Source organism: Mesorhizobium sp. M1312, from assembly GCF_040318115.1.
Classification (GTDB): Bacteria; Pseudomonadota; Alphaproteobacteria; order Rhizobiales; family Rhizobiaceae; genus Mesorhizobium.
This window is the reverse complement of record NZ_JAMYLQ010000001.1, coordinates 55,485-110,787: the sequence shown is the minus strand read 5'-3', so window position 1 is coordinate 110,787 and position 55,303 is coordinate 55,485. Positions and strand designations below refer to the sequence as shown.

Annotated in this window: 57 protein-coding genes and 1 pseudogene (2 of these 58 only partly in view); 27 read left to right on the top strand and 31 right to left on the bottom strand. The window is 63.0% G+C overall.

Annotated features, from left to right (window positions below):
* Nucleotides 1–455: the 3' portion of an acetylglutamate kinase gene (argB, locus tag NKH36_RS00575; protein WP_352959615.1), read on the top strand. It extends 439 nt beyond the left edge of the window; only the last 455 of its 894 coding nucleotides appear in the window; its start codon lies beyond the left edge, outside the window; the stop codon is at nucleotides 453–455.
* Nucleotides 456–498: 43 nt separating this feature from the next.
* On the opposite strand, the gene bchE is transcribed toward argB, so the two are convergent.
* Both bchE and NKH36_RS00565 read right to left on the bottom strand, forming a co-directional pair.
* Complete coding sequence (gene bchE / locus NKH36_RS00570) at nucleotides 499–2,046, bottom strand: magnesium-protoporphyrin IX monomethyl ester anaerobic oxidative cyclase (protein WP_352959613.1); 1,548 nt, start codon at nucleotides 2,044–2,046, stop codon at nucleotides 499–501.
* 119 nt (nucleotides 2,047–2,165) lie between these two features.
* Entirely contained in the window at nucleotides 2,166–2,642 is a 477-nt protein-coding gene (locus tag NKH36_RS00565; RefSeq protein WP_029347288.1) for an Lrp/AsnC family transcriptional regulator, read from the bottom strand.
* A 135-nt stretch (nucleotides 2,643–2,777) separates the two neighbouring features.
* On the opposite strand from NKH36_RS00565, the gene phhA reads away from it, so the two are divergent.
* Nucleotides 2,778–3,614: a phenylalanine 4-monooxygenase gene (gene phhA, locus NKH36_RS00560; RefSeq protein ID WP_352959611.1), complete on the top strand. Its 837-nt coding sequence runs from the start codon at nucleotides 2,778–2,780 to the stop codon at nucleotides 3,612–3,614.
* A 98-nt stretch (nucleotides 3,615–3,712) separates the two neighbouring features.
* Here phhA and NKH36_RS00555 read toward each other — a convergent pair whose 3' ends face one another.
* The 3 genes from NKH36_RS00555 to NKH36_RS00545 form a co-directional block, all read right to left on the bottom strand.
* Nucleotides 3,713–5,152: a GMC oxidoreductase gene (locus NKH36_RS00555; protein ID WP_352959609.1), complete on the bottom strand. Its 1,440-nt coding sequence runs from the start codon at nucleotides 5,150–5,152 to the stop codon at nucleotides 3,713–3,715.
* Nucleotides 5,149–5,304 carry a hypothetical protein gene (locus NKH36_RS00550; RefSeq protein WP_352959607.1) on the bottom strand — a complete coding sequence of 52 codons (156 nt, stop codon included), beginning with the start codon at nucleotides 5,302–5,304 and terminating at the stop codon, nucleotides 5,149–5,151. Before NKH36_RS00550 ends, NKH36_RS00555 begins: the two co-directional genes overlap by 4 nt.
* 172 nt (nucleotides 5,305–5,476) lie before the next feature.
* On the bottom strand, nucleotides 5,477–6,238 hold the full coding sequence (locus tag NKH36_RS00545; RefSeq protein ID WP_352959605.1) for a diguanylate cyclase: 762 nt from the start codon (nucleotides 6,236–6,238) through the stop codon (nucleotides 5,477–5,479).
* Between the two features lie 161 nt (nucleotides 6,239–6,399).
* Here NKH36_RS00545 and NKH36_RS00540 point away from each other — a divergent pair, with 161 nt between their 5' ends.
* On the top strand, nucleotides 6,400–7,107 hold the full coding sequence (locus NKH36_RS00540) for a pyrimidine 5'-nucleotidase (RefSeq protein WP_352959603.1): 708 nt from the start codon (nucleotides 6,400–6,402) through the stop codon (nucleotides 7,105–7,107).
* Between the two features lie 34 nt (nucleotides 7,108–7,141).
* Here NKH36_RS00540 and NKH36_RS00535 read toward each other — a convergent pair whose 3' ends face one another.
* Nucleotides 7,142–7,981 carry an LOG family protein gene (locus NKH36_RS00535; protein WP_082982714.1) on the bottom strand — a complete coding sequence of 280 codons (840 nt, stop codon included), beginning with the start codon at nucleotides 7,979–7,981 and terminating at the stop codon, nucleotides 7,142–7,144.
* Between the two features lie 143 nt (nucleotides 7,982–8,124).
* Between NKH36_RS00535 and dapD the strand changes: the two genes are divergently transcribed.
* From dapD to NKH36_RS00505, 6 genes are all read left to right on the top strand, one after another.
* Entirely contained in the window at nucleotides 8,125–8,979 is an 855-nt protein-coding gene (gene dapD, locus NKH36_RS00530) for a 2,3,4,5-tetrahydropyridine-2,6-dicarboxylate N-succinyltransferase (RefSeq protein WP_352959601.1), read from the top strand.
* Nucleotides 8,980–9,006: 27 nt separating this feature from the next.
* Nucleotides 9,007–9,378, top strand: a complete 372-nt coding sequence (locus tag NKH36_RS00525) for a DUF805 domain-containing protein (protein ID WP_029347278.1) — start codon at nucleotides 9,007–9,009, stop codon at nucleotides 9,376–9,378.
* Between the two features lie 21 nt (nucleotides 9,379–9,399).
* Entirely contained in the window at nucleotides 9,400–10,122 is a 723-nt protein-coding gene (locus tag NKH36_RS00520) for a hypothetical protein (protein ID WP_352959600.1), read from the top strand.
* 153 nt (nucleotides 10,123–10,275) lie between these two features.
* Complete coding sequence (locus NKH36_RS00515) at nucleotides 10,276–11,376, top strand: GGDEF domain-containing protein (protein WP_352959598.1); 1,101 nt, start codon at nucleotides 10,276–10,278, stop codon at nucleotides 11,374–11,376.
* 278 nt (nucleotides 11,377–11,654) lie between these two features.
* Nucleotides 11,655–12,854, top strand: coding sequence for a succinyl-diaminopimelate desuccinylase (dapE, locus tag NKH36_RS00510; protein ID WP_352959597.1), 1,200 nt, complete (start codon nucleotides 11,655–11,657; stop codon nucleotides 12,852–12,854).
* Between the two features lie 2 nt (nucleotides 12,855–12,856).
* Nucleotides 12,857–13,450, top strand: coding sequence for a transporter (locus NKH36_RS00505; RefSeq protein ID WP_352959595.1), 594 nt, complete (start codon nucleotides 12,857–12,859; stop codon nucleotides 13,448–13,450).
* Here NKH36_RS00505 and truA read toward each other — a convergent pair.
* The 6 genes from truA to def form a co-directional block, all read right to left on the bottom strand.
* A complete protein-coding gene (truA, locus tag NKH36_RS00500) occupies nucleotides 13,447–14,202 on the bottom strand; it encodes a tRNA pseudouridine(38-40) synthase TruA (protein ID WP_352959594.1) in 756 nt (251 codons plus the stop codon). The genes NKH36_RS00505 and truA overlap by 4 nt on opposite strands.
* Nucleotides 14,203–14,220: 18 nt before the next feature.
* Nucleotides 14,221–14,730, bottom strand: a complete 510-nt coding sequence (locus tag NKH36_RS00495) for a GNAT family N-acetyltransferase (RefSeq protein ID WP_352959593.1) — start codon at nucleotides 14,728–14,730, stop codon at nucleotides 14,221–14,223.
* Nucleotides 14,727–15,656 (bottom strand): methionyl-tRNA formyltransferase, encoded by a 930-nt coding sequence (fmt, locus tag NKH36_RS00490; RefSeq protein WP_352959834.1) that lies wholly within the window; start codon nucleotides 15,654–15,656, stop codon nucleotides 14,727–14,729. The genes NKH36_RS00495 and fmt overlap by 4 nt, the downstream gene beginning before the upstream one ends.
* A gap of 47 nt (nucleotides 15,657–15,703) precedes the next feature.
* Nucleotides 15,704–16,129 carry a type II toxin-antitoxin system VapC family toxin gene (locus NKH36_RS00485; RefSeq protein ID WP_352959591.1) on the bottom strand — a complete coding sequence of 142 codons (426 nt, stop codon included), beginning with the start codon at nucleotides 16,127–16,129 and terminating at the stop codon, nucleotides 15,704–15,706.
* Nucleotides 16,126–16,413 (bottom strand): plasmid stabilization protein, encoded by a 288-nt coding sequence (locus NKH36_RS00480; protein ID WP_352959589.1) that lies wholly within the window; start codon nucleotides 16,411–16,413, stop codon nucleotides 16,126–16,128. The genes NKH36_RS00485 and NKH36_RS00480 overlap by 4 nt, the downstream gene beginning before the upstream one ends.
* A gap of 79 nt (nucleotides 16,414–16,492) precedes the next feature.
* Nucleotides 16,493–17,035, bottom strand: a complete 543-nt coding sequence (gene def, locus NKH36_RS00475) for a peptide deformylase (RefSeq protein ID WP_352959586.1) — start codon at nucleotides 17,033–17,035, stop codon at nucleotides 16,493–16,495.
* Nucleotides 17,036–17,140: 105 nt separating this feature from the next.
* Between def and NKH36_RS00470 the strand changes: the two genes are divergently transcribed.
* On the top strand, nucleotides 17,141–18,415 hold the full coding sequence (locus NKH36_RS00470) for a DNA recombination protein RmuC (RefSeq protein WP_352959584.1): 1,275 nt from the start codon (nucleotides 17,141–17,143) through the stop codon (nucleotides 18,413–18,415).
* Between the two features lie 4 nt (nucleotides 18,416–18,419).
* Here NKH36_RS00470 and NKH36_RS00465 read toward each other — a convergent pair whose 3' ends face one another.
* Nucleotides 18,420–18,824 (bottom strand): GFA family protein, encoded by a 405-nt coding sequence (locus NKH36_RS00465; RefSeq protein ID WP_352959582.1) that lies wholly within the window; start codon nucleotides 18,822–18,824, stop codon nucleotides 18,420–18,422.
* A 523-nt stretch (nucleotides 18,825–19,347) separates the two neighbouring features.
* On the opposite strand from NKH36_RS00465, the gene NKH36_RS00460 reads away from it, so the two are divergent.
* Both NKH36_RS00460 and NKH36_RS00455 read left to right on the top strand, forming a co-directional pair.
* The gene (locus NKH36_RS00460) at nucleotides 19,348–20,934 is read left to right on the top strand and encodes an adenylate/guanylate cyclase domain-containing protein (protein ID WP_352959580.1); all 1,587 of its coding nucleotides are present in this window, start codon (nucleotides 19,348–19,350) and stop codon (nucleotides 20,932–20,934) included.
* A gap of 86 nt (nucleotides 20,935–21,020) precedes the next feature.
* A pseudogene (locus NKH36_RS00455) lies at nucleotides 21,021–21,176 on the top strand (transposase); the annotation flags it as partial.
* A 13-nt stretch (nucleotides 21,177–21,189) separates the two neighbouring features.
* Here NKH36_RS00455 and NKH36_RS00450 read toward each other — a convergent pair.
* A complete protein-coding gene (locus NKH36_RS00450) occupies nucleotides 21,190–21,999 on the bottom strand; it encodes a transglutaminase-like domain-containing protein (RefSeq protein ID WP_352959578.1) in 810 nt (269 codons plus the stop codon).
* Between the two features lie 207 nt (nucleotides 22,000–22,206).
* Here NKH36_RS00450 and NKH36_RS00445 point away from each other — a divergent pair, with 207 nt between their 5' ends.
* Together NKH36_RS00445 and sugE are read left to right on the top strand one after the other, a co-directional pair.
* Nucleotides 22,207–22,332, top strand: a complete 126-nt coding sequence (locus NKH36_RS00445) for a hypothetical protein (RefSeq protein ID WP_292517199.1) — start codon at nucleotides 22,207–22,209, stop codon at nucleotides 22,330–22,332.
* Between the two features lie 189 nt (nucleotides 22,333–22,521).
* Nucleotides 22,522–22,836, top strand: a complete 315-nt coding sequence (sugE, locus tag NKH36_RS00440; RefSeq protein ID WP_352959576.1) for a quaternary ammonium compound efflux SMR transporter SugE — start codon at nucleotides 22,522–22,524, stop codon at nucleotides 22,834–22,836.
* A gap of 190 nt (nucleotides 22,837–23,026) precedes the next feature.
* Here sugE and NKH36_RS00435 read toward each other — a convergent pair whose 3' ends face one another.
* Nucleotides 23,027–23,455: a DUF6481 family protein gene (locus NKH36_RS00435; RefSeq protein ID WP_352959574.1), complete on the bottom strand. Its 429-nt coding sequence runs from the start codon at nucleotides 23,453–23,455 to the stop codon at nucleotides 23,027–23,029.
* 230 nt (nucleotides 23,456–23,685) lie between these two features.
* Here NKH36_RS00435 and NKH36_RS00430 point away from each other — a divergent pair, with 230 nt between their 5' ends.
* The 3 genes from NKH36_RS00430 (at nucleotide 23,686) to NKH36_RS00420 (ending at nucleotide 27,219) form a co-directional block, all read left to right on the top strand.
* The gene (locus NKH36_RS00430) at nucleotides 23,686–24,747 is read left to right on the top strand and encodes an LLM class flavin-dependent oxidoreductase (protein WP_352959833.1); all 1,062 of its coding nucleotides are present in this window, start codon (nucleotides 23,686–23,688) and stop codon (nucleotides 24,745–24,747) included.
* Between the two features lie 145 nt (nucleotides 24,748–24,892).
* A complete protein-coding gene (locus NKH36_RS00425) occupies nucleotides 24,893–26,062 on the top strand; it encodes an AI-2E family transporter (RefSeq protein ID WP_352959572.1) in 1,170 nt (389 codons plus the stop codon).
* Nucleotides 26,063–26,217: 155 nt separating this feature from the next.
* Complete coding sequence (locus NKH36_RS00420; RefSeq protein ID WP_352959570.1) at nucleotides 26,218–27,219, top strand: LLM class flavin-dependent oxidoreductase; 1,002 nt, start codon at nucleotides 26,218–26,220, stop codon at nucleotides 27,217–27,219.
* An 89-nt stretch (nucleotides 27,220–27,308) separates the two neighbouring features.
* Here the strand turns inward: NKH36_RS00420 and NKH36_RS00415 are convergent, their stop codons facing one another.
* Nucleotides 27,309–28,340, bottom strand: a complete 1,032-nt coding sequence (locus NKH36_RS00415) for a LacI family DNA-binding transcriptional regulator (RefSeq protein WP_352959568.1) — start codon at nucleotides 28,338–28,340, stop codon at nucleotides 27,309–27,311.
* 219 nt (nucleotides 28,341–28,559) lie between these two features.
* On the opposite strand from NKH36_RS00415, the gene NKH36_RS00410 reads away from it, so the two are divergent.
* The 3 genes from NKH36_RS00410 to NKH36_RS00400 are packed head-to-tail and all read left to right on the top strand — an operon-like array spanning nucleotide 28,560 to nucleotide 32,436.
* Complete coding sequence (locus NKH36_RS00410; RefSeq protein ID WP_352959832.1) at nucleotides 28,560–30,146, top strand: sugar ABC transporter ATP-binding protein; 1,587 nt, start codon at nucleotides 28,560–28,562, stop codon at nucleotides 30,144–30,146.
* A complete protein-coding gene (locus NKH36_RS00405) occupies nucleotides 30,143–31,471 on the top strand; it encodes an ABC transporter permease (RefSeq protein ID WP_352959566.1) in 1,329 nt (442 codons plus the stop codon). The genes NKH36_RS00410 and NKH36_RS00405 overlap by 4 nt, the downstream gene beginning before the upstream one ends.
* On the top strand, nucleotides 31,468–32,436 hold the full coding sequence (locus NKH36_RS00400; RefSeq protein ID WP_352959564.1) for a substrate-binding domain-containing protein: 969 nt from the start codon (nucleotides 31,468–31,470) through the stop codon (nucleotides 32,434–32,436). The genes NKH36_RS00405 and NKH36_RS00400 overlap by 4 nt, the downstream gene beginning before the upstream one ends.
* Before the next feature lie 92 nt (nucleotides 32,437–32,528).
* Here NKH36_RS00400 and NKH36_RS00395 read toward each other — a convergent pair whose 3' ends face one another.
* The 6 genes from NKH36_RS00395 to NKH36_RS00370 are packed head-to-tail and all read right to left on the bottom strand — an operon-like array spanning nucleotide 32,529 to nucleotide 39,821.
* Nucleotides 32,529–32,990 carry a MarR family winged helix-turn-helix transcriptional regulator gene (locus tag NKH36_RS00395; RefSeq protein WP_352959831.1) on the bottom strand — a complete coding sequence of 154 codons (462 nt, stop codon included), beginning with the start codon at nucleotides 32,988–32,990 and terminating at the stop codon, nucleotides 32,529–32,531.
* A complete protein-coding gene (locus tag NKH36_RS00390) occupies nucleotides 32,987–33,571 on the bottom strand; it encodes an amino acid synthesis family protein (protein WP_352959561.1) in 585 nt (194 codons plus the stop codon). The genes NKH36_RS00395 and NKH36_RS00390 overlap by 4 nt, the downstream gene beginning before the upstream one ends.
* The gene (locus NKH36_RS00385; protein WP_352959558.1) at nucleotides 33,564–34,442 is read right to left on the bottom strand and encodes a UPF0280 family protein; all 879 of its coding nucleotides are present in this window, start codon (nucleotides 34,440–34,442) and stop codon (nucleotides 33,564–33,566) included. The genes NKH36_RS00390 and NKH36_RS00385 overlap by 8 nt, the downstream gene beginning before the upstream one ends.
* Nucleotides 34,442–35,983 (bottom strand): 6-hydroxynicotinate reductase, encoded by a 1,542-nt coding sequence (locus tag NKH36_RS00380; RefSeq protein WP_352959555.1) that lies wholly within the window; start codon nucleotides 35,981–35,983, stop codon nucleotides 34,442–34,444. Before NKH36_RS00380 ends, NKH36_RS00385 begins: the two co-directional genes overlap by 1 nt.
* Nucleotides 35,980–38,919, bottom strand: coding sequence for a molybdopterin-dependent oxidoreductase (locus tag NKH36_RS00375; protein WP_352959830.1), 2,940 nt, complete (start codon nucleotides 38,917–38,919; stop codon nucleotides 35,980–35,982). The genes NKH36_RS00380 and NKH36_RS00375 overlap by 4 nt, the downstream gene beginning before the upstream one ends.
* A gap of 38 nt (nucleotides 38,920–38,957) precedes the next feature.
* On the bottom strand, nucleotides 38,958–39,821 hold the full coding sequence (locus NKH36_RS00370; protein WP_352959552.1) for an FAD binding domain-containing protein: 864 nt from the start codon (nucleotides 39,819–39,821) through the stop codon (nucleotides 38,958–38,960).
* Nucleotides 39,822–40,114: 293 nt separating this feature from the next.
* Between NKH36_RS00370 and pncA the strand changes: the two genes are divergently transcribed.
* On the top strand, nucleotides 40,115–40,714 hold the full coding sequence (gene pncA / locus NKH36_RS00365; RefSeq protein WP_352959549.1) for a bifunctional nicotinamidase/pyrazinamidase: 600 nt from the start codon (nucleotides 40,115–40,117) through the stop codon (nucleotides 40,712–40,714).
* A 41-nt stretch (nucleotides 40,715–40,755) separates the two neighbouring features.
* Nucleotides 40,756–42,186 (top strand): sodium:proton antiporter, encoded by a 1,431-nt coding sequence (locus tag NKH36_RS00360; RefSeq protein WP_352959546.1) that lies wholly within the window; start codon nucleotides 40,756–40,758, stop codon nucleotides 42,184–42,186.
* Here the strand turns inward: NKH36_RS00360 and NKH36_RS00355 are convergent, their stop codons facing one another.
* The 8 genes from NKH36_RS00355 to gcvA form a co-directional block, all read right to left on the bottom strand.
* Complete coding sequence (locus tag NKH36_RS00355; RefSeq protein ID WP_352959543.1) at nucleotides 42,187–42,906, bottom strand: ABC transporter ATP-binding protein; 720 nt, start codon at nucleotides 42,904–42,906, stop codon at nucleotides 42,187–42,189.
* Nucleotides 42,903–43,628 (bottom strand): ABC transporter ATP-binding protein, encoded by a 726-nt coding sequence (locus tag NKH36_RS00350; RefSeq protein WP_352959540.1) that lies wholly within the window; start codon nucleotides 43,626–43,628, stop codon nucleotides 42,903–42,905. The genes NKH36_RS00355 and NKH36_RS00350 overlap by 4 nt, the downstream gene beginning before the upstream one ends.
* Nucleotides 43,625–44,587 carry a branched-chain amino acid ABC transporter permease gene (locus NKH36_RS00345; RefSeq protein WP_352959537.1) on the bottom strand — a complete coding sequence of 321 codons (963 nt, stop codon included), beginning with the start codon at nucleotides 44,585–44,587 and terminating at the stop codon, nucleotides 43,625–43,627. Before NKH36_RS00345 ends, NKH36_RS00350 begins: the two co-directional genes overlap by 4 nt.
* The gene (locus NKH36_RS00340) at nucleotides 44,584–45,465 is read right to left on the bottom strand and encodes a branched-chain amino acid ABC transporter permease (protein WP_352959534.1); all 882 of its coding nucleotides are present in this window, start codon (nucleotides 45,463–45,465) and stop codon (nucleotides 44,584–44,586) included. The genes NKH36_RS00345 and NKH36_RS00340 overlap by 4 nt, the downstream gene beginning before the upstream one ends.
* 110 nt (nucleotides 45,466–45,575) lie before the next feature.
* Nucleotides 45,576–46,880, bottom strand: coding sequence for an ABC transporter substrate-binding protein (locus NKH36_RS00335; protein ID WP_287337270.1), 1,305 nt, complete (start codon nucleotides 46,878–46,880; stop codon nucleotides 45,576–45,578).
* Between the two features lie 166 nt (nucleotides 46,881–47,046).
* Complete coding sequence (locus tag NKH36_RS00330; protein ID WP_352959531.1) at nucleotides 47,047–48,495, bottom strand: hypothetical protein; 1,449 nt, start codon at nucleotides 48,493–48,495, stop codon at nucleotides 47,047–47,049.
* Nucleotides 48,496–48,666: 171 nt separating this feature from the next.
* Nucleotides 48,667–49,971: a nicotinate phosphoribosyltransferase gene (gene pncB / locus NKH36_RS00325; protein ID WP_352959528.1), complete on the bottom strand. Its 1,305-nt coding sequence runs from the start codon at nucleotides 49,969–49,971 to the stop codon at nucleotides 48,667–48,669.
* Nucleotides 49,972–50,109: 138 nt separating this feature from the next.
* Nucleotides 50,110–51,084 (bottom strand): transcriptional regulator GcvA, encoded by a 975-nt coding sequence (gene gcvA / locus NKH36_RS00320; protein WP_352959525.1) that lies wholly within the window; start codon nucleotides 51,082–51,084, stop codon nucleotides 50,110–50,112.
* 234 nt (nucleotides 51,085–51,318) lie between these two features.
* On the opposite strand from gcvA, the gene speB reads away from it, so the two are divergent.
* The 5 genes from speB to NKH36_RS00295 all read left to right on the top strand — a co-directional run bounded on the left by speB (nucleotide 51,319) and on the right by NKH36_RS00295 (nucleotide 55,051).
* Nucleotides 51,319–52,380, top strand: a complete 1,062-nt coding sequence (speB, locus tag NKH36_RS00315) for an agmatinase (RefSeq protein WP_352959522.1) — start codon at nucleotides 51,319–51,321, stop codon at nucleotides 52,378–52,380.
* 86 nt (nucleotides 52,381–52,466) lie between these two features.
* A complete protein-coding gene (locus tag NKH36_RS00310) occupies nucleotides 52,467–53,270 on the top strand; it encodes a transporter substrate-binding domain-containing protein (protein WP_352959519.1) in 804 nt (267 codons plus the stop codon).
* Nucleotides 53,271–53,291: 21 nt separating this feature from the next.
* On the top strand, nucleotides 53,292–53,960 hold the full coding sequence (locus NKH36_RS00305; RefSeq protein WP_352959517.1) for an amino acid ABC transporter permease: 669 nt from the start codon (nucleotides 53,292–53,294) through the stop codon (nucleotides 53,958–53,960).
* Nucleotides 53,957–54,604: an amino acid ABC transporter permease gene (locus tag NKH36_RS00300; protein ID WP_352959514.1), complete on the top strand. Its 648-nt coding sequence runs from the start codon at nucleotides 53,957–53,959 to the stop codon at nucleotides 54,602–54,604. Before NKH36_RS00305 ends, NKH36_RS00300 begins: the two co-directional genes overlap by 4 nt.
* 81 nt (nucleotides 54,605–54,685) lie before the next feature.
* A complete protein-coding gene (locus NKH36_RS00295; RefSeq protein ID WP_502911937.1) occupies nucleotides 54,686–55,051 on the top strand; it encodes a hypothetical protein in 366 nt (121 codons plus the stop codon).
* 40 nt (nucleotides 55,052–55,091) lie between these two features.
* On the opposite strand, the gene NKH36_RS00290 is transcribed toward NKH36_RS00295, so the two are convergent.
* Nucleotides 55,092–55,303: the 3' portion of an MATE family efflux transporter gene (locus NKH36_RS00290; protein ID WP_352959510.1), read on the bottom strand. 1,192 nt of this gene lie beyond the right edge of the window; the window shows 212 of its 1,404 coding nt (coding positions 1,193–1,404); its start codon lies off the right edge, out of view; the stop codon is at nucleotides 55,092–55,094.

The window sequence follows — 55,303 nt, the reverse complement described above, 5'->3', positions numbered from 1 at the left end:
ACTCCAATATCGAGCGCGTGCTCGATCTCGGCTTCGTCGGCGAGCCGGTCGAGGTCGACCGCACGCTGCTCGACCTTCTGGCGCGGTCAGAAATGATCCCGGTGCTGGCGCCGGTGGCACCCGGCCGCGACGGCCACACCTACAACATCAATGCCGACATCTTTGCCGGCGCCATTGCCGGCGCCTGCCAGGCGACACGCCTTCTGTTTCTCACCGACGTGCCCGGCGTGCTCGACAGGAACAAGAATCTCATCGACGAGCTGACCGTGGCCGAGGCAAAGGCCTTGATCAAGGACGGTACGGTGTCGGGCGGCATGATCCCCAAGGTCGAGACCTGCATCGAGGCGATCGACCGCGGCGTCGAAGGCGTCGTCATCCTCAACGGCAAGACACCGCATTCGGTGCTGCTCGAACTGTTTACCGAACACGGCGCCGGCACGCTGATCGTGCCGTGAGCGCAGGCTGACGCTCGTCGGCCATTGTCGGGTCGGCGAATGTTCAGGCGTTCGGCGAAATCCTGATTGCGGGTTCGGCAGGCTTGCGCACCGGGCGTACGAACACCATCGATTGCTCTTCCTCGTCCTGCGGTGCACCCCAGAACGCGGCCAGCGTCGGACCGTCGTCAAGACGGCGATCCCGCGCGAGAAAGCCCCAGACTTCACGGAACCAGACGCGCCGGCCCATTTTCGTATACCAGCGCATCGAATGCCGTTGTTCGGGATCCTTGTGGAACAGGATTCGCGCCAGGGCCTTGGGCCGTGACTGCACCGCCAGTTCGATCAGCTTGACGCTGAAGAACAGCATCCACGGCTTGAGCCGGGTCATCTGCAGCACCTGGTGCTTGTAGTCCCACAGGCGGGCGTCCAGCTGGATCACCTTGCGGTCCCTGGCGATCCTGAAGAACGGCGTCCAGCGGTGCGGCGTAACATACAGCGCCTGGATGTGGTCCGGGTCATAGGCGATGAGCTGGCGAAAGCCGCACCTGAGATCGCGAAAACGCTCGTCCTCGAAACCTGTCACCCAGGTCGCCATAGACAGGATGCCATGCAGGCGCAGCAGCCGGATAGCCTCGCGGTCGGATGAGGTGCTGCCGCCCTTGCGGATCAATGCAAGCGTCTGCTCGTCGGTGTTTTCCATGCCCAGCAGCCATCGGACGATGCCTGCCTTGCGGTAAAGATGCAGGCTGTCGGCATCGCGAACGATGTCGTCGGCGCGGGTTGAGCCGACGATCAGGACCGGCACGTTCTGCGCGATCATCGCATCGAGAAAGGCGCGCCAGGCTTTTTTGGACGAGGTCGGGTTCTCGTCGGCAAGGTTGATCAGTTCGACGCCATGCTCGCGGTGCAGCCAGGCGATCTCCTGCGCGAATTTCATGGGGTCGCGATGCCGCCATCGCGTCCAAAAACCGCGCTGGCCGCAATAGTTGCACAGGTGCGGGCAGCCTCGGGAAAACTGCATGACCACCGCGCGCTTGCCGCCCCAATAACTGTAACGACTGATATCGATCAGGTCCCAGCCGACGCGGTATTCATCGAGGTCGGCGATGGTGCTTGCCGGCTTGCTAGCAAAGGGGCGGCGCAAATCGTCGCCAAAGGCGATGCCCGCCACGTCAGCCAGCGGCCGGCGCCTTTCCAGCGCCTCGACCAGGGCGACGATGGTCGCCTCGCCTTCGCCGCGCACGATGAAGTCGAAGGCGTCCGTCTCGGCAAGGATGTCGCGCCAGTGATAGGTCGGGAACACGCCGCCATAGATCACCATCGTCGCCGGGCCGAGGTGCTTGACCATTCGTGCGATCTCGAGGGCTGTCGGATGCGCCGAGGTCGAACCGGAATGGCCGATCAGAATGCAATCGGGATGATCGCTCAAGGCATCTTCGACGGCCGCGGCGAGCGGCATCGGTCCGAACTCGGCATCGACGAGCCGCACCTCATGGCCGGCGTCGATCAGCGGGCCGCCTAGTGCCAGCAGGCCAAGCGGCGGCAAATGGTCGTCGGGCACGCGGCTGCCGATGGCGGTATGCGGCGGATTGATCAGGACGATTTTCATGAAGGACCTTTTGCGATGGCGGTCCGGTCATCCTGGTCAGCGATCTGGGCCCGGAACTGAACCGGTTCAGCAGTTTCCGTGCAGCTTTTCCGCAGAAATGCAGACGCCGAGATACAATTTCATCGCCTGAGGTGCCCAAGCGGCACGTGGCCCGGCCCCTTGATGTTCTGCAGCACGAGCTGCGTGTGGACGTCGCGCACGCCGTCGAGCCGCATCAGCCGGTGCATGACAAAGGCGTTGAGCTCGTCGACCGACGGCACCATCACATGCAGCAAGAAATCGTAATCGCCGGTCATCGTCCAGCACGACGACACCTCGTCCATGCGCTGCACGGCGGCGATGAAGGTTTCGGGCGAACCGTCGCTGTGGGTTACGAGGCGCACCTGAATGAACACTTCGACCATCAAGCCGATGGCGCGCCGGCTGAGCACAGCGGCAAAGCCCTTGATGATGCCGGCGCTCTGAAGAGCCTCGAAGCGGCGCGCGCATGGCGTCGTCGACAGGCCGATCTCCTGCGCCAGTTCGGACACCGGCTTGCGCCCATCACGCTGCAAGATATCGAGCATCTTGATCTCAAAATCGTCAAACTGAGGCACTTTCACTCTCCTGCAGCTTTGCTATGGTGGCTTTTACCTCAAATCGCGTATTCGAGCCATCATCAAAGCGGATTTGCCTCACCGGACCCGGCTAAACTCTTATGATGTTAGTCGTGATTGCCAGGGAGAACAGCCATGACGATGAGCGTTGCCGACTACGCCCGCGAATGCGCGGCGCAGGGCCTTCGCGGCGACTATTCGGTCTGCCGTGCCGACTTCACCGTGGAGCAGAGCTACAACTACACTGCTGACGAGCAGGCCGTATGGCGCACGCTGTGCGACCGCCAGACAAAACTGACGCAAAAGCTGGCGCATCAGTCCTATCTCGACGGCGTCGCCACGCTGGGCCTGCTCGACAAGATTCCGGATTTCGGTGTCGTCAGCGAAAAGCTGCGCAAGCTTACCGGTTGGGAAATCGTCGCCGTGCCGGGCCTCATTCCCGCACCAGCCTTCTTCGTCCACCTCGCCAACCGCTGCTTCCCGGTGACCAACTGGCTGCGGACGAAACAAGAGCTCGACTACATCGTCGAGCCGGACATGTTCCACGACTTCTTCGGTCATGTGCCGGCGCTGACGCAGCCGGTCTTTGCCGATTTCATGCAGATGTATGGCGAGAAGGCCGAGCACCTTATCGCGCTCGGCGGCGACGAGATGATCAGCCGCCTCTACTGGTACACTGTCGAATACGGGCTGATCCAGGAAGCAGGCCAACCGCTGAAGGCTTTCGGCGCCGGGCTGATGTCGTCTTTTGCGGAACTTCAATTCGCGATTGAAAGCAAGGACGCGCACCATGTCCCCTTCGATCTGGAAACGGTGATGCGCACGAGCTACGAGATAGACAAGTTCCAGCGCGTCTATTTCGTGCTGCCGTCCTTCGACGTTTTGCGCGATGGATTCCAGAACGTCGCCGAGATGGCAGCGATCGTCGGACGCCACAAGGGCAAGCCGCCGCTCGACCCCGCGAAACTTTAGACACTCGCAGGCTCGGACGCTCGCAGCCGATCGGCGCGGGCGTCATTGGTGGCGCACTGTGATGACGACCCCTCGGTCGGCCCGGCTGGGCCGGCCATCTACACGCCGATGAGTTTGCCGAGGTGGTCGCCCAGCCGGCAGGCCAATGCGATGATTGTCGTCGTCGGGTTGCATTCGCCGGACGTGCAGAACACGGAGGAACCGCCGACATAGAGATTGTCCATGCCGTGCACCTTCGAGTTGGCGTCCACCACGCTCTTGGTCACATCCGTGCCCATACGCGTGCCGCCCATATGGTGGTGACCGGCCAGTTCCTCATTCGTCGGATAGTCCCCGCCACTGGCGAGCCAGTCGGCGATGCGCACCCGGCCGAGATCCTTCCGGACGAGCGTCTTGCCGAACAGCCTCAAGCTCTCAAGGAGCGTGCGGCGCTCCAGCTCCGATTTTTTCCAGTGCAACTCGATGCGCGGCACGCCGGCAGGATCGACATCGATTTTCGACAACCGGATCTGGTTCGAGGCCAGCGGCGCCTGTTCCCAGGCGACATAGAGCTGGGCGGCGCAGCGCAGGTTCTGGCTGAGCTGATAGGACACCCATTCGGCCATCTCGGGCGCCGTGCAGGCGAGGTCGGCGATGACGCTTTTGATGCCGGGGTACGGCGTCTCGATCAGCCTGATGCCGAAATTCATGATTTCGAGGCGCTCCATGGCCGCCGGCGTCGGCGAGAAGAAGGCCTCGTTTGTGGCGTCGACCTCGAACGCGCTATAGTCGGCGAGGATGGCATTGCCGCCCTCGAAGGTCGGATGCTCCATCCAGTAGCGGCCGAGCGCCGTCGCCTTCGGCACCACGCCGCCGTTCGAGCGCTGGTTCGACCACAGAAGCAGCCGTGAGTTTTCCAGGCCGCCGGTGCAAACGATGAAATAGTCGGCGGTGAAAGAGCCGGCATCCTGGCTGTTCGACCATAGTTTGGCGCCGGTTACCCTCTTGCCGTCGCCGGTAAGCTCGGTGGCATAGGTGCTGAGCACCACGGCCACGTTCCTGCTCCTGTCGAGCTCGTCGGCGAATTTTTCGCCGAAGCGTACGGCCGGGCTCTTGATCAGCTGCACCCAGCGAATATCGTCCGAGATCGGCACATCCGGCCGGAAGTCGGGAAGTTCCAGGATGTCCTGGACTTCGGGCAGATAGGGCTCGATATCAGCACGGCTGATCGGCCAGCCGGTATCCGGCGCCCAGGCCTTGGGCTCGAAATCTTGGCTGTCGAGCACCCGGCACCAGCCGGCCCAGTGATTGGAGCTGCCGCCCATGAAGCGCAACCGGGTGATGTCGAGATCGAAATAGGGGTCGCCGACCGTGACGCCGCGGTAGAAATCCTGCGAATCGTCGCCGAACTCGCGAGAGCCGGCCTCCAGCACCACAACCGGAATGCCGGCCGCGCCGAGTTTCCTGGCGATCGTGGTGCCGGCTGGCCCGGAGCCGAGAATGCAGACCTTGGCGGTGAAATTCGCAGCGCGAAATGCCTCGTAGCTGTCGAAGATCAAGTGAGGTCGCTCCTTTTGAGGATCCAACCATTGACCTCGACGATCGCGTCCGGATCGGTATCGGGCAGCTTGCGGAGCAGCGACAGGGCCGGCAATGCGATCAGCGCCTGCATGATCGTGCGGCGCGATATTTTCTTGGTGAAGAAACTCATGGCACACGTCTCTCGATGGGGCTTCGATCCACGCATGGCGTTCCCCGAACGGCACATGCTCGCCAGGAGAAGCCAATTCCGTGCCAAACCTAGCTGCACACTTTGCCTAAGCCGTGTAAGCGGCCCGGCTGAGTCCAAACAGCGTTAGGATTTCCTTAATGAGCGAGACCGCTCAGGCCGCTTCGGAAATGTCCCTGTCCAGGATGGTCAGATTACGGCCGCGATGCTTGGCCTGGTAAAGGCGGTGGTCGGCGGCACGCATCAGATCCGATACGCCGGCATCCTCGCCGCAGGTGACACCGCCGATGCTGACGGTAAGGGGTATGACCCGCTCATCGACGGGACGGAAGCGGATCAGCTCGACTTCATGGCGAATGCGTTCGGCGACGCGTTTGGCTTCCTGTTCGGTGGCGCCGACCAGAAACGCACCGAATTCCTCGCCGCCGATGCGGCCGATCACGTCGCCGCTGCGCACGCCGCGCTCGATCGCGCTTGCAATGAGGAGCAACGCCTCGTCCCCGGTCAGATGGCCGTAGCTGTCGTTGATGATCTTGAAGTGGTCGGCATCGATGATCAGCAGCGCACCGCGATCGGATTTACGCCGGGAGGCGTCGAGTGCCGCAAAGAAGCTCGCGCGGTTGAGCATGCCGGTCATGTCGTCGCGGCTCGCTTTTTCCGACAGGCGCCGATGCGCTGCGGCGAGTTGGGCATGAGCGCGGGCGAGGTCGCGATGCGCGCTTTTCAACCTCTCGCCCTGCCAGGAAGTATAAGCGCCGGCAATCCAGGCGAGCGCCAGGGGGCACACTGTGGAAGTCAGCCAGATCGTGCGGTTGATCGGAAAGCCCATTGCCGGGACGACGCTCAGCGTCAACAAAAGCGACACCGCGAGGGAGGCGAAAGCGACGGCGGCAGACTTCAGAAATATGCGGCTCATCGCTTGTTCCCCCTGAACCGTCTCTGTGCCAGCAAGCCCTGAATGCCACCTTTCGGCGATGCCTAAAATTTGAATCATCGCGCCATTTCCGCCACTCGCAACGCGCATAAGTTGTGGATAAAGCCTCTGCCAAAGGCAGTGTTTCGTGCCATAAGGATTGCATGACCACTCTCCCGGAACCCGCCCGCTTTGCCCATGTCACCGACTGGGTGTTCGACCTCGACAACACGCTCTATCCGCACCATTCGAACCTGTTCTCGCAGATCGACGTGAAGATGACCGCCTATGTCGGAGAACTGCTGACGCTGCCACGCGACGATGCCCGCAAGCTGCAGAAGGAACTCTACCGGGAATACGGCACGACGCTGAACGGTCTGATGGCGCGCCACGGCATCGATCCCGACGATTTTCTCGAGAAGGTCCATGATATCGACTATTCCTGGCTGGTTCCCGATCCCGTTCTCGGCACCGCCATCCGCCAGCTTCCCGGCCGCAAGTTCATCTTCACCAATGGCGACCGCAGGCATGCCGAACGCACCGCGCGCCAACTCGGCATCCTCGACCATTTCGATGACATCTTCGATATCGTCGCTGCCGGGCTGAACCCCAAGCCGGCGCGCCAGACCTATGAGAAGTTTGCGGAACTCCACGCCGTCACCGGACACAATGCGGTGATGTTCGAGGATCTGGCCCGCAACCTGTCCGTGCCGAAATCGCTGGGCATGACCACGGTGCTGGTCGTGCCGCGCAACTTCGAGCCGACCTTCTCCGAGATCTGGGAACGTGACCCGGCCAACGAGGACGATGTGGATTTCGTCACCGACGATCTTGCCGAATTCCTCACCGCGATCGTCGACGCCACCGCTTGATGCAGTTACTTCGCGGATCGATACAGCCCGCGGCCTAAAGCTTGTAGAAGCGGCTGATGATCCCCCAGGCCTCGTCGGCGGTGTCGACGAAATCGATGATGTCCTGGTCGCCGGGGGTGATCGTGCCTTGCTCGGCCAGGAAATCGAGATCGATCGCCCTTTTCCAGAACGCCTTGCCGAACAGGATCACTGGCACGCGCTCCATGCGGCCGGTCTGGATCAGGGTCAGCGTCTCGAAGAATTCGTCCATCGTACCGAAGCCGCCCGGAAACACCGCGACAGCCTTGGCGCGCATGACAAAGTGCATCTTGCGGACAGCGAAATAGTGGAAGTTGAAACAGAGCTCCGGCGTCACATAGGCATTCGGCGCCTGCTCGTGCGGCAACACGATGTTGAGGCCGATAGACGGTGCGCCGACATCGTCGGCGCCGCGATTGCCGGCTTCCATGACGCCGGGTCCGCCGCCTGTCACCACGACGAATTCGCGATAATAGGAGGTGGCCGACTGCTGCGAGCAGAGGCGGGCGAATTTTCGCGCTTCCTCGTAATATTTACTGTTTTTCTCAAGGTTCTTCTTCTGCGTCTCGTTCTTGGCTGCCCAGGCTTCACCGTCCGGCTCGGGGATGCGCGCGCCGCCGAACAGGATGACCGTCGAGCGGATGCCGCGCTCGGCCAGGATCATCTCCGGCTTCAACAGTTCGAGCTGCAGCCTGACCGCGCGCAATTCGCGTCGCGTCATGAAGTCGGGATCGTTCCAGGCCAGCCGGTAGGTCTCGGCACGCGTCTGCGGCGTGTCCGGCACGCTTTTCGACCGCTCCAGATCCTCGTCCGAATGCGGCAGCGGCGTCCACCCCGCCTTTTCCATAGGAGTCATATTACCTACCCGTCCAATCATTCACTTGCGCCGTCCCGTGACGCAGCCGCGATTGACCCTCACCAAGCCTTCACATAGGGTCCGGCGACTTTCAAAACAGGTTAAGGTGCGGCCCCTTAACAGCTTGGTAATGGAGCGAATTCATGTCGAAGCCCGATCTGGCGAGCCTCGAAAAGACTATCGGAACCGCCTTCGAGGAACGCGAGACGATTTCGACGGCAACCCGCGGCGCGGCGCGCGACGCCATTCAGTCGGCGCTCGACCTGCTCGACCGGGGTATCGTCCGCGTTGCCGAGCGCCAGGTTGACGGCAAATGGCATGTCAACCAGTGGTTGAAGAAAGCGGTGCTGCTGTCCTTCCGGCTCAACCCGATGGAGATCATCAAGGGTGGTCCGGGCCAGGCCGTGTGGTGGGACAAGGTGCCGTCGAAATTCGACGGCTGGAGCGCCATCGATTTCGAGAAGGCAGGTTTCCGCGCCGTGCCGTCATCGATCGTGCGGCGCTCCGCCTATGTCGCGCCAGGTGCCGTGCTGATGCCGTCCTTCGTCAATGTCGGCGCGTATGTCGACAGCGGCACCATGGTCGACACATGGGCCTCGGTCGGCTCCTGCGCCCAGATCGGCAAGAATGTGCATCTGTCGGGCGGCGTCGGCATCGGCGGCGTGCTGGAGCCGATGCAGGCCGGCCCCACCATTATCGAGGACAATTGCTTCATCGGCGCACGTTCCGAAGTGGTCGAAGGCTGCATCGTGCGCGAGGGCTCGGTGCTCGGCATGGGCGTCTTCATCGGCCAGTCGACCAAGATCGTCGACCGCGCCACCGGTGAGGTCTTCTACGGCGAAGTGCCGGCCAATTCCGTCGTCGTCGCCGGCTCGATGCCCGGCAAGCCGCTGCCCAGTGGTGAGCCTGGTCCGAGCCTCTACTGCGCCGTCATCGTCAAGCGGGTCGATGCCAAGACCCGTTCCAAAACCTCGATCAACGAACTGCTTCGCGATTGATCCTTCGCAAAAAACGGACGCACCCGATTGCTCGACAGACCTCGATTTCTATGGCTTTTCTTCAGTCTTTCCGGGCGAGTGAACCCCAGTGCCTACGTTTTGGCCGGTCTTTTGCCCCTCCTGGTTCAGCTTTTTCTGCTCTACCAGTTCTCGCGAACGCCGCTAGGCACTGCCGCAAGTCAGTACTGGGCGCTCGCCTGGTGGATCGCTGTGGTTGTCTCGACATGGTCGACCTTTGCGCTAACGGCGAAGCGGTTCCATGATTTCGGCAAGCCTACCTACTATGCGTTGATCTCTCTCATCGTCGGCGCCATTCTCCTTATCATTTTGGCCTTCTTCAAAAGTGATCCCGGACCCAATCGCTACGGCAAACGCACCAATGCGCCGGCCGAATCCTGAGCGCCGGTCGGGTATCTAGCCATGCGCTACCGCACGCTTGACTCGAAACTGATCATCGAAACCGCCGAGCGACTGGAAAAACGCGTCGCCGACCGTTTTCCCGATAGAGGCTTGCGTGGCGTCGCCATTGAACTCGTGTCGCTGTCGCGTGATCTGGCCAAGGCAGCGAAGGCGCTGGAAGCGCCGATCTGGTGGCTGCGCGGCGTCGTCATCGCCGCCATTGCCGCCGGCGCGCTGATGTTCCTGTTCGTCGGCACCATACTGCCGCTCGGCCGTATCTCGGGAACCCGCGATGCCGTCCAGTCGGTGCAAGGCATCGAATCCTTGATCAACATGATCATCCTCGCGGTGCTCGGCTTCCTGGCCTTGATCCGAACCGAGGAGCGCATCAAGCGCAAGCAGGTGTTTCGCAAGCTTCACGGCTTGCGATCGCTGATCCACGTCATCGACATGCATCAGCTGACCAAGGATCCGGCAGCGCTTTCAACCGATTTCAAGCCGACATCGCATTCACCGGCACGCATAACCGACCGTGCCGACCTCGCCCGTTATCTCGACTATTGCTCCGAAATGCTGTCGATCACCGGCAAGATCGCCGCGCTGTTCGCCCAGTCGGTCAACGACAATGTGGTCGTCGATGGTGTCAACGACATCGAGACCCTGAGCTCCAACCTGTCGCGGAAGGTCTGGCAAAAGATCACCCTGATCGACGGTTCGTTGCGGTCGGCTCGTCCAGGTACCTAAGCTAATCTTAATCACCTTGGTCCAGCATGCTCGTGGAGACTGTGTCGCCTGACACGGAGCACTCGACTGGCACACGACGAACCCTTGTCCAACCCGAAAACGCGCGGAAAGCGAGGCGCCGGCGCGCGGCTGTTCGCCTGGATTTCTTCGCCGATGAGAGCGGAACCGGAAGCCGTCCGCGCACGGCTTCTCGATACCACTTTCGACCGCAAATTCGCTGTCCTGTTCGGCACCATCAGCGTCCTGGTGCTGGCAGTCAGCGCCGCGGTCGTCACCGGCGACCGGTGGCCTTACGCCTGGATCGCGGCCGACCTCATCCTGTTTGCCGTCCGCTTCCTGCTGATGCGGGAATGTGAGCGGGCCCGCAAGCGCGGGGGAACGGGGCCGCTGGCAGGCCTCATGGCCGCCGGGGGCCCATGGTCGGTGATTTTCGGCCTCGGCTGTTATGGCTGCGTCGTCAGCGGGCATATGGCGCTCGTCGTGCTGGCTGCCCTGAATGTCGCAGGGGTCGTCGGCGTGGTGTCGTCCCGCAACGCAGCCACCCCGCGCTACGCCATATTCATCATGCTGGCCGTAAGCCTGCCTTTTCTGGCGGGCGCGCTATTTTCGCCGGCGCCCGGAATGTCTATCGTCGGAATTCAAGTACCGTTCTATGTGGCCGGCGTCATCATCGTGCTGCTTCAAAATCATGCGATCAACGCCCGCATGATCCGCGCCGAACTGGACAATCGCGATCTGGCGATCAAGGACGCGCTGACCGGCCTGCCAAACCGCATCTTCCTTCAGGAGAAACTGCGCGGCATGTGCAGCGAGCTTGCCGCGCCGGCCGCAAATGGCGGCAGGCCGTTTGCCGTTCTCAGCATGGACCTCGACGGCTTCAAACACGTCAATGACCGCTTCGGCCACGCGGTCGGCGACATGTTGCTGCGCAAGGTGGCCGAACGATTGAAACGCGCTTTCCGAGCGGGGGATGTGGTCTTTCGGATCGGCGGTGACGAATTCGTCATCCTGCTGCCCAACACATCCGAGATCGAAGCCACCTACCTGGCAAAGCGGGCTATTGAGAAGATTTCGGTTCCTTTCGACCTTGGCCTGGGCACCGCAATACCCATCGGGTTGAGCATTGGAAGCGCTTTCGCGCCTGCCGATGGCGGCGAGCCAGAAATTCTTCTCACCTGTTCCGATCACGCGCTCTATGAAGCCAAGCGCACCGGCAAGGGCCGTTACTGGGCGCATGTGCGGGCCGCGAACTGACGATCACAGCGATTATTGGCGGCCGTTCGCCATGATGGCCTCGGGCGTCAAGCCGGGCGATCCACGCCTGAAGCCATCCATGCGACGCGCTTTAAATCTTTGTTCTTATGAATGTCGTTGTCCCAAAACCGCGGCGCACCCACGGGTCAAGCCCGAGGGCATGCTTTTGGGCGACAGCCCTGCGACAATACGACATGAAAAACCATAATGTCGGCGGGATGGCTGGGCCTTATGTCTGGCCGTGACAGGCCTTGCGCTTTCGACTATCGCTTTTGCCCATGACGTTGCCGACCGATCCCGCTGGAAATCTCGCCGCCCTCATTCGCTGCCCCTCGGTGACGCCCATCGAGGGCGGGGCACTGAGCACACTGGAGAAAATGCTGAAAGCACTCGGCTTTTCCGTCGAGCGCCCGGTGTTTTCCGAGGACGGCACACCCGATATCGAAAATCTCTATGCGCGGCGCTCCGGCAACGGTCCGCACCTGATGTTCGCCGGGCATACAGACGTGGTGCCGGTCGGCGACGAGGCCTCATGGACGCATCCGCCTTTCGCCGCCGAGATCGCCAAAGGCGAGATGTTCGGCCGCGGTGCCGTCGACATGAAGGGCGGCATTGCCTGTTTCATCGCCGCGGTGGCGCGCCATTTCGAGTCGAAAGGCGGCCTGAAAGGCTCGGTCTCGCTGCTGATCACCGGCGATGAAGAAGGACCGGCCATCAACGGCACGACGAAGCTGCTCGAATGGGCGGCCGCCAAGGGCGAGAAATGGGACGCGTCTATCGTCGGCGAGCCGACCAATCCCGACGCGTTGGGCGACATGATCAAGATCGGTCGGCGCGGCTCTTTGTCCGGCAGCATCATCGTCAACGGCCGCCAGGGCCACGCGGCCTATCCGCAGCTTGCCGACAACCCGGTGCGCGGGCTGATGACGCTGGTCGACGCCTTGCTGCATCCGGTCTTCGACAAGGGCACCAAGGACTTCCAGCCAACCAATCTGGAGGTGACCTCGATCGATGTCGGCAATCCAGCCACCAATGTCATTCCGGCAAAGGCGACCGCCACCTTCAACATCCGCTTCAACGACACATGGACCGCCGAGACCATACAGGCGGAAATCCACAACCGTCTCGACAAGGCCGCGAAGCGCAAGAAATATCGGGCCGGCAAGACGACGCCGGTCGATTACGAGCTCGTCTGGCGCGATCGGCCGAGCCACGTCTTCCTCACCCGCGACGACCGGCTGATCGAAGCGCTCAGCGGTTCGGTCAGGGCGGTGATCGGCAGGAAGCCGGCGCTTTCCACCTCCGGCGGCACCTCCGACGCGCGCTTCATCAAGGATTATTGTCCGGTGGTCGAGTTCGGGCTGGTCGGCAAGACCATGCACATGGTCGATGAACGCGTCGCGCTTGCCGACCTCGAGACGCTGACGCAGATCTATCAGCGCTTCATCGAAGACTGGTTCGAGCAAGGCGCATCGTAATCATGCTTTCGTCGGATGAAACCTATGCTTCGCTGACCGGCGCCTGGCGACTGATGCTCGGCAAGGCCGACGGGCTGCGCCAGCTTGACCTTTCGGCCGACGGTTTCTGGAATTCCTTCTTCGCCATCGTTGTCGCGGCACCGGCGCTGATCGTCGGCTGGGTCGGCCTTGCCAATGAGATCGGCGATCCGAATGCATTCGCGGGGCGCTTCAGCATGCTGATCCGTCTGGCGACGGTCGACGTCGGCGCCTGGGTGTTGCCGCTCGTCGGCCTTGCCCTGGTCGCGCCGCGCGCCGGTATTGGCGGGCGCTTCGTCCACTATGTCGTCGCCAGCAACTGGGCGTCGGCGATCATCGCCTGGATGATGCTGCCGGCGGCGTTGATCAGGCTTTTCCTGCCGTCCACCAACGAGTTCGCCGTACTGGCGTCGCTGCTTTTGTTTGCGCTGTCGATGATCCTGACCTGGCGGATGACAAACGTCGCCATCGGCAGGGGCGCGGCTGTCGGCAGCGCCGTCTTCGCCGGCATGTTCGTGGCGTCTCTGGTCGTTCTATTCGGTCTGCAGGCGCTGCTCGGCATCGGTGCGCCGAATTAGTCGACTTTCGGATAATCTACCCCAACGAGAAAAAGTCCGTCGGGCGGCGCCACCTGGCCACAGGCTGCACGGTCGCGCGCATCGAGCGCCGCCTTCAAGTCGGCACTTGTCCAGCCGCCTTCGCCGACGCGCTTCAGCGAACCGACCATCGAGCGCACCTGATTGTGCAGGAACGAGCGCGCCAAGGCTCGCACTTCGATCACGTCCCCCAGCCGACTGACATCCAGCCGGTCGAGCGTCCGCATCGGGCTGTCGGCCTGGCACTGGGTCGAGCGGAACGTGGTGAAATCATGCCGCCCCAGCAGCACCTTTGCCGCCTCGTGCATGGCCTCGGCGTCGAGCCGCTTCGGCACCCACCAGATCTTGCCCTTGTCGAGGGCCGCCGGCGCCCGCCGGTTGACGATGCGGTAGAGATAGTGGCGGCCGATCGCCGAGAAACGCGCGTCGAAGCTATCAGGCACGACAGCCGCCTTGAGGATGGCGATGCGCGCCTTGGCCGTTTGCAGATGGGCATTGACGGCATCGCGCACCTTGTCGCCGGGCCACGCCTTGACGAGATCGACATGCGCCACCTGAGCGGTCGCATGGACGCCAGCGTCGGTGCGTCCGGCGGCGCGCAGGGGAACCTGCTCGCCGCAGAATTTCTCGATCGCCTGTTCGATCGCCTGCTGCACCGAAGGCTGGTCTGCCTGGCGCTGCCAGCCGGCAAAGAGGCTGCCGTCATATTCGATGTCGAGGCGAAAACGCGGCATTCCTAAAGCAGGATGAGGTTATGCGGCGAGCGCGGAGCTAAAAGCCGAAGCGTAGACCAGCTTGCCGGTCTCAGGCGCCTCGCCCCAGGCCTGCGCCTGCAGGGCTTCGCCCTGGTACTCGCTTTCGAATTTTTCGGCGCGCGCATGACTGTAGCCGAAGCGGCCATAGTAGGCGGGATCGCCAAGCACCACAGCCAGCACCTCGCCGGCTTCCTTCAGGCGTATATGCGCCTCGCGGACCAGCGCACCGCCGATGCCGGTGCCATGGAATGACGGCTCGACCGCCAGAGGCGCCAGCGCCACCGCCGGAAAGCTCTTGCCGCCGTTCTGCACGAAAAGCCGCGAAAACAGGATATGGCCGACCACCTGTCCATCTTCTTCCGCCACCAGTTCGACGACGGCATCGCCGCCGCTGACCAGCGCATCGACCAGTCCGGCCTCCGCCTGCTGGCCGAATGCGTGTTCCTCGACGAGGCGGATCGCCTCGCGGTCCCGCGGCGTCGCCGCGCGTATCGACATCATGCTCATGAGAATTTCATTCCTTTTTCGAGCTTGGCCCCGTGCAGGAACTCCTGCGCGGCAATGGGCCTTCCGCCCGCACGTTGAACTTCGACCAGCCTGATTGCGCCTGACCCGCAGGCGACCGTCAGCCGGTCGTCGAGAATTCCTCCCGGCTCGCCGGCGCTTTGCGAAAGCGTCGAGCGAAGCAGTTTCAGCCGTTCCAGGCGGCCGCCGATTTCGATCTCGCACCACGCGCCGGGAAAGGGCGACAGGCCGCGAACATGATTGTGGACTTCGCCGGCAGGCCGCGTCCAGTCCACACGCGTCTCCGCTTTATCGATCTTTTTGGCGTAGGTCACCCCCAACGTCGCCTGGGTGGTAAATGTCAGGGCACCCCGTTCCAGCCGTGCCAGCGCTTCCGCCATCAGCGCGGCGCCAATGAGCATAAACCGATCGTGCAGGTCGCCGGCCGTCATATCGGGTCCGATGGCGCATTTTTCGACCATGGCGACCGGGCCGGTGTCCAGGCCTTCCTCCATCCGCATCACCATCATGCCTGTCTCGGTATCGCCGGCCATGATCGCGCGCTGGATGGGGGCGGCGCCGCGCCAGCGCGGCAACAGCGATGCATGACCATTGAGGCAGCCGAGCGGCGGCGCGTCGAGAATGGGTTTGGGCAACAGCAATCCATAGGCGACGACCACTGCGACATCGGCCCGCAAGGCGCGGAACGCCTGCTGCTCGGCCTCGCTTTTCAGCGACACCGGCGTCTGCACCTCGATGCCCAGCCGCACCGCCTCGCGCTGCACCGGCGACGGCGTCAGTTCCAGCCCACGGCGGCCGGCGGCGCGCGGCGGCTGCGTGTAGACGGCTTCTATCTCATATCCGGCATCTGCGATCGCCCGCAGCGTCGGCACGGAGAATTCAGGCGTACCCATGAAGATGACGCGCAGGGGCATTTTTGTTCCGGGTCCGGCCTTGGTCTGGCCGTTAAGTCGGCTCAGGCACCCGCTTCAAACGGATTTACGAGCTTCAGGTCAAGCCCGTCGAAGTCGCGAACGTTGCGGGTCGCGAGCGTAGCGTCATGCGCCAGGCAGATTGCGGCGATCATCGCGTCAGCGAGGCTGATCGGGCGGCCATGTTGCTCCCGTGCGGCGCGGAGCTTCCCAGCTAGCCTGGGGACCGAGCCGGCAAAATCCACGATGCGGCCGACAAACTGCTGCGAAATCAGGTGGTCGAGCACGCGAACATAACGGTCCGACCCTTTCCTGTTCAAAAATCTTTCCGCGCCGAAAGACTGCTCCATGATGACGGGGCCACACATGTAGAGCTCAAGAAAATCCTGTTTGCGAAACCACGCGGAAACATTCGAATCGGGCGCGTGCTTGCTGGCTTCCGAAACAATGTTGGTATCGAGGACAATCACTTGAAATCCTCGACCGGGCGACCGAAGTCGCGTTTCCGTTCCGCCTCGATTTCGTCCAGGATCTTTGCGAACTCGTCGTCAATCGCGTTTTCAGCGGCGAATGCCGAGCGAATCGCGTCCCACGCTGAAAGACCCGGTTTCGGCTTGGCTGCTCTTTCCGCTACCATGCCTTTGCGCAATAGATCGATCGCTTTGCCCGACAGGCTCTGGCCGCCCTTGTGCGCCGCCTGTTCGATCTCGCGCTTCAAGGGTTCAGGAATATTTCTGATCAGCATATCGCCCATCCGGACCTCCAAGCTTGATATCAATGATATCGGACCAAGGGCCGTTGCTCAACAGCAATTTCAGGCGTTTAAGAATACGCTATCCCACCAACTTGCCCGGCGCCTTATTGCCTGCTTTGTCCCTGGCGAGCTTCTTGAACTTCTTCACCACCATGTCGCGCTTCAGCTTAGAGATGTGGTCGATGAACAGAACGCCGTTGAGATGGTCGATCTCATGCTGCAGGCAGGTCGCCATCAGCCCTTCGGCCTCGATCTCCTGCAGCTTGCCGTCACGATCGAGATATTTCACCCGCACGGCGGCGGGGCGTTCGACCTCGGCATAGTAATCCGGGATCGACAGGCAGCCCTCCTCATAGACCGAGCGCTGATCGGCGCTCTCCAGGATTTCGGGATTGATGAAGACATGCGGCGCCGGCGTCTCGTCTTCCTTGGCGAGGTCGATCACCAGCATGCGCAGCGGTTCGCCGACCTGGATCGCCGCCAGACCGATGCCCGGCGCATCATACATGGTGTCCAGCATGTCCTCGGCCAGTTTGCGCAAAGCGCCGTCGACGCGCTCGACCGGTTTTGAGACCTGGCGCAGGACGGGATCGGGAAGGATGATGAGTGGCTTGATCGACATGGCGTCTCACCTAAGACCTCGCACGAAAAGCGTCAACCGGGGCATTTGCAGCGTCGTTCACGTTTTGATCTGTGCCGTCAGGCCGAATCATCTATGCTGTCGCATATGAACGATCTGACCACCATCCTGTCCGAACCGATCGCCCGGCTCGGCGCCACCACGATCACGCTCGGCCACGCACTTGCATTCGGCGCGATCCTGTTCCTGGGCCTGTTCGTGGCGCTCGTCGTCGCGCTCTGGCGCTCGGCCAAGGCGCGTGCGGTGGCGGCTGCGGAAGCCGCCGACCACGCCCGCGACGCCGAGGCGCGGATGGCCGGCATCTTGGCAAGCCAGGCCGAGATGCAGGGCCGCATGGGCGCCATCGCCGAAGTGTTCGGGGCGCGGCAGGCCGAACTCACACAGTCGATCGGCCAACGTCTCGACGCGATGACCGGCCGTCTCGGCCAGACCATGACCGAGCAGACGAAATCGACGCATGAGAGCCTCGCCAAACTGCAGGAGCGGCTGGCGGTCATCGATACGGCGCAGGGCAACATCCAGTCGCTCGCCGGCCAGGTCGTTCAGCTTCAGGCGATCCTTTCCAACAAGCAGACGCGCGGCGCCTTCGGCCAGTCGCGCATGGAGGCGATCGTCGCCGACGGCCTGCCGCACGGTGCCTACGAATTCCAGGCGACCCTGTCGAATGGCAGCCGGCCCGACTGCCTGGTGAAGATGCCGAACGGCGCGCCCGCACTTGCCATCGACGCCAAGTTTCCGCTGGAAGCCTGGAATGCCATCCGTGCCGCCGAAGGCGCCGATTTGCAGAAGGTCGCCGCACAAGCGTTTCGGCGCGATATCGAGGTGCATGTCCGGGATATTTCCGAAAAATACCTGATCCAGGGCGAGACGCAGGACACCGCCTTCATGTTCGTGCCGTCGGAATCGGTGTTTGCCGAGATCCACGAGAATTTCGAGGGGATTGTTCACAAGGCGCACCGCGCCCGCATCGTCATCGTCTCGCCGTCGCTGCTGATGCTGTCGATCCAGGTCATCCAGGCGATCCTCAAGGACGCCCGCATGCGCGAGCAGGCGCATTTGATCCAGGGCGAAGTCATCCGGCTGATGGAGGATGTCTCGCGCCTCGACGAGCGGGTGCGCAAGCTGCAGAGCCATTTCGGCCAGTCGGCGAAGGATATCGATGACATCCTCGTCTCGACGTCGAAGGTGACCAAGCGCGGCCAGAAGATCGAGGCGCTGGAGTTCGGCGCGCAGCCGACGGAGGGCGACAGCGGATCGCCCGGGACGACACATGGAGCCAGCGCGAAGGTCGAAGCGGGTGGGCGCGTCGCCGACTCCAAGACCGGTCAGCTGCGACTAAGGGTCGTCGAAGGCGACGACTGAGGGGCTATTGCTCCTCGATGATCGTCGTGCCTTCGAACTCCGGCAGCCAGTGCAGCGCCGAGCGGTGCCAGATCTGTTTTCTCGGGATCAGTTGTTCGCGCTGCCGCGCCGTGCCGACCCTGATGCCGTAGACCTTCGGCCCGTCGCCAACCGACGTGGCGTAGAGATGTGAACCGCACTCGCCGCAAAAAGCCTGGGCGCGCCTGGCGCCGCTCGATGCGGTCTTGATATAGATCTTCGGCGTGCCTTTGGTGATCCGGTAGTGGTCCTCCGGCGCCGGCACGGTCACGCGGAAGGCCGTGCCCGTCAGTTGCTGGCAATCGGTGCAGTGGCAGATATTGGTCTTTTCCGGATCGACTTCCGCCTCGTAAGTGATGGCGCCGCAATGGCACCCGCCGTCGATCTTCATCTTCATTCCTCCCAAAATCAGTTCGGCAATGCTCAACCGACGTGCGCCCGTTTGGACACATAGTATGCTGTAATGCTTTGAATCTACACATCAAGCTTTGCGAAATCGACTCCGACTTTTGAGTCGATGCGGCAGCGCGGCAGGCGAACCTTGCAACGGCAGGTAAGAACAGTCCGCAGTTGGCCGGGCGCCGCAGGATACGCTTCGCGGGACACTTTCTTTTCCGACGCGCTCTCCGGCCGCAGAAAGTCTCAACCTTGCCGGAGGTGAACTTCTGACCCCTGAGCCGTTATCGCGGAGCGCATCCGGGCCACAACCGACTTCGCTACATCTCCCTCACTGATTCACTGCCCGTCTAGCGCTAGAAGCGAAATCCGCTGTGAGGGTGGGGCTTAGCGACAACCGCTCAAGGTCGGTCCGTCGTTGCAGGGCTGACGTGTTTCATCGAGCCAAGACTGACGCTAGGTACCGTGCCGGGAATGAGCTATAATTCAGATGCTAATGACTGCCGGGCGCTTGGACAATGGCTGGACTGGGTGAACAGATTGCGCGTCAGCAGCGCACCATGGGACCGCTCCTGATGGCGGCAGTGGTCATCGGCCTTATAGGTCTGCCCGTCGCAGCCTGGCTCGATCTCCGAGACCTATCGGAACGGATGCTGCGCACGCAAGCCAGCGAAATCAGCCGGATCATCGACGAAATGCGCGGATTCTACGGCAGCGAAGTCGTGGGACGCGTGCTGCAAACAGACGACGCCGTGACCGCGACGCACAACTACCGGGACGTGCCAGGCGCGATCCCTATTCCAGCAACCCTCTCGATCGAACTCGGCAAGCGCATCAGCGCTCACGACGGGTCCGTCAAATATCGGTTTGTCTCGGATCTACCTTTCAAAGGTCGCGACCCCCACCAGCTCGATGTATTCGAGCGAAATGCAATCTCTGCTTTGCGCGCTAACCCGAGGGAGCCGATCATCGAAGTCTCGGGTTCGCTGTTTGACCGGCACGTTCGCGCCGCGGCCCCGGTTGTAATGGGACAAGTCTGCGTGACCTGCCATAACTCACACCCGGACAGCCCCAAGACGGACTGGAAGGTAGGGGATGTCCGAGGGATCCAGGAGATATCAGTCAATCAGCCCATCGCTGCGAACGTCCTCGCTTTCAAATATCTGCTGCTATATTTCGGCTTCGCGGCGGCGGCGGGCCTGACGTTCATTCTGCTGCAGCGTCGTCAGTCCGCCTTGGTTCAGGGCATCAATAAGGAGCTTTCCGAGGCAAACGACTTCCTGGCCGCGATTTCATTGAAGATCGCCAAATATCTTTCGCCTCAAATTTACAAAAGCATCTTCAGCGGCCAGAAGGATGTCACCATCGCGACCGAGCGCAAGAAGCTCACGATCTTTTTCTCCGACGTCAAGGATTTCACCGCGATCGTGGAACGGCTCCAGCCCGAGGACCTGACGGTTCTCCTCAACGAGTATTTCACCGAGATGTCGACGATCGCGCTCAAACACGGCGCCACCGTCGACAAGTTCATCGGCGACGCGCTTCTTGTGTTCTTCGGAGACCCCGAGACGCAAGGCATCGAAGAGGACGCGAGAGCCTGCTTGCGCATGGCTGTCGACATGCAGCGCCGGCTGGAGCAGTTGAACAGGGTGTGGCGTGACCGCGGAGTTGAACGGCCCTTCCGAGCTCGCATGGGCATCAACACGGGGTATTGCAATGTTGGGAACTTCGGTTCCGATGATCGGATGGACTACACGATCATCGGAGCCGAAGCGAACTTGGCAGCCCGTCTGCAGTCGATTGCCGAGCCCGGCGGCATCTGCCTCAGCTACGAGACTTACGCGCTCGTCCGCGACCTTGTCCGGGCTCGTCCGTTAGCACCGATTGCCATGAAGGGGATCAGCCGGGAGGTTGTCCCCTACGAAGTCGAGGGCCTTCTGGGTGAACTGGCCCAGCGCCCTCAGGTCATCAGCGAGCACGCGACTGGCCTCGACTTGTTCCTCGATGTTGAGGCAATCGACGAGAACGGGGTCGAGCGGGCGAAGAAACGACTTTCGGAGGCGCTCCTGGCCTTAACCATCCGAAGCAAGCCCGCCGCTTTTTAGGTTCTTGAACGTCGACCGCATTTGAGACTTTGGCAAGCGCCACTACAGTGCAAGCTAATCTAAGTAGGCCGCCTCTAGAAACTGTCCCACTGTCTGGGCACCTCTATGCCCAGCGGCATCTCGTCGAGTGCCGCTTCTCCAAGCTCAAGCAGTTCCGCCGGGTCGCAACCCGCTTCGAGAAAACCGCCCGCAATTACCGCGCCGTTGTCACTCTCGCGGCTATTGTCCTATGGTTGCGGTAACTGTCCACACGGCCTAGTCGACGATCTCTTCCGTCCAGACCTTGAAACCGGCCAGCGTGCCCGGCCCGAAAATATGGGTCAGCGGCACGTCGGCTGCGTCGCGGCCGGAGGCGATCAGGATACGGCCGATGCGCGGCGCATTGTTGCGCGGATCGAAGGCATGCCAGCGGCCGCCGAGATAGACCTCCATCCAGGCGGCGAAGTCCATCTCCGACCACGGTTTCGGCAAGCCGATGTCGCTGATGTAGCCGGTGCAGTAGCGCGTCGGGATGTTCAAGGCGCGGCAGAAGGCGACGGCGAGATGGGCGAAGTCCCGGCAGACGCCGCTTTGCTCTCGGTAGGCCTCGGCTGCCGTGCGCGTGGGCCGCGCATTGCCGTAATTGAAGTTGATGTGGTTGTGGACGAAATCGCAGACCGCCTGCACGCGTGGAATGCCGAGCGGTGTGTGGCCGAACAGCCGCCACGCCTCGCTCGCCAGCACGTCGCTCTCGCAATAGCGGCTGGGCAGCAGGAACAGCAATGTTTCCGACGGCAGATCGCGCACCTCGTGTTGCCAGGCCATCAGATCGCCCACCTCGAAAGTGCCGGGATCGCGGATCACCGCGTCAGTGCCGAAGCTGAAGCGACCCGGCGGGGCGACAAGACGGTTGCACCAATTGCCGAAACTGTCGCGGTAGCTCTCGATCGGCACCGGTGGGTTCGAGGTCAGGAAATCCGGCCGTTCGAGATCTGACGCACGGGAATAGTGAACGTTGAGCATCGCGATCAGCGGCGTTTCCTGCGGAAAATCGAAGCTCATCTCGCAGCCGATATGGATTCGCATTGTTGTCCTGACCGTCCTGCCGGGTCATCACCCGGCGAAGGCACGGGCTGTTGCTGCAGTGCAAAAAAGATCATCGCACGGACCAGCGCGGTTTACGAGCGAATTAGAAACCGGTCGACGGCCGCCGGCTGGCGCCAGATTATGCCTCTTGCGGTCGGGCGTTTCTCTTGGTTCATTTCGCTTTGCCACAATCGGAGGAAACGAATCATGGCTAAAGGTGCGATGAAGGCGGGCAAGGAAGCCCGCAAGCCGAAGAAAGACGCGAAGAAACCCGCCGCTGCCCCGACCCTGAAAGCGCCGCCCGTCAAGGCGATCAAACTCAAGGACAGGTAAGTCTCGGCGTTTCGGCGCAAGGTCATGACCGACGGCATTTCAGGACCAATCGGCATTCAGCGATGGGTCCTGAAATGCCGTCGGCGCTGCTGTTGATTGGGTACCCGAAATTTCTATGTCAATGGAGCGAAGACGACTTCGCGCTTTCCGAAAAGACCGGGACGACCCGCAATCCAATGGAGCGTTCCGATGTCGTGGATTCTTCTCTTCTTCGCTGGCCTGTTCGAGATCGGCTGGGCGATCGGCCTCAAATACACTGATGGCTTTTCGAAGCCGGTGCCGACGGTCCTGACGGTTGTCTCGATGGTCGTCAGTCTCGCCTTGCTCGGACTGGCGCTGAAGACGCTGCCGGTCGGCACGGCCTATGCGGTGTGGACCGGCATCGGCACCGTCGGCACGGCGCTGCTTGGCATCTGGCTGCTCGGCGAGCCTGCGACCGCGATCAGGCTGGGCTGCATCGCACTCATCGTCTGCGGCATCATGGGGCTGAAGCTCGCGGCCTAAAGCGCGTCGCGTCTGAAAGGATTAATGCGATGCGCTTTAAGTTCTTGTTTTTATGCATGTCGTCGTCCCAAAACCGCTGCGCACTTTTGGGCGACATGCATTAGTTTTGCTGCAAGGCCGCAGCACAAACGCCTTCAGGGCCGCTGCAAGGCGGCCCTGAATTTGATTCGTGAATCGCGCTGTAGGAGCGCTAGCGAGCGGAAAAGCCCGGAGGCGTCCTGCCGGTGCGCTGCTTGCGCGCCGCATAGCGCGCGTCGCGCTTGGCCTTGCGCTCGGCCTCGTCGGCAAGCAAACGAGCGATGCGCTCGTTCTCTTCGGCTTCCCGGATCTTCGCTTCCGCCTGCGCCGCTTCTTCCGCAGCGATACGCGCTGCTTCTGCAGCAGCTTCGCGCTCGGCCTTTTCGGCCGCTTCGCGCGCCAGCTTTTCCTGCTTCAGCCTGGCCTTTTCGGCCTCTCGTATCGCACGAGCTTCGAGGATTGCCTTGCGTTCGGCCTGTCGTGCCAGCACCGCTGGATCGTCTGCTGGCGGCTTTGCCTTGAAGCGCTCGAGAAGCGCCTTCTTTGCCTCGTTTGCGGCATTGCGCCGCTCGAAAACGTCTTTTTCCCTATAGATAGCCAAGTCCACTTCCCTGGAGTCAATTTGCGAGGCTTACATACGCGTGAAAACCCAGAGTTCAAGCGCCAAAACGGTATGCCAGCCATGAAATTCTGAGCTGTTGCAGTCGGGAGACGCCTTTTCGGCTGAATTCGGCTGAAACGGACATGCACTGTTCACCATCCGGCCCTCTGGTGGCGCGGCGGGCTGGTCGCTACCTGTAGCGCGAAAAACAAACACCAGGATGACACATGATGGAACTCGGTCTCTATACCTTCGCCGACGTCAGCCCGGAACCGGGTCCCGGTGCCATCGGTGCGCATGAGCGGCTGCGCAATCTGGTCGAGGAGATCGAGTTGGCCGACCAGGTCGGCCTCGACGTGTTTGGGCTGGGCGAGCATCACCGCCCCGATTATGCCGCTTCAGCGCCGGTCGTAGCCCTGGCCGCGGCGGCCGAACGCACCAGGCGCATAAAGCTGACCAGCGCGGTCACCGTGCTATCCTCCGACGATCCGGTTCGCGTCTTCCAGCAGTTTGCGACACTCGACCTTCTATCCGGCGGCCGGGCTGAGATCATGGCTGGGCGCGGTTCGTTCATCGAATCCTTTCCTCTGTTCGGCTACAATCTCGAAGACTATGACGAGCTCTTTTCCGAAAAGCTCGACCTGCTGCTTGCCATCCGCGATCATGTCAAGGTGACCTGGTCGGGCAGGCTGCGCGCTCCGATCAACGATCGCGGCGTCTATCCCCGCCCGTTCCAGGACAGATTGCCGATCTGGATCGCGATCGGCGGCACGCCGCAATCCGCCGCGCGGGCCGGTGCGCTCGGCCTGCCGCTGGCGCTGGCCATCATCGGCGGCGAGCCGGCGCGGTTCGCGCCGCTGTTCGAGATCTACAGGGAGGCGGCCAAACGGGCGGGCAATGATCCGGCTGATCTCGCCACCAGCCTCAACGTGCACGGCTTCATCGCCGAGACCACCGGCCAGGCGGCCGACGATTTTTATGGGCCGCAGGCCGAGGTGATGAACCGCATCGGTCGCGAGCGCGGCTGGGGTCCGACGTCACGAGCGCATTTCGACCAGTCGCGCGGCCCGAACGGCGCTCTGTTCGTCGGCAATCCCGAACAGGTGGCCGAAAAGATCATTGCCCAGCACAGGATATTCGGCAACGACCGCTTCCTGCTGCAAATGGCGATCGGCACCATGGCGCACGCCAAGATCTTGAAGGCGATCGAACTCCACGGCACCAAGGTCGCGCCGATCGTGCGCAAGGAAACGGCGAAGGCCATCCCTGCCGTGGCAGCGCCGGCCGCCTGATTCACCGGCCAGGACGTAGAGTCAAAGTGTTAGAGCATGCTTTGTGCGTCCAAGTGGACGCACGTCGCTCTAACGGAACTTTGAAGCCGCAAAGGCGTTTCCGCCCACGGTCTACGCCAATCGCGGTGTGCCGCCGAGGGCCAGAATGAAAGCCGAACCAGCCGCTTCGGGCGCAGGCGATGCCGATAGGCCGGATCCGCGCGTCGAGGCGCGCGCGGATACCCATCTGATCCGTTCGCTGCTCGTTGGCATCTTCATCCTTATGGCAATCTACGCGCTCTACTTCGCCCGTGCCTTCTTTATGCCGGTCATTCTGGCTTTCCTGCTGGCACTGACGCTGACGCCGATTGTCCGCTTCCTGCGCAAGCATGGCATGCCCGATGCTATGTCGGCGACATTGCTGGTGCTGCTGTCGTTCTGCGTCATCGCCGTCGCAGGGTATTTGCTCAGCGGCCCGGTCATCGACCTCATCAATAACACCTCGTCGATCGGCCAGCAGCTTGCAGAACGTCTGGCGCAACTGCGGCGTCCGTTCGAAAGGATCGTGGAGATTTCGCGTCAGATAGAGGGACTGACTCAGACCTCCCAGGAGCCCGGCGTTCAGAGGGTGGCCATGGCGCCATCGGGCCTTCTCTCACAGGCCGCCGGCAATGTGCTGTCGGCTGGCACCAGCATCACCATTGTCTTCGTCCTGTCGCTGTTCCTGCTCGCCTCAGGCACGATGTTCTATGAGAAGATTGTCCAGTCCTTCCCCAGTCTCAGCGAAAAAAAGCGGGCGCTGCGCGTCGTCTACGACGTCGAACGTGAAATCTCGCACTATCTCCTTACTATCACGGTCATCAACACCTGCCTGGGCGTGGTTATCGGACTCGGCCTGTGGGCACTCGGCCTGCCCAACGCGCAGGTCTGGGGCGCGGCAGCAGCTCTGCTCAATTTCCTGCCCTATATCGGTGCGCTGATTACGATCACGCTGGTTGCCGTCATCGCGCTGATCAGCTTCGAGACGATCTCCTATGCGCTGCTGGCGCCAGCATTCGTCATTTTGTGCGACATTATCGAAGGCCAGTTTGTGACGCCGACGGTGGTTGGCCGCCGCCTCGAGATCAACGCCGTGGCAATCCTCATCGCCATTGCCTTCTGGTCCTGGCTGTGGGGTTTCGTCGGGGCGCTGATGGCGGTGCCGCTGCTGGTCGTCATCAAGGTGTTCTGCGATCATTTCGACGGCCTCAGCCATGTCGGCAATTTCCTGGCGGCGCAGCATACGGCGATTGAGGACGAGCAGATTTCAGAGACCGAGAAGGCGGCGGGCGTATGATCCGATAAGTGGCATAAGTTCCGGAGGGGTCCCTCGGACTCAAAATGCCAGAGCGTCCTTTTCGCCAGCTTGGACGCGCGGCGTCTGTTCAATTTTTTGAATTTGCGGCCGTGGCGGTCGCTTCCTACATCCATCCGTCCACAGGATCCCCGCCCATGACCGCTCTTTCCGTTCTCGACCTGTCGCCGATCGTCGAAGGCAGCAACGCTTCGCAATCACTCGCCAATTCACTCGATCTCGCCCGCCATGCCGAGCGGCTGGGATACAGGCGCTATTGGCTGGCCGAGCATCACAACATGCCGGGCATCGCCAGCGCCGCCACCTCCGTCGTCATTGCCCACGTCGCAGGCGGTACCAGGACGATACGCGTCGGCGCCGGCGGCATCATGCTGCCCAACCATTCGCCACTGGTCATCGCCGAGCAGTTCGGCACGCTTAACGCATTGCATCCCGGCCGCATTGACCTCGGCCTCGGCCGGGCGCCGGGCACCGACATGGGCACGGCGCGCGCGCTGCGCCGCAATCTCGAGGCCGGCGCCGATAGTTTCCCGCAGGATGTCGTCGAGCTGATGGGCTATTTCCAGGCGGCCAAAGACGGTCAGCGTATCCGCGCTGTGCCCGGCGAGGGCGAGCAGGTGCCGATCTGGATCCTGGGCTCGAGCCTCTATGGCGCGCAGCTGGCCGCCATGCTCGGTCTGCCCTACGCCTTCGCCTCGCATTTCGCACCGGCCGAACTCGACCACGCACTGGAGATCTATCGCGCGCGCTTCCAGCCGTCGAAGCAGCTCGACAAGCCTTATGTCATGCTCGGCCTCAACGTGTTCGCGGCGCCCTCCGACGCCGAGGCGCGGCTGCTGTTCACCTCGCTGCAGCAGGCCTTCGTCAATCTGCGCACCGGCCGGCCCGGCCGATTGCCGCCGCCGGTCGAGGGATATGAGCGCGATCTCGACCCGATGGCCAAAACCATGCTTGGCCAGGCGCTGTCCTGCGCCGTCGTTGGCGCCCCGGAAACGGTCAGGCAAGGCATCGAGGCGTTCGTGCAGCGCACCGGCGCCGACGAGCTGATGGTCACCGCGCAGATTTTCGACCACGCAGCGCGGGTGCGATCCTTCGAGATCCTGGCCGAAGCTCACAACTCGCTGTGGGAAGCGGCCTGATCGTCTTTCTTATTGATGCATGCCCCTATCCCAAAACCGCTGCACACCCTCGGGTCAGGCCCCGAGGGCATGCTTTTGGGCGACATGCATCAGGCGCTGACGCTTTGCGCGATCGCCGCCAAGGGCGCGCCCAGTGGCCGGCATGAATTGCGGATCATCAGCCGTCCCTTGAGCGTCAGCTTGCGCGGCGGCGCGTCCCTGTTTCCGGCGAGCCGGTCGAGCAGCAGATTGGCCGCCTGTTCGCCGATCGCCTTGACCGGTTGTGCGACCGTGGTCAGTTGCGGCTGGAACACGTCCGACCAGGGAAAGTCATCGAAGCAGGCAACCGAAATATCGTCGGGGCAGGACAGCCCGATGTCGCGGATCGCCTTCATGGTGCCGATCACCATCGGGTTGTTGGCCGAGAAGATGGCGCTCGGGCGGTCATGCAGCGAAAGCAGCTGCATCGTCGCGGCGTAGCCGTCGACTTCATGGAAATTGCCGAAGCGGACAAGCTCGCTCTCGATCGGCAGGCCGGCAGCCTGGAGCGCCTCGCGATACCCTGTCATGCGGTCATGCATGGGCGAGATGTCGAACGATCCGGAGATGTAGCCGATCCGCCGGTGGCCGAGATCGATCAGATAGGTGATGGCGTCGAACACCGCGCGCTGGTTGTCGAGAACGACGGTGTCGGTATCGACGCCTTCGCAAACGCGGTCGAGCAGCACCACCGGCACGTTGGCGTCATCGACAATTCTCTTCAGGATCGCGCCGTCGCCAACGCGCGCAACGATCAGTCCGTCGACCATCCGGTCGAGCAGCAGCCTGATCTGGTCGTCCTGCGTGTTCAGATCCTCGTCCGTGCAGCACAGCATGACCGCGTAGCCGGCGCGGTCGAATGCCTGCTGGATGACCGAAACGACATCGGTGAAGAACGGATTGGTGATGTGGGGAACGGTAAGCCCGATGGTGCGGGTGGTGCCCATCTTCAGGCTGCGGGCGATCGCGTTGCGCTTGTAGCCGATGTCGCGGATCGCCTGTTCGATGCGCTGGCTGAGCTCGGGACTGACGGTCGCGGTGCCGTTGATCAGCGCCGAGACGGTGGCGACCGAAACACGCGCCACCTCAGCCACGTGCAGCATGGTTGGGGCCGTGGACTTTCGCTGCTTTTTCCGCCCTGACGCCATCATTTTCGAAACGTTTCACCGCCCTCTGGCTGCAATACCTACGGAATCTCGCAGAATTGCGCAAGAATTGAAATGCATCAATCCGGCGTCATCAGATACCGGCTTGACATGATCGAAACGTTTAGATTAGCGTTTCAGGCATTCGACGACGACGGAAGGGAGGCCGTTCTTGTCATGGAGCCTGGCAATTCCAGCACGTTCGGAGATGTTGCGGCTACCGCCGGCCCGGCTGTCGTTCTGAGCGCCGAGCACATCTCCAAGACGTTTGGCGGCATCGCCGCACTTGTCGATGTCGGCTTCGACCTGCGGCGCGGCGAGGTCCATGCGCTGATGGGGGAAAACGGCGCCGGCAAGTCGACGCTGATGAAGATCCTCTCCGGCATCTATACGGACTACGACGGAACGGTAAACGTCGATGCCAATCCGATCCGTTTCGCCGGCGTACGTGACGCCGAGCACGCCGGCATCGCCATCATCCACCAGGAGCTCAATCTCGTCCCCGAACTCAGCGTTGCCGATAACATCTTCCTGGGGCGCGAGAAGCTGATCGCCGGACTTATCGTCGACCGCAAGGCAAGCAGCCATGCCGCCGGTGCGCTGCTGCAGAGGCTCGGCATCGAGCTCAACCCGGAAGCGCGGGTCGGCAGCCTGCGCGTCGGCGAGCAGCAGCTGGTCGAGATCGCCAAGGCACTGTCGATGTCGGCGCGCATCCTGATCATGGACGAGCCGACTTCGGCGCTTTCGCCGGCCGAATGCCAAAGGCTGTTCCGGATCATCCGTCAGCTTGCCGACAGCGGCGTGGCGATCGTCTACATCTCGCACCGCATCGACGAGGTCATGCAGCTGGCCAGCCGGGTCACCGTGTTTCGCGATGGACGCCACGTGCTCACCGAGGCGATGGCAAAGCTCGACGAAAACACCATCATTTCGGCGATGGTCGGGCGAAATCTGCTTGCCTCCTCTCAGGAAGAGCGTGGCCCTAGCGGCAAGATCGTTCTCTCCGTAAGCGGCCTATCGCTGTCGAAACCCGACCGCCACGGCTGGCGCACCGCGCTCGACGGCGTCGGCTTCGATCTTGCCGCCGGGGAAATTCTGGGGATAGGCGGGCTTCTGGGCTCGGGACGCACCGAAATCCTGGAGACCATCTTCGGTTCCAGCGGTGGACGTGCCGGCGGCGAAATCCGGCTCGACGGCGAGCCGGTGGAGATCCGTTCGCCGCGCGACGCCCGCCGGCTCGGCATCGCTCTGGTGACCGAGGACCGCAAGACGCAAGGCCTGCATCTTCAGGCCTCGATCACCAACAATGTCGCACTGCCGCTGGTCGGCGCGCTGGCGCGGTTCGGCCTTCGCTCGCGGGCCGCCGAGCAAGGCCTGGCGCGGCACGCGGTCAAGGCGCTCGGCATTCGCTGCGGGACTATCGAGCAGCCGGCCGGCACACTGTCCGGCGGGAACCAGCAGAAGGTCGTCATCGGCAAATGGCTGGCGACGCGGCCGCGGGTGCTGTTGCTGGACGAGCCGACACGCGGCATCGATGTCGGCGCCAAGCGGGAAATCTACGATCTCATCTTCAAGCTGGCGCGAGACGGCCTCGCCATCGCCGTCATCAGCTCGGAATTGCCGGAGCTGCTGCATCTTTCCGATCGCATCCTGGTCATGGCCGATGGTCGCCAGACGGGGACCCTCTCGCGCGCGCAAGCAAGCGAGGAGGCCATTATGCGGCTCGCGGCGCCGCGCCGGACCATAACGAGACCCGCAGCATGAGCATCTTGAACATCCTGTCGCGGACGAAGCTCTATTGGGGCCTGATCGCCATCTTCCTGATCGGCGTGCTGGGCTCGCCGATCAGCTCCAAGGGCAACAACATCTTCCTGTCCTACGGCAATCTGCTCGATGTGCTGCGCCAGGTGTCGACCACCGGCCTGATCGCCACCGGTATGACGGCGGTGATCATCACCGGCGGCATCGATCTTTCCGTCGGCTCGCTGATGGCGATCTGCACCGTGGTCTGCGCCATGCTGCTGACGGTTCCGGGCGTCACGCCGGCGGTGGTGCTGGGGGTGCCGACAGTTGCCGTAGTCGCCCTTTGCCTCGGCATTCTGGTCACCCGCTTCGTCTTCCTGAACATCGAAAAATCCCGCGCCGGTCCGCAGGCCACCCACGCCATCAGGCTGGATAGCGTTCGTGGACTGGTCACGCCCGGCATCGTCGGGGTGATCCTGTGCAGTCTCGTGCTGTGGTTCCTGCTGCCGCAGGTTGGCTCAAAGTTCGGCGTGGTTGGCGTGTTGCTGGTGGCGCCCTGCGTCGGCCTGCTGTTCGGGGCACTCAACGGCTTCATCATCGTTGCCGGGCGGCTGCAGCCTTTCATCGTCACGCTGGCGATGATGGTGACGGCGCTCGGCATCGCCCGGCTGACCGCCGGCCAAAACAATGCGGTGCTGCCGGTCTACACCGGGTCGAACGCCACCGCCGATTTCGAAATGCTGCGCTCGCTGGTCTTCGGCGTGATCCCAATGCCGGGCCTGTTCTTCCTCGGAGCGATCCTGATCTACGGCGCGGTGCTGCGCTTCACCCCGTTCGGCCGCTACGTCTATGCAATCGGCGGCAATGAAGAGGCGGCACGGCTGTCCGGCATCGCCGCCGGCCGCGTCAAGATCGCCACGTACGCCATGTCCGGGCTGCTGGCCGGTGTGGCGGCGGTGCTCTATGTCGCGCAATACAGGCAAGGCAAGCCGGATGCCGGCGCCGGGCTGGAGCTCGATGCCATCGCCGCCGTGGTCATTGGCGGCACCAGCCTGATGGGCGGACGTGGCAGCCTCATCGGCACATTCTGCGGCGTGCTGATCTTCGGACTGCTCTCGAATATCCTGCAATTGCACAACATCAATTCAAACCTTCAGCTCGTGCTGAAGGGGATGATCATCATCGGCACCGTGCTCGTCCAGGAGCGCAATGCCGTTGATCTTCTCTTCTATCTGCGCCTGGCATTTGCGCCTCTCTGGGGCGGGCAGGCGCACAAGGAAACGACCGCAGCAAAGCGGCCGTCAAAAGAGACCCCGTCTCTAAATCTTGGAGGAAACAAGAAATGAAACGACGTGAATTGCTGAAGCTCGCCGCTGTCACCGCGGCACTGCTGACCACGACCGCGCTTTTGGCCAGCGGCAACGCCTACGCGCAGGACAAGAAGTGGAAGATCGGCTTCTCGCAGGTGACGACCATCGAGCCCTGGCGCGCCCAGTTCAACAAGGACATCCTGGCTGAGGCCGCCAAGCATCCGGAAATCGAGCTGATCGTCACCGACGGCGAGGACAAGACGGAAAAGCAGGTCGCCGATGTCGAAAACCTGATCCGTCAGGAAGTCGATGCGCTGCTGGTGTCACCGAAGGAATCCGCCGGCTTGACCGGCGTCGTGCAGCAGGCGATCGACGCCAAGATCCCGGTCTTCGTGCTCGACCGCAATGTCGAAACCAAGGACTACACGCAGTTCGTCGGCGGCGACAACAAGCTGATCGGCCGGGCTGCCGGTGAATATGCCGTCGAGCTGCTCGGCGGCAAAGGCAAAGCCGCCGGCAATGTCGTCGAGATCTGGGGCGGCATGGGCACCCAGCCGGCACATGACCGCCATGACGGCTTCCATGAATTCACCGACAAGGAGCCGGGCATAAAATATTTGCTCGACCAGCAGTCGGGCGACTGGAAGCAGGACCAGGCCTACAACATCATGGCCACGGCACTGCGAAACAACGAGAAGATCGACCTCGTCTATGGTCACAACGACCCGATGGCCTACGGCGCCTACCTCGCCGCCAAGGATGTCGGGCGCGAAAAGGACATCAAGTTCATCGGCATCGACGGCCTGCCCAATGAAGGCGTAACGCTGGTCAACAATGGCGAGCTGACGGCGACGTTCACCTATGTGACGCCGGGCGCCGAAGGGCTGCGGCAGGCGATCAAGTTCCTGAATGGCGAGAAGGTCGAAAAGACCATCACGCTGCCGACGGAGAAGATCACCAAGGAAAATGCCGCCCAAATCCTGAAGGACAACGGGCTCTGAGACGAAGTCGTCGATGACGGCGTCCCTCTCCCCGTTCTACGGGGAGAGGACGCCGGCAGGCAGGTGAGGGGCAGCGCTGACCAAGGCCGTGCTCACGCCAGCTTGGCCAAAAGCTTCATGAAAATGGCGGCCTCCTTAGCCGAAAGCGGCGCCAGCGTCTCCTCGGTGATCTCGCGGGCGATCGGGATCAGCCGCTCGATGGCATCGCGGCCTTCAGCGGTCAGATTGACCAGCAGGCGCCTTTTGTCGACCTCATGCTTGGAAAGCTCGACCAGGCCGCGCGCCTTGAGGCGGTCGATGACACCTTTCACGGTCGCCGCGTCCATGGCGATCAGGCTGCCAAGCTGGTTCTGCGAGGTCTCGCCGACATCGTGCAATTTGGCCAGGGCGGCGAATTGCGGCGGCGTCAGGTCGGCGATGTGCGCGGCGAAGATCGAGACATGGCGCTGGTGCGCCTTGCGCAGGATGAAGCCGACCTGCTCCTGCAAGCGGTAATCGTTTTCGTCAGGCTCCTCGGTCTCGACCAGCTTGAGCTTGATGTCTTCGGCGCTCACCGCAGTCCGTCCCATGCCTTGATGTCCTTTGCCGCGAGGCCGCCCATGCGGTCGTGCACGCGCGGGCCGCAGGTCATGGCGAGGCAGAACAGGATCTCGTCGGGACGAGGCCCGTCGCTGATGCCGACCTCCATGGCATCGAAATGGCTGCGCACATAGGCGGCATTGATATGGCCGAGCGGCACGTCGAGCTTTGAACCGAAGGCGCCGACCTTCTTTGCCGACGGCACGATCGCCTTTGCGTCGCCGAGCCGCTCGCGCATCGCATAGCCACCCGGCACATGCCACAGCGCGCCATGCTCCAGCTCGCCGGCGATACCGACGATGGCGCCCTTGCCATAGCCGTCGATCTGCTTCACGTCGCCGCCCAATGCGGCGATGAGCTTGTCGGCGAGCAGCAAGCCGAGCGGTTTCAGATCGTCCATGGCGCCCTGCAGCTCTTCCACGTAGCGGCCGGCGAACGGGTTCTTCACCACCGCCATGGCGGCAGCACGGCGGCGCGGCACCTTCGCCACCGGCCCGCCCTCGTGAAAGATCTCTTCGGTCAGCACCGCAACCTTGCGGATCGCAAACTCAGGCATGGGCAATTTCCTTCCTTGATTTCTCATTGGGCGCGAGCGCCATGGGACCGGCGATCCGTGCCTGACCGGCAAGGAACAGCGCTGAAGCGGCAATCAGGCCGTGTCGTCGAAAATCTTCGGCGACGGCGAGCCCGCTGTCGAGCGCGGCGGCTATTTCGCTGGCAGAAAGCACACCGACGGCTTGGGTGACGAGGCGATCGCCAAGGTCGCTGTCGGGCGCGAGATCGCGCGCCGGCACGCGCTCGATGGCAGGATGACCGGGCATGTCGACGGCGTTGGCGATCATGGTCGCGGCGGCATCGGCTTCAGCACCCGTCCGCGCCAGCACCGTGACCGCGTCGGCGATGCCTAGCGAAAAGGAACGGCCGCGCCAGCCGCTGGTCGCGACGCCGCGAATCCCGTCCTCGGCGCGGATCGTGATCCGGTCTGCCAGTCCATAACCTGTCCCGGCAATGGCGACGGTCATGGACCGGCCGTTGCCGAGATGGATCGCGCTGTCGCCGCCATTGTTGACGTAGGCGCGATCGAGCCGGCGCCCGGCCAGCAGCGCACCAAGCATTTCGTCGGCTACCGAACCGGCGACTGCAGCCATGGGCGTGATGAATTGTTTCGCCAGCGGAACAACCGATGCTGCCATACGTCGCGCCGTCGGGCCAGCGAAAGCACGTGGTCGCGACGAGGACGGGCGGCGCAGTTCCGGCAGTTCGTCGACGAGCTCCTGCAGGATTGTCTGGAACCGCGCCACCGCCTGGCCATAGGCGGCGCGGCATTCGTCCGCATCGCCAAATGCCTCGATGATCAGGTCGATCGGGCCATGATTGAGATGCAGCCGCCTGCCGTCCTCAAGCCAATGTATCTGTGGCCCGTTCATCACCCGGCCCCGTTGCCCGCTGCACGCCGCAACTGCGCCAACGGCGGCCACGGATTGCTGGCTGGCGCAGCCGTGCCATGACGCGGATTGAGGTACTCACCGCCCTTGGCGAGAATGTCATCAACGCTGCGGATCTCGGCTTCGTAGCCGCCGAGCCTGACATAGTCGTCGCGGCGCAGGGTGAATTCGATCGGCGCGACCAGCGCCGGGGTCGGCACATAACCGAAGGCACCTTCCGGCACGCGGGTGACGTCGACCATCAGCGTGATGCCGCCGCCCGGCCAGACATAGACCGGCGCGCCGCCAACGGTCACATAAGTCGTTAGACCCTGCACCGAGCGGGTCAGATTGACCGGGTTCTCGGTGACGCCGGCGCGCAGCGAACCGCCGGCACCGCCGACGAACAGCACGGTGCACAGCGCCGGCTCGCAATTGTCCTCGATCAGGCCGACGGACTTCTGCAGCCGCTCCGGGAATGGTTTTTGCACCGGCTTCAATTCGTCATCGAGCTCGTAATAGGCGAACTGCTCGCCGGTCGTCGAGACCATCAGCAGCGACAGGCCCGGACGCGCGCCCTTTTTCGCATTCCATTCGCCAAGAATCGACAGCGGGTCGGAGATGCTGGTGCCGCCCCAGCCGAGGCCAGGTTCGGACACCTTGAAATAGCGGCCCGGCGTCGAGCGGCGGCCGATGATCTTGATGCCGGTATCCTGCCAGCCCAGCACCTTCCCTGCCTGATGCTCGGAGACGACGCCGGTGATGTGGTCGTCGACCACCACCACCTCGTCGACCAGGCCGCGCCATTGGGTGGCGAACATGCCGATGGTGGCCGAGCCGCAGCCGACACGCATGCGATGTTCGAGCTTGCCGTCGATGACCGGCGGCTTGCCGGCTTCCACGACGACCGCAGCACCGCCGTCGATGGTGAGTTCGACCGGCTTGCGGTTGCACAGATTGAGCAGCGCATCGCAGGTGGCGCGGCCTTCGGCTTTCGAACCGCCGGTCAGATGATGCACACCGCCCAGCGACAGCATCTGCGAGCCGTATTCGCCTGTCGTGACATGGCCGATCGCCTCGCCCGCCGCGCGGACCGCTGCCGTTTCGGGGCCGATATGACGGTCGGTGTCGATCTTCACCTTGACGCCGCAGTAGGAGAAGATGCCCTCGGTGACGACGGTGACGAGATCGACGCCTTCGACCTTCTGGCTGACGATGAACGGCGCCGGCTTGTAGTCGGGATAGGTGGTGCCGGCGCCGATCGCGGTGACGAAGCGGCGGCCGGTGTTGACCAGTTCGCCGTCCCATTCTTCGCCCTCGGCGACGAACGGCACGACCGCGCCACCGGTCTCGGTCGCGTGGTCGAGGATGATCAGCGGGTCCATCCGAACGATCCTGCCGCCGACATTGCCGTAGCGATCACAGGCGCCGGTGCGGCCATCTGATATGTAGCACATGACCGGGCAGGCATCGCAGCGGATTTTTTCCGCCACTTGCTTCTCGCCGGGATCATGCGTCTCGAAGCGTTCGGCAAGCTCGCTCATCGGCGTGCCTCCCTGTCGCGTATCGCGGCGCGGATACGGGTCGGCGTCGCGGGAACCCTGGTGACCAGGACGCCAGCCGCATGGCGGATGGCATTGAGGATCGCCGGCGCCGTCGGGATCAGCACATGTTCGCCCAGACCCTTGGCGCCAAAGGGTCCTTCCGGATCCGGAACTTCGATCAGGATGGTCTCGATCGGCGGCACGTCGCCAATGGTCGGGATCAGGTAATCGTGCAAATTCTCGGTGCGGCCGGGGATGTACTCCTCCATCAGCGCCATGCCGATGCCTTGCGCGATGCCGCCCTCGATCTGGCCTTCGGCGAGCAGCGGATTGATCGCCTTGCCGACATCATGCGCGGCGGTGATCTTGATCAGCTTCACCGTTCCGAGCTTGAGGTCGACCTCGAGTTCGGCGATTTGCGCGCCGTAGCCATAAACGGCGTAGGGCTTGCCCTGGCCCTTGGCGTCGAGCGGCAGGGTGGGCGGATCATAGCTTTCCTCGGCGCGGAAGACGAAGCCGTCGGCATCGGCCTTCAGCGTGGACAAATCAATATGCCGTGCCGCTTCGCCCTCGCGGATGACCAAGCTTGTGCCATCGAGAGCGATCGCCGCCTTCTCCGACACATTGGCGAAGCGCAGCATAGTCTCGCGCAAGGCGCGGCCAGCCTCTTCGGCAGCCTTGCCGGTCACGAAGGTCTGGCGCGAGGCGGACGTCTTGCCAGCGTCCGGCGTGATCGCGGTGTCGGCGCTTTTCAGGCGGAATTTTTCGAGCGGCAGGCCGAGCGCATCGGCGCAGATCTGGGCAATGACCGTGTTCGAACCTTGCCCGATGTCAACCGCACCCTGATGCAGGACGACATCGCCTTCAGCCGAGATGCCGACCCTGATGGTCGACGGATTGGGCAGCGAAGTGTTGCCACAGCCATACCAGCAAGAGGCGACGCCGACGCCGCGTTTCCGGGTTTCATTGGCACTATTGAAGACATCCGCATCGACGAGCGAACGTGCCCAATGCGGCCGCAGCGCTTCAAGGCAGTCGGCGATGCCGACGCCCGATTTCAGCCTCTGGCCAGTAACCGTTTCGGAGCCGTTACGAAGGCAGTTTTTCAGCCGAAAATCGAGCCGATCCAGCCCAAGCTTTTCGGCCAGCTCGTCATAGAGCGTCTCCTGCATGATCGTCGCCTGCGGCACGCCGAAGCCGCGGAAGGCGCCGGAGATCGGGCCATTTGTGTGGATGGCGCGGCCTTCGGCGCGATAGTTCGGCGTTGCATAGGGACCGGAGGCATGCACCGGCACGCGGTTGGCGACGGTCGGACCCCAGCTCGCATAGGCGCCGGTGTTGAAATCGCCTGCAAAGACCATGCCGATGATGCGGCCATCGGCATCGGCGCCGATCGTCGCCCTCATCTCGGCGGGATGGCGCTTGGTGGTCGAGATCATCGATTCATTGCGGGTGTAGGCGAGTGCTGCCGGCCGCCCGGTTTGCATGGCGACCAGACCGATCAGCGGCTGCAACGAGACATCGAGCTTGGAGCCGAAGCCGCCGCCGGTGGCAGTCGGCACGATACGCACCTTGTCGACGGCAAGGCCAAGCACCTTTGCCACGTCGTCGCGGTCCATGTAGGGCGCCTGCGTGCAGGCGACGACGACGAGCGTTTCGCCATCCATGTAGGCATAGCCGGCTTCCGGCTCGATATAGGCGTGCTCGACATAGGAGGTGTCGATGGCGCCGGAAACGGTGAAGGCAGCGCCGGCAAGGGCGGCTTCGGGGTCTCCGCGCTCGACAAAGCCTGACGTGAGCAGGTTTGCCGGCCGCTTCTCGTGGATCAGTTGCGCGCCATCGGCTTGTGCCTCGCAAGGCTGCAGAACGTGCGGCAATTCGGTCCAACGAACGGGAAAATCCGAAAGATCGAGATCGAGGATGGCCTCGCGCTCGCCGGCAACCAGCGCCACCGCCTCGCCACGAAAGCGCGAAAAACCTTTGGCCAAAGCCGGCTGATCGGCGAAAGGCGCAATGACGCCGAAGCAGTTCTTTCCCGGAATGTCGGCAGCGGTGAAGACGCCGACGATGCCGGAATGGACTTTCACCCAGGTGTCGAGATCGCCGAAAGCGAAGCGGGCATGATAATGCGGCGAGCGGACCACCAGCACCGCCAGCGCATCGGCCGGAAAGGAATCGCCGCCGAATTTCTCGCCGCCGGTGACCTTCGGCAGGCCGTCGAGCCTGACGGGTGAGGAGCCTACAGCATGGCCTGAGATTGGCATTCTGCGGTCAAAGTCGAGGTCCAGCCGCTGAAGTTGGCGCTGCCCCTCACCCTCACCCTCTCCCCGTGAAAGACGGGGAGAGGGGGACGCCAGCGCTGGAGTTTGTCCCTTCTCCCCGTCACTATACGGGGAGAAGGTGCCGCCAGGCGGATAAGGGGCAGCGCCGTCCGTCGAAAATTCGCTCGCGAACCGTCCAGCATCCATCACCGCCGCGATGATCTTCCGGTACCCGGTGCAGCGGCAGAGGACGCCGCCCAGCGCATCCTGCGTTTCGGCCTCGGTTGGGTTGGGCTTGCGGTCCAGCAGCGCGGTTGCCGCGATTAGCAGGCCGGGCGTGCAGATGCCGCATTGCGCCGCGCCATGATCGAGGAACGAGGCTTGCAGCGCCGACAATCTGCCGTTTGCAAGCCCTTCGACCGTGGTCACCACGGTGCCGGCGGCAGATGCCGCAGACATGAGGCAGGCGCAGACCGGTTCGCCATCGACCAGCACCGTGCAGGCGCCGCAGTCGCCGGCGTCACAGCCGACCTTGGTGCCGGTCAGCCGCAATTCGTCACGCAGCACCGAAGACAGACGGCGAACCGGCGGCACGCAGACGGAAACGGCGGCGCCGTTGACCTCGAAGGCGATGTCGGCGCGTTCCATGCTCATGCCGGGCTGAGCCATGCTCATGCCAGGCTGAGCTTTGGTCATGCCAGGGTGGGCTTTGCTCATGCCGCCACCGCCTTGTCATTCGATGCGTGACCCGCTGCACCAAGCACGGCGCGGGCTACGATCTCGCGCGCGGCGTCCAGCCGGTATTCGGCGCTGCCGCGCACATCGCCGATCGGCGACAACTCGTCCATCGATGCAGACTGGATCGCAGTGGCGAGGGCGTTGTCAACCGGGAGGCCGCGCAAGGCTGCTTCGACGCTCGAGAGACGCTGGGCGACAACCGAGCAGGAGCCGACGGCGACGGCAGCATTGCCGACGATGCCACCCTCAATGGTCAGGCGGGCGGCCGCCATGGCGATGGAAATGACGAGATAGCGACGCGCGCCGAGCTTCACGAAAGCCGACGTGCCGGTGGCCGCGTTTTTCGTCACACGGATGGCGGTGACCATTTCGCCCGGCTGCAGTTCCGTGCGGCGGTTCCCCAGGATGAATCTTTCCAGCGGCAGATGGCGGACCATCGCCACCGAGCGCAGTTCGACTTCGGCGTCGAGAACGAGCAGCGCCGGCACGCCGTCGGCAGCCGGAGAGGCGTTGCAGAGATTGCCGGCGATGGAGGCGACGTTCTGGATCTGCACGGAGCCGACTTCCCGCGCCGCCTGCTTCAGCGCATCGAAAGCCGCCGGCAGCCGATGGCGGACAAGATCAGTCCAGGTCGTGCGCGCGCCGATGACCCAATGATCCTCGGTTTCGGCGATGCCGCGCAGCGCCGCCAGACCGTTGATGTCGAGGACATTTTCGCGGAAAGGCTTGGCTCCTTGCGCCGGATAGAAATCGGTGCCGCCGGCAAGGATGCGCCACGGAGCCTCGCCAAGTAAAGCGAGCGCCTCGTCGACAGTGGTGGGTTTCGCGTAACGGATCACGCTTTGCCTTCCCAGAGATAGGGATCCTTCCGGCACTCCGGCCGGTCAAATTCATTCGTATGCAAATGATATCAAGCCGACAAGAATTGTCAAAGCCAGAGTTTGCGCCGGCGCCCGTATCAGCGCGACGGTACGCATTTGTTACGCCGTCGGAGTTGACGCAGCCGGCCATCTAGTCAAATTTCTTCATCCGTTGCGTCAGCGGCATTATCGGTAGGTTCGAACACCGGATTGCACGTCTCGGCAGACTTCGGGTTCGGATCATGCCTCCGGACAAGCAAGAGGGAGGCTTCATGGCCGACGAAGCGCTTGTCATCATCGACCTGCAGAACGATTTCTGCCCGGGCGGCGCGCTGCCGGTGGCCGGCGGCGACGAGATCGTGCCGCTGGTCAACGACCTGATCCGGCGGACCGAACATGTCGTGCTGACGCAGGACTGGCATCCCGCCGGCCATTCGAGCTTTGCCTCCAGTCATCCCGGCAAGCAGCCGTTCGAGACCATCGACATGCCTTATGGCAAGCAGACGCTGTGGCCCGACCACTGCATCCAGGGCAGCCTGGGTTCGGATTTCCATTCGGGCCTTGCCTGGACCAAGGCCGAACTGGTGATCCGCAAGGGCTTCCGCCCGGAGATCGACAGCTATTCGGCCTTCTTCGAGAACGACCATACGACGCCGACCGGCCTTGCCGGCCATCTCCGCGAGCGCGGCATCGACACGCTGACCCTGGTCGGTCTTGCGACCGATTTCTGTGTCGCCTTTTCGGCGCTGGATGCGGTCAAGCAGGGCTTCCACACAACAGTGAGGCTCGACGCCTGCCGCGGCATCGACCTCAATGGCTCCGTCGAGACGATGCTGAACCGAATGCGCGATGCCGGCGTGACGCTGGCTTGAACATCACCAATCGCATCCGACACAATTCCAGAGGGGGCTTTATGCGGTTTGCGGCGGCTTTGACGGTGGGCGCAGTGGTGGCAGTCGCAACCCTGTTTCCGGGAATAGCGCTCGCAGCCGAGGCCCACGAATTGCCGGGCGAAACAATGTCGCTGTGGTGGGCACTGCCCTTTGCCGGCCTGCTTCTGTCGATCGCCACCGGGCCATTGCTCTTTCATCATGTCTGGGAGCATCACTACGGCAAGGTCACCTTCTTCTGGTCGGCCCTTGCGGTCGTGCCGCTGGCGGTGGCGTTCGGCATGCCTTCGGCCACAGAGGCGGTACTGCATGCGCTGCTCACCGAGTACATGTCGTTCATCATTCTTCTGTTTGCGCTGTTCACCATTTCGGGCGGTATCCTCGTCGCCGGCAACATCCATGGCACGCCGCTGGTGAATGCCGGACTGCTGCTGATCGGGGCGATGATCGCCTCGGTCATCGGGACGACCGGCGCCTCGATGATCCTGATCCGGCCGATCCTGCGCGCCAACGATAACCGGCCGTTCAACGCCCATGTCGTCATCTTCTTCATTTTCCTGGTGTCCAACATCGGCGGCTCGCTGACGCCGCTCGGCGACCCGCCGCTGTTCGTCGGCTTCCTGCGCGGCGTCGATTTCTTCTGGACCACCACCAATCTCTATCAGGAGACACTGTTCGTCGGCGGCCTGGTCCTGGCCGTCTTCCTGGCCATGGACATCATCCTGCATCGCCGCGAGGCCGGCGCACCGAAGATCAAGGATCCGACACCGGACACGAAGGTGCGCATCCGAGGCCTGCCCAACGTCCCGCTGCTGGCCGGGGTGATCGGCGCGATCCTGCTTTCCGCGACCTGGAAGCCGGGCGTGGCTTTCTCCGTCCAGGGCGTGAGTCTTGAATTGCAGAACCTCGTGCGCGACGCGATCATCCTGGCGCTTGCCTTGCTTTCGCTCGGCGTCTCGCCCAAGAGCCACAGGCAGGCGAACAACTTCCACTGGGAGCCTATTGCCGAGGTGGCGAAACTGTTCGCCGGCATCTTCATCTGCATCGTGCCGGTCATCGCCATTCTCAGGGCCGGCCCCGACGGCGCGCTGGCGCCGCTGGTCTCGCTTGTTACTTCGCCCACGGGCGAGCCCAACGACCTTGCGTATTTCTGGATGACCGGAGCGCTGTCATCCTTCCTCGACAATGCGCCGACCTATTTGGTGTTCTTCGAGCTCGCCGGCGGCGATCCGCAGCATCTGATGACCACCTTCGCCTCGACGCTGGCGGCGATCTCGGCCGGCGCAGTGTTCATGGGCGCCAATACATATATCGGCAACGCACCGAACTTCATGGTCTACGCCATTGCCAGACATCGCGGCGTCAAAATGCCGGGCTTCTTCGGCTACATGGCGTGGTCGGGTGCGGTGCTGATCCCGATATTCCTGAGCGCGGGTTTTCTGTTCTTTGGCTGATCAACCGACGCCGACATAGCGGCGGACCGCCGAAGGGTCGGCGCGGAGGTCCTCGACATCGACGGTTTCGCGGTTGCGGCCGTTCTCGATGAACGAGACCCGGTCGGCGACGGACAGCACGGCATCGACGCGCTGCTCGACCAGGATCGTCGAAACGCCAAGGTCGCGCAGCTTCGACACGGTCTCACGGATCCTGGCGATCATCGACGGCATCAGCCCTTCGGTCGGCTCGTCGAGCAGAAGCACCTGCGGTTCGAGACACAGGGCCCGCGCCATGGCCAGCATCTGCTGCTCGCCGCCTGACAGCGTGCCGGAGCGTTGTCTCAGCCGCTGGCGCAGCAGCGGGAAAAGGTCGAGCACGTTTTCGCGCGTCGCTTTGCCCTTACCGCGCGCCATCAGCCCGATCTCGATGTTTTCCGCCACCGTCATCTCGGCGAACAGCCGCCTGCCCTGCGGCACATAGGCGACGCCTGCCTTCGGCACGTCGTGCGCGGGCAGGCCGGTCAATTCCTTGCCGTCGAGCCTGATCGAGCCGGCGCGTGAGGTAACGAGGCCCATGATCGCCTTCAGCATCGTCGTCTTGCCGGCGCCGTTGCGGCCGAACAGGCAAAGCACCTCGCCCTTGTTCAGCACGAGGTCGAGGCCGTAGAGCACCTGGACCTCGCCATAGAAGCAGTCGAGCCCGGAGATGGTCAGAGCTTCAGCCCGGGGTTCAGTCATGGGGCCGTCCCCAAATAGGCATCCTGCACCTCGGCATTGGCACGGACCTGCTCGGGCGTGCCTTCGGCCAGGATCTTGCCGGCGTTGAAGACGGTGATGCGGTCGGCAAGCTGCATGACCACCGGCATGTTGTGTTCGATCAGAAGCACGGTGGCGCCTTTGGCGATCTCGCGCACCAGCCCGATGAAATTGTCGATCTCGCTGTCGGCCAGCCCCTGCGTCGGCTCGTCGAGAATCAGCAGGCGCGGTTTCAGCGCCAGCCCCATGGCCACTTCGAGCAGGCGCTGATGGCCATAGGACAGTTGACCGGCCGGCATATGGGCGCGGTCGGCAAGGCCGGTGCGCTCGAGCGCCGCCATGGCGCCGGCATATACGGCGCCTTTCGAGCGGCCATCGGTCAGCGTGCGCTGCACCGGCAGCGCGACGTTGTCGTAAGCGGTGAGATTGGCAAAGACGCTGGTGATCTGGAAAGTGTAGGCGATGCCGAGGCGGACCCTGGCGTAGGCCGGCAGGTTGGTGATGTCGGCGCCGTCGAAGACGATCATGCCCGAGGACGGCTGGATGCGGCCGCTGACCAGGCTGACGAAGGTGGTCTTGCCGGCGCCGTTGGGGCCGATGACGGCGCGAATCTCGCCCGGCATGAGTGCGAAGTCGACACCGTCGACGGCGCGCAGGCCGCCGAAATTGCGGGACAGGCCTTTGGTCGTCAGCAGCGGCATCATGGCAGCCATCCGAGCCAGCGCTGGCGGATGGTGCCGAGAATGCCCCTGGGGAAGAACAGCACCAGCAAGATGAGAGCGATGCCGACGATCAGCAGATAGGCCGAGGTGTAGCCGCTGGTGATGTCGACGACATAGTACATGAACAACGTGCCGATAAGCGGACCGAGCGTGGTCGCAGCACCGCCGAGCAGCACCCAGAGCAGCGGCAGGATGGAATATTGCACCGAGGCGAAAGTCGAACCGACATAACCGAACAGCAGCGCGTAAGCGGCGCCCGAAGCAGCACAGATGGTGCCGGAGACGACGACGGCGGCGAGCTTGTTGGAAAACGTATCGTAGCCGAGCATCTTGGTCCGCTCCTCGTTTTCGCGAATGGCGACCAGCACACGGCCAAACCTGGAGCGGACGATGACGAGCGCCACCAGCAGCACGATCGAGAACAGGACGAGCGCGCTCATGTAGCGCACGGTCGGATTGGTGAGGCCGAACGACGTGTCGCCTAAGACAAGCACACGCGCCGACTGCGGCACGACCAGGCCCTGGTCGCCGCCGGTCCAGGCCGCGAAATAGAGGATTATGAGATAAAACACCTGCGCGAACATCATGGTGACGATCATGAAGGCGACGCCGGAAGTGCGCAGCGCCAGCACGCCGATCACCAGCGCGAGAAGCGCGCCGCAGGCAAGCCCGGCGGCAAAGGCGGCCGGCACGCTCCAGCCGAGATGGATGACGGCAAGGCCTGCCCCATAGAGCCCGGCCGAAAAGAACATGGCGTGGCCGAGGCTGAGCAGCCCGACATAGCCAAACAACATGTTGTAGCCCATGGCGAAGACCGCCAGCACCATGATGCGGGCGAGCAGCCCGTGGTGATATTCCGGCAGGACGAAGCTTAGGGCGAACAGCAGGGCGATGACGCCCAGATGCAAAGCGTAGGCTTTTGCCGGTGAAGCCTCCTTCATCGCGATGACGTCCCGAACAGGCCTTGCGGCCGGAACACCAGCACCATGGCAACCAGCAGCGTTGCGATGATCTTGGCCAGCGTCGGCGAGAAGAACACCGAGATGATGCCGTCCGACAGGCCGATGAGCACGGCAGCGACGACGGTGCCGCGCAGCGAGCCGAGGCCACCTATGATGACGACGATGAAGGACAGCAGCAGCGGGTCCTGCCCCATCAGATAATGCGCCTGGCTGATTGGCACGATCAGCACCGCGGCCACCGCCGCCAGCATAGCGCCGAGCGCGAAGACGCCGGCATAGACGCGGTCGACCGGAATGCCGAAGGCCTGCGCCGTTTCGCTGTCATATTGCGTGGCGCGCATGACGAGGCCGATTTTCGTACGCGTCAGCACGAACCACGTCGCAACGAGCAAAAGCGCGGATGCGGCGATGATCGACAGCTTGTAGCCGGAGTAGCCGAACCACGGCAAAAGAATGCGGTAGCTGAAGGGCGGCTCCACCGGCCGTGCCTCCGGGCCATAAAAGGTCAGCGCCAGTTGCTGGATGATGTAGAGCATGCCGATAGTGGCGACGATTGTGGCTTCCGGATTGTAATTCAGCCGGCGCAGCACCAGCCGTTCGGAGACGAGCGCGATCAGGCCGACGATGAGCGGCGCAAGCACGAGGGCCGCCAGAAAACCGAGTGCCGGGTGGCCCGATATCGCCGTGGAGATCGCCCAGGCGAGTACCGCGCCCAGCATGAAGAACTCACCATGGGCGACATTGACGACGCGCATGACGCCGAACACCAGCGACAGCCCAAGCGCCGTCAGCGCCAGCACGGCGGAGGTGACGAGGCCTTCGAGGGCAGCGAGGAGAAGATGAGGTCCGAAGTGCATCGGTTATGCGCCCAAGGCAGGTGCGAAGCGCACCCGCCTCTGTCCTGCCGGACTGCCCAGCAGGACAGAGGGGGATCGCTCGAAGCGCACTACGGCTAAAACAGCTAAGCTCACAGCGGCTGGGTCGTGTAATCCCCTTCCGGCTCGTAGAGGCCGTCCTCGATCTTGGTCTTGTGGACGACGTTCAGCCGGCCGCCTTCGACCTTGGAGATGTTCTGGATGCCAAAACACTGGTGGATCTTGCCGTTGAAGGTCTTCGGCCCCTGCGGATGCTCGGGGCCCTCGGCGAATTCGGTGAGGGCCTCGGTGGCCTCGACCAGCTTGGCGCGGTCTTCCGGACCCTTGTAGCCGGCATCCTCCATGGCCTTTTTGACGACATAGAGCGTTTCCCAGCAGCCGAACATGTGCGCGGCGGTGGAGACATCCTTCGGATCGCCGACAGCGGCACCATTGTCGTCGATGCCGACGGCGGCGCGATAGGCCTTCTGCGCGGCGGAATCATCGGGCTGTGCGTAGCGCGGCGAGCCTTCCCAGAAGTGACTGCCGTCGAGGAATTCGAGGCCAGGGCTGTTGATGTCGGTGGCTTCGAGCGAATCGATGAAGCCGAACAGCTGCGGCCGGTTGGAACCATAGAATTCGCCGAGTTCCTTGACGAAGGTGAGCACCGCCGGGCCGACCATGACGTGGTAGATCACCTCGGTTTCGGCCGGGATCTGCGGAAAATATTTGGTGAAGGACGATTCCGTCGGCGGGATGGCGATCTGGGCAATGACTTCGGCGCCCTGCGCCTTCAGCGCCGGCGGCAGGTAGTCGCGATGGTCATAGCCGAAGGCGAAATCGGGGAATATCTGCGTCACCTTCTTGCCGGCATTCGCCGCGATCCACGGCGCCATCGCCTGGATCTGGCTCTTCACGTCGGTGATGCCGGGCTGGAAGACGTAGCGGTTGAGCTTGGTCGAGGCGACATGGTGGCCTTCGCTGACGACAAAATAAGGCATCTTGGCCTCGCCGGCGGCCGGCGCCGAGCCAATGACGACATGCGAAAACAGCGTGCCATAGACAATGTCGGTCTTGTGCTGGGTGGCGAACTTGCCGACCACTTCGGCGCCGCGGCCGGGGTCGGTGCCGTCATCCTCGATGATCACCTCGACCGGCCGGCCGTTGATGCCGCCGGCTTCGTTGATCGCCTTGACCGCGGCAGCGGTGGTCCTCTCGTACCAGCGGCCATAAGCGGCGCCGATGCCGGTGCGGTGGGACTGGAAGCCGATCTTTATCGGTGCCGAGCTCTGCGCCTGGCTGTAGCGCACGAACCCAGGCGCGACGGCGAGGCCGGCGCCTGCGGCCAACCCCTTGAGCGCCGTGCGGCGGGTGAGGCCGGTTTTGGAGAGATCGAAAAACCCATTCTTGTCAGTCACGGCAGTTCCCCTTGTTTTTGAGTTTTGACCAATGGCTGTAGCGAGGCGGGCCACTCTTGGTAAGAGCGCCGAAATTGCATGTGTACAAACTAAATCATCAAAGCCCTGACGTGGCAAGCGGGCTTTCCCCAAGGTTCAATCGACGCCATTGAGCCGGGCTTTTGTCTCATCCGGCCGCCGGCGTGGCAAGCAACCACAGGCCGAAGACCGTATAGGCGATCATCAGCACGGTGAGCGGAAACTGGCTGAGCGCGGCGCGGGCGGGAACCGGATGCAGTCGCCAGGCGAGGCCATGCGCGACGAGCACGGCCAGCATGTGGCCGGCGATGATGACGCCAGCCTGGACATTCCACAGCCACCATGCCGAGCCGGCGCCGGCGGCGACGCCGGCTTCGATCTGCATGCCGGCGGTACCGAACAGGTTCCAGCCCAGCGCGAACGGGTCGGAAAGCGCAGCCACCGCGTATTGGCCGTCGACAAGCAGCGCCGTCAGGTAGTGCGCTACATGATAGGCGAGCGCGATCGGCACGATCGACCAGACCAGCAGCCCTGCGGCTCGACCGAGAGAATGCGGGCTGCCGGCAAGACGCTGGCCAAGGACAACGGCAACGACGAACGCGGCAGCGAGCAAGACGAACGTTAGCCCGAGCCCGAAGGTGCCGATGCCGATCACCGCCGTGCGTCCCGGAAACTCCAGCGGGTTGATGCCGAACAGGCCGAGCCAGAAGAAGGTTTTCGACAGGCCATCGAAGGAGACGGACGACAGCGCAAGCAGCAGGAAAGCACTGCCGCTGAGCGACAGCGGCGCGGCATCGCCGAGCTTGGCGCCCGGCCAGCAGAGGTTGAGCCGGCCGCCTTCATTGCGCTCGACTTCATTGCGCTCAAGGAGGGCGAAGCGCGCCACCATAGCGAAGAAGACGGTCAGGAACTCACCGCGCCGGCTCCAGTCGCGGTAGCCGAACACCAGCATGGCGGCAAAACTCAGCAGCCAATAAAGGCCGGCGACCGAGGCGAGCCGCGCCGGATCGTCGGGCGCCGGGTCGATCAGCTCGAACCAGGCGAAGGCGAAGAACAGAACGAAAGCCGGCCAGCAGCCGAGCCATGGGGGCGGGCGCCAAGTCTGCCGCTTGCCGAACAGGCTGGAAACAACACGCCAAGGCCCGTACCAGGGGTTCAGCCATGACCAGAGGTTGCCGAACAGCCCCTGCAGCAAAACGAGCCCGACCCAGAGCAGCGTCCATATCGCTAGGGGCAGCGGGTTGGAGAGCGGATCGCGGCTGCCGAACAGGCCGGCCGCGACAAGAATTGTAAAGCCGGCAAAGGATATCAGGCTAACGGTTGCCCGTGCACCGTCGCCGAATGCGAAGAGCGGCAGACGCCGCCGCCAGAAGCGGGCAGGAAAGTCTGAGGGCAGCAGTGCCAGGACAAGGAAGCTGGCGGCGACCGCGAGCGCACCGCCGGCGACGTAGTAGCCGGTGGGCAGAAGCAGGACGTGGCCGCGATCGGAGGCATGGGCGAAGGCGGCGGTGGGCGATGCGAAACACAGGGCTGCAAGCAATAGAGCCAGCGAAAGACGACAGCGCTCTACGGCGCCCCCCTCTGTCCTGCCGGACATCTCCCCCACTTGGGGGGAGATCGGCAGTTCGTTCGATCGGCGCCTTCCATGCGACGTTGGAGATTGGCGAAGGTGTAGATGACAGCCAATCTCCCCCCTCGTGGGGGAGATGTCCGGCAGGACAGAGGGGGGCGCGAAGGAACTCATACTACGCAAGAGTTCCTTCACCCCTCACACCTTAACCAGCTGCTCCACGCGGTCTTTCTCCCCGAAGATCCTGATATAACGCTCGATCTCTTTCTCGTCGCCGGTGGCCTTGGCCGGATTGTCGGAGAGCTTGACCGCCGGGCGGCCATTGGCTTCGGTGACCTTGCAGACCAGTGAGATGGCGTCGAGCCGGTTGGTTTCGGTCGGTGCGCAGCCCTCGAAATCATTGGTCAGGTTGGTGCCCCAGCCGAAGGACATGCGCACCTTGCCGTGGAAATGGCGGTAGGTTTCCTCGATGGTCTCGACCTCGAGCCCGTCGGAGAAAATCAGCAGCTTCTGTCTGGGGTCCTTGCCCTTTCCGCGCCACCAGGAAAGGATCTTTTCGCCGCCTTCGATCGGCGGTGCGCTGTCGGGGCGAAAACCGGTCCAGTCGGCGATCCAGTCCGGCGCGTCACGCAGGAACGCCGCGGTGCCGAAGGTGTCCGGCAGCACGATCAGCAAATTGCCGCCATAGTAGCGCTGCCAGTCCTGCAGCACCTTGTAGGGCGACTGTTTCAATTCCTTTTCCGAATTGGCGAGCGCGGCGAACACCATCGGCAGTTCATGCGCGTTGGTGCCGAGCGCTTCGAGGTCGTTGTCCATGGCGAGCAGCACGTTGGACGTACCGGTGAAAGCCTCACCGATGCCTTCCTTGAGCGCTTCGACGCACCAGCGCTGCCACAGGAAGGAATGACGGCGGCGGGTGCCGAAGTCGGAAATGCGGATATCGGGCAGCGCTTTCAGCCGCTCGGTCTTGGCCCACATCTTGGCCTTGGCGCGGGCATAGAGCACGTCGAGCGCGAAGGGGCCGAACGCCCGCATGGCCGCGCGAGATCGAAGTTCATTGATAATTGCCAGCGCCGGGATCTCCCAAAGGGTCGTGTACATCCACGGGCCGCTGAAGCTTAATTCGTACTGGCCATCGCGCTTGGAAAGCTCGTATTCCGGCAACTGGAAATTTTCGAGCCAGGCGAGGAATTCCGGTTCGAAAATCTGCTTGCGGCCATAGAAAGTGTTGCCGCCGAGCCAGATCATCTCCTTCTTGGAAAAGCGCAAGGTGCGGGCATGGTCGAGCTGATCACGCAGTTCCGCCTCGTCGATCTCGTCGGCAAGGCGGACCGAGGTCGTGCGATTGATCAATGAGAAGGTGGCATCGACCTTGGGATACATGCCCCAGATCATCTGCAGCATCAGCAGTTTGTAGAAATCGGTGTCGAGCAGGCTGCGGACGATCGGGTCGAGCTTCCAGGTGTGGTTGTAGACGCGCCGCGCTATATCGGTCTTAGTCATGTCTCGATGCCGCCTTCACTGCTCGCTCCCTGCGGAATGCCTCTTAGCATTGAATTTTTGAAAGCGCTTCCCGCTTTGCGGGCTGGCCCGACAAAAAGAAACCCTTGCGGCAAGCACGCGGCTTCGGCAATTGCAGCCTCAGGACGCGGTTTTGGTGCCAACCACTCGCAGCGCCGGGCGCTTCCTGCGGATGCCGATGCGGCCCGCCACCGGCGCATCGGCGCGGCCGTCAGCCTGCTCCTTTTCGGCAAACAGCCAGTCGATGAACAGCTGCACGATCGGCGCCGACCTCATCTCGTTGCGACAGACGACGTAGAAATCGTCGACCGCCGGCACCGACAGGCTGAACGGCGCGACAAGCAGCCCCCTGGCGAGCAGCCCGCTTGCCGTCACTGTATCGCCAAGCGCGACGCCATGACCATGAACCGCAGCCTCGCTCGCCATGCGCGCGTCGCCGAGATGATGGCGGCGGCCGCGCTCCAGATCCAACGCATCGGCGGCGGCCAGCCAGGTGTGCCATTCACGGCCGTCGTCGCCATGCAGGAAGACATGATCGGCGAGATCGCGCACGGTGCGGATCGGACGGTTGTTGATCAGCGTCGGACTGACCACCGGGAACAGTTCGAGGCCCGACCATTTGCGCATCCAGCAATCGGTCCAGCTGCCGTCGCCATAGTGCACGCAGACGTCGATGTGCGGTGCCCGGATGTCCTTGGCGTCGTTGGACGGGATCAGCGTCAGCCTGATGTCGGGGTATTGCGAGGTGAAGCTGCCGAGCCGCGGGATCATCCACAGCAGCAGCAACGCCGGCACGCAGGACACTGATAGTGCGCCGGTGCTGGCCGGCCTGGTCATGCGCTGCGTGGCGGCAGCGATGCCGTCGAAGGCGGTCGACACCGCCGGCAGCAATTCGGCACCGTGCGGCGTGAGCTTCACCCGCTGGCCGGCGCGTCCGAACAGCTTGACGCCAAGCGACTGTTCAAGCGCCTTGATCTGATGGCTGATGGCGCCGTGGGTGACGTTGAGCTCAGCCGCCGCCTTGGTCAGCGAGGCGTGGCGCGCCGTCGCCTCGAAGGCGCGCAATGGACTCAGCGGAGGCAGACGCTTGGCCATGGGAGCCTCGAAGGGTCACGATTCCCAGAAGTGGAACCCGGTTTTCGGATAAGATCGTGCTCAACATTAATGTGAGATTTTCTCACAGCAAAGACCCTAACAATATCAATTGATTTTTCAATGCAGCTGCAAGACACTTTGGGTCGAACAGCATCAAGACCTGAAATCCGGAGGCAGCCGGCGGGATGGCGACCGTCATTGATGGCCGCACTGCGCCAGCCATGGAGGACCGACATGGGTTATGATCGCGGCAAGCTCGAAGCGTTGCGTCGCAAATATGGCGAAAGCCATGGCGGCGAAATGTTCGACCCGAAATTCCGGCGTGTCGCCGACAAGATCTTTTCCAAGAGCGGCACGCGGCTGGCGCCCTATTCCGGCATCCCGACCTTCCTCGCCGCGCCCTACCGGCAAATTGCCGCCGACCATCCGGACTTCGGCGATTTGCAGGTGGCGATGATCGGCGTGCCGATGGATCTTGGCGTCACTAACCGGCCCGGTGCCCGCTTCGGGCCAAGGGCGCTGCGTGCCATCGAGCGCATCGGCCCCTACAATCATGTGCTGGAATGCGCCCCTACGCATGAGCTGAAGGTGGCCGACATCGGCGACGTGCCGTTCCAGAGCCGCTACCGGCTGGAAACCAGCCATGACGACATCGAGCGCCGCACCAACCAGATCGTCGACGCCGGCGTCATCCCGCTATCGGTCGGCGGCGATCATTCGATCAGCCACCCGATCCTGAAGGCCGTCGGCAAAAAGGCGCCAGTCGGCATGATCCATATCGACGCCCATTGCGATACCAGCGGCCTGTTCGACATGACCAAGTTCCACCATGGCGGGCCGTTCCGCAACGCGGTGCTGGACGGCGTGCTCGACCCGTCGCGCACCATCCAGATCGGCATCCGCGGCTCGGCCGAGTATCTGTGGGAGTTCACTTACGAATCCGGCATGACCGTGGTGCATGCCGAAGAGGTGAGCGGCCTCGGCATGCCCGCCATCATCGAGAAGGCGCGCCAGATCGTCGGCGATGGCCCGACCTATGTGTCCTTCGACATCGACAGCATCGACCCGGCCTTCGCGCCCGGCACCGGCACGCCGGAAGTCGGCGGGCTGACGACGCGGGAAGTGCTTGAACTGCTGCGCGGCCTGAAGGGGCTCAACATCATCGGCGGCGACGTCGTAGAGGTGGCGCCGCAATATGACGCGACCACAAACACCGCCCATGCCGGCGCGCAGGTGCTGTTCGAGATTCTCAGCCTGATGGTGTTCAGCCCGGCGATAACAGGCAAGGGAGCCTGAGGAGTCCGACAGCAAATCCAAGGCGACCGCCGCGCTGGAGCCGGCGGCCGCATTCAAACAAACAAGCTTCCAGCAGGGGAACGACAATGACATTTCACATGAAGCTCAAATCATCCATCGCCGCCGCGCTGCTGCTCGCCGGTTTTGGTCTCGCCACCCAGGCCGCCAACGCCGACGCGGTCGATGACATCACCAAGGCCGGCGCCATCAATGTCGGCATTTTCTCCGACTTTCCGCCCTTCTCCTCGGCCAGTGCCGATATGAGCATCAAGGGCTATGACATCGACGTGGCGCAGTTCATCGCCGACCAGCTCAAGGTCAAGCTCAACCTGGTCAGTGTGACCGGCCAGAACCGCATCCCATATCTTACCGACAAGCGCGTCGATATCCTGATGAGCGTCGGCTACTCCAAGGAGCGTGAGCAGGTGATCGATTTCGCCGCCGCCTACGCGCCCTACTATATCGCCGTGATCGGCCCGGCCGCGCTCAAGGTCGAAGGCAAGGACGATCTCGCCGACAAGTCGATCGCGGTCAACCGCGGCACGCTGGAAGATACGTCGCTGACCGAGGCAGCACCCGCCTCGGCCGACATCCGCCGTTTCGACAACTACAATTCCGTCATCCAGGCCTTCATTTCGGGTCAGACCCAGCTGATGGTCGTCGGAAACGACGTCGGCGCCCAGGTGCTCGCCCGCCAGGAGGCACTGAAGCCGGAGCAGAAGTTCCAGCTCCTCACCTCACCCTCGCATATCGGCCTCAACAAGAACGAGGATCGCCTGAAGCAGGCGGTGAACGACGCGGTCGCCAAGATGCTGGCCGACGGCAAGCTGGACGAAAGCTCGAAGGCCTGGCTCAAGACGCCGCTCAATCCCGACAACCTCAAGGATTGATCTCCGGGTTAAGGACCTATCATGGGCTACAGCCTCGACTTCGGCTGGCTTGCCGATGCGACAGGCGCGATCGCGCGCGGGGCGGCCACGACGGTCCTCTTGATCGCCGTGACCACGCTCGCGGGGACGCTCCTCAGCATCCTCGGCGCGGCGGGCCGGCGAAACGGCCCCTTGCCGCTCAAGCGGGCAATCGGCATCTATGTCGAAATTATCAGGAACACGCCGTTCCTGGTGCAGCTGTTCTTCATCTTTTTCGGGCTGCCCAGCATCGGCGTGAGGCTCGATCCGCTGCTGGCCGCCATGCTGGCAATGACGCTCAACATGGCGGCCTACACGATCGAGATCGTCGGCGCCGGGCTCGACGCGGTGCCGCGCGGACAGACGGAAGCAGCACTGGCCCTCGGCCTCAGGCCGCGCCAGGTGTTCGTCAAGATCGTGCTGCCGCAGGCGCTCAAGGTGATCTATCCGGCGCTGACCAGCCAGATCATCATCATGATGCTGGAGTCGGCCGTGGTGTCGCAGATCGCGGTGCGCGAACTGACCTACGAGGCCGACATGCTGCAGGCGCGCACCTTCCGCGCTTTCGAGACCTATTTCGTGGTGACGATTGTCTATCTCGTCCTGTCCATGGGGCTGCGCCGGCTGCTGGTCAGCGGCGGCCGCCGCGCTCTGGGAGCCGGCGTGTCATGATCGAATTCACCTTCTGGGATATTGTCCGCAACCTTCTGCTCGCCGCGCGCTGGACGGTGCTTTTGTCGCTGGCGGCTTTCGTTGGCGGCGGCGTGGTCGGGATGCTCGTGCTGTTCTTCCGGATCGCCAAGAATAAATGGGCGCGGCGGCTTGCGTCGGGCTACATCGCGCTTTTCCAGGGAACGCCGCTGCTCATGCAGCTCTTCCTGATGTTCTTCGGCCTGCCGATGCTGGGCTTGCGCATCGAACCGTGGACCGCCGCAGCGCTTGGCCTCACCTTCTTCGCCAGCGCCTATCTCGCCGAGATCTGGCGCGGCGGCGTCGATGCGCTGCCGCGCGGCCAGTGGGACGCCGGCGCTAGTCTCGGCCTCCACTATCTGCAGGAACTGAGGCTGATCATCCTGCCGCAGGCGTTTTCGATCACCCGCGCGCCGACCGTCGGTTTCCTGGTGCAGCTGATCAAATCGACCGCGCTGACCTCGATCATCGGTTTTGAGGAACTGGTCAGGACATCGAACGCGATCAACAATGCGACCTTTGAACCCTTCACCGTCTATGGGCTGGTGGCGCTGATCTTCTTCGTCATGTGCTTCCCGCTGACGCAATACGCTCGTTCGCTTGAACGACAGGCGACTAGAACCTAGGAAGCTGCCTCTTCGGAGCTATCTCCTTGTTGGAAGAAGAGTTCTGTGTACTCTCCACAATGCTTTCAGGAAGGGCTTGGGGTGAGAATTGCAATGTTCGTCGCGTTAGCCGCGACAGTGGCTGGATGCGCGACCTCTCCGGTCGAATATGGAGCGTCGCTTTCGAAGCAAGACCGGAAATGGGCGTCGCCGGAATGCCAGCAAGCCCGCATGGAGGCTTCGGACTACGACGCTCGCGAAAAAAAGCAGCCGGGCTGGGGAACCGGCGTCTTTCTTGGCCCGTACGGATTAGGGCTCGCAGCAGCCATCAAGGAGCACCAGCAGAAGCAACGAAAATTGTTCGCCCGCGCGGTGCACTTGCGGTGCTCAAGTCTTCCACTGCCAAAGGAGTTGCAAAGCGATCCAAGCCTTCAGGCCGCGAGCGCCAATCAGACAAAATATCCATAGACATCACGACCCGCCCCTCCTTCGCGACGATGCCGTTTCATCAATGCCCAAAGGAGAGCGGCGGCGCGATCCTATCCCGCCGCAGCCAGCGCGCCAGAAGCAGCGCCGCCACCACCGCCAGCCCCAACGACAGGCCGATCCAGATGCCGACACCGTCGAGGCCGGAATAGAAGGCGAGCAGCACGCCGAGCGGCAGGCCGATACCCCAATAGCCGATCGCCGCATAGATCATCGGCACCTTGGTATCGTGCA

Bases quoted from the DNA above. Each gene is read 5' to 3' on its own strand.
- NKH36_RS00535 (WP_082982714.1), bottom strand. From the start codon at position 7,981: ATGACTCCTATGGAAAAGGCGGGGTGGACGCCGCTGCCGCATTCGGAC.
- dapD (WP_352959601.1), top strand. From the start codon at position 8,125: ATGTCGAAGCCCGATCTGGCGAGCCTCGAAAAGACTATCGGAACCGCC.
- pncA (WP_352959549.1), top strand. From the start codon at position 40,115: ATGGCCGACGAAGCGCTTGTCATCATCGACCTGCAGAACGATTTCTGC.
- NKH36_RS00330 (WP_352959531.1), bottom strand. From the start codon at position 48,495: ATGTCCGGCAGGACAGAGGGGGGCGCCGTAGAGCGCTGTCGTCTTTCG.
- NKH36_RS00375 (WP_352959830.1), bottom strand. From the start codon at position 38,919: ATGAGCATGGCTCAGCCCGGCATGAGCATGGAACGCGCCGACATCGCC.
- truA (WP_352959594.1), bottom strand. From the start codon at position 14,202: ATGCCGCGTTTTCGCCTCGACATCGAATATGACGGCAGCCTCTTTGCC.
- NKH36_RS00480 (WP_352959589.1), bottom strand. From the start codon at position 16,413: ATGGGCGATATGCTGATCAGAAATATTCCTGAACCCTTGAAGCGCGAG.
- NKH36_RS00505 (WP_352959595.1), top strand. From the start codon at position 12,857: ATGCTTTCGTCGGATGAAACCTATGCTTCGCTGACCGGCGCCTGGCGA.
- NKH36_RS00415 (WP_352959568.1), bottom strand. From the start codon at position 28,340: ATGCTGCACGTGGCTGAGGTGGCGCGTGTTTCGGTCGCCACCGTCTCG.
- NKH36_RS00385 (WP_352959558.1), bottom strand. From the start codon at position 34,442: ATGAACGGGCCACAGATACATTGGCTTGAGGACGGCAGGCGGCTGCAT.
- NKH36_RS00545 (WP_352959605.1), bottom strand. From the start codon at position 6,238: ATGAGCCGCATATTTCTGAAGTCTGCCGCCGTCGCTTTCGCCTCCCTC.
- def (WP_352959586.1), bottom strand. From the start codon at position 17,035: ATGTCGATCAAGCCACTCATCATCCTTCCCGATCCCGTCCTGCGCCAG.
- NKH36_RS00470 (WP_352959584.1), top strand. From the start codon at position 17,141: ATGAACGATCTGACCACCATCCTGTCCGAACCGATCGCCCGGCTCGGC.
- NKH36_RS00550 (WP_352959607.1), bottom strand. From the start codon at position 5,304: ATGAGTTTCTTCACCAAGAAAATATCGCGCCGCACGATCATGCAGGCG.
- speB (WP_352959522.1), top strand. From the start codon at position 51,319: ATGGGTTATGATCGCGGCAAGCTCGAAGCGTTGCGTCGCAAATATGGC.
- phhA (WP_352959611.1), top strand. From the start codon at position 2,778: ATGACGATGAGCGTTGCCGACTACGCCCGCGAATGCGCGGCGCAGGGC.
- dapE (WP_352959597.1), top strand. From the start codon at position 11,655: ATGACGTTGCCGACCGATCCCGCTGGAAATCTCGCCGCCCTCATTCGC.
- NKH36_RS00350 (WP_352959540.1), bottom strand. From the start codon at position 43,628: ATGATGCCGCTGCTGACGACCAAAGGCCTGTCCCGCAATTTCGGCGGC.
- NKH36_RS00400 (WP_352959564.1), top strand. From the start codon at position 31,468: ATGAAACGACGTGAATTGCTGAAGCTCGCCGCTGTCACCGCGGCACTG.
- NKH36_RS00405 (WP_352959566.1), top strand. From the start codon at position 30,143: ATGAGCATCTTGAACATCCTGTCGCGGACGAAGCTCTATTGGGGCCTG.
- NKH36_RS00340 (WP_352959534.1), bottom strand. From the start codon at position 45,465: ATGCACTTCGGACCTCATCTTCTCCTCGCTGCCCTCGAAGGCCTCGTC.
- sugE (WP_352959576.1), top strand. From the start codon at position 22,522: ATGTCGTGGATTCTTCTCTTCTTCGCTGGCCTGTTCGAGATCGGCTGG.
- NKH36_RS00380 (WP_352959555.1), bottom strand. From the start codon at position 35,983: ATGAGCGAGCTTGCCGAACGCTTCGAGACGCATGATCCCGGCGAGAAG.
- NKH36_RS00540 (WP_352959603.1), top strand. From the start codon at position 6,400: ATGACCACTCTCCCGGAACCCGCCCGCTTTGCCCATGTCACCGACTGG.
- NKH36_RS00445 (WP_292517199.1), top strand. From the start codon at position 22,207: ATGGCTAAAGGTGCGATGAAGGCGGGCAAGGAAGCCCGCAAGCCGAAG.
- NKH36_RS00310 (WP_352959519.1), top strand. From the start codon at position 52,467: ATGACATTTCACATGAAGCTCAAATCATCCATCGCCGCCGCGCTGCTG.
- NKH36_RS00425 (WP_352959572.1), top strand. From the start codon at position 24,893: ATGAAAGCCGAACCAGCCGCTTCGGGCGCAGGCGATGCCGATAGGCCG.
- NKH36_RS00515 (WP_352959598.1), top strand. From the start codon at position 10,276: ATGAGAGCGGAACCGGAAGCCGTCCGCGCACGGCTTCTCGATACCACT.
- bchE (WP_352959613.1), bottom strand. From the start codon at position 2,046: ATGAAAATCGTCCTGATCAATCCGCCGCATACCGCCATCGGCAGCCGC.
- NKH36_RS00430 (WP_352959833.1), top strand. From the start codon at position 23,686: ATGGAACTCGGTCTCTATACCTTCGCCGACGTCAGCCCGGAACCGGGT.
- gcvA (WP_352959525.1), bottom strand. From the start codon at position 51,084: ATGGCCAAGCGTCTGCCTCCGCTGAGTCCATTGCGCGCCTTCGAGGCG.
- pncB (WP_352959528.1), bottom strand. From the start codon at position 49,971: ATGACTAAGACCGATATAGCGCGGCGCGTCTACAACCACACCTGGAAG.
- NKH36_RS00465 (WP_352959582.1), bottom strand. From the start codon at position 18,824: ATGAAGATCGACGGCGGGTGCCATTGCGGCGCCATCACTTACGAGGCG.
- NKH36_RS00495 (WP_352959593.1), bottom strand. From the start codon at position 14,730: ATGAGCATGATGTCGATACGCGCGGCGACGCCGCGGGACCGCGAGGCG.
- NKH36_RS00390 (WP_352959561.1), bottom strand. From the start codon at position 33,571: ATGCCTGAGTTTGCGATCCGCAAGGTTGCGGTGCTGACCGAAGAGATC.
- NKH36_RS00305 (WP_352959517.1), top strand. From the start codon at position 53,292: ATGGGCTACAGCCTCGACTTCGGCTGGCTTGCCGATGCGACAGGCGCG.
- NKH36_RS00520 (WP_352959600.1), top strand. From the start codon at position 9,400: ATGCGCTACCGCACGCTTGACTCGAAACTGATCATCGAAACCGCCGAG.
- NKH36_RS00450 (WP_352959578.1), bottom strand. From the start codon at position 21,999: ATGCGAATCCATATCGGCTGCGAGATGAGCTTCGATTTTCCGCAGGAA.
- NKH36_RS00360 (WP_352959546.1), top strand. From the start codon at position 40,756: ATGCGGTTTGCGGCGGCTTTGACGGTGGGCGCAGTGGTGGCAGTCGCA.
- NKH36_RS00420 (WP_352959570.1), top strand. From the start codon at position 26,218: ATGACCGCTCTTTCCGTTCTCGACCTGTCGCCGATCGTCGAAGGCAGC.
- NKH36_RS00345 (WP_352959537.1), bottom strand. From the start codon at position 44,587: ATGAAGGAGGCTTCACCGGCAAAAGCCTACGCTTTGCATCTGGGCGTC.
- NKH36_RS00355 (WP_352959543.1), bottom strand. From the start codon at position 42,906: ATGACTGAACCCCGGGCTGAAGCTCTGACCATCTCCGGGCTCGACTGC.
- NKH36_RS00410 (WP_352959832.1), top strand. From the start codon at position 28,560: ATGGAGCCTGGCAATTCCAGCACGTTCGGAGATGTTGCGGCTACCGCC.
- NKH36_RS00460 (WP_352959580.1), top strand. From the start codon at position 19,348: ATGGCTGGACTGGGTGAACAGATTGCGCGTCAGCAGCGCACCATGGGA.
- NKH36_RS00300 (WP_352959514.1), top strand. From the start codon at position 53,957: ATGATCGAATTCACCTTCTGGGATATTGTCCGCAACCTTCTGCTCGCC.